The organism is Acrocarpospora corrugata (assembly GCF_009687845.1).
Taxonomy (GTDB): Bacteria; Actinomycetota; Actinomycetes; order Streptosporangiales; family Streptosporangiaceae; genus Acrocarpospora; species Acrocarpospora corrugata.
This window is the reverse complement of record NZ_BLAD01000088.1, coordinates 1-56,587: the sequence shown is the minus strand read 5'-3', so window position 1 is coordinate 56,587 and position 56,587 is coordinate 1. Positions and strand designations below refer to the sequence as shown.

Annotated in this window: 53 protein-coding genes (1 of these 53 cut by a window edge); 30 read left to right on the top strand and 23 right to left on the bottom strand. The window is 70.0% G+C overall.

Annotation, left to right across the window (positions count from 1 at the left end):
• Both Acor_RS34330 and Acor_RS34325 read left to right on the top strand, forming a co-directional pair.
• Window positions 1–723 carry the 3' portion of a GntR family transcriptional regulator gene (locus tag Acor_RS34330; RefSeq protein ID WP_170317220.1) on the top strand. The gene continues 57 nt to the left of window position 1, outside the view, so only the last 723 of its 780 coding nucleotides appear in the window; its start codon lies off the left edge, out of view; the stop codon is at window positions 721–723.
• 104 nt (window positions 724–827) lie between these two features.
• Window positions 828–1,214, top strand: a complete 387-nt coding sequence (locus Acor_RS34325; protein WP_246239508.1) for a DUF6292 family protein — start codon at window positions 828–830, stop codon at window positions 1,212–1,214.
• Here Acor_RS34325 and Acor_RS34320 read toward each other — a convergent pair.
• Both Acor_RS34320 and Acor_RS34315 read right to left on the bottom strand, forming a co-directional pair.
• Complete coding sequence (locus tag Acor_RS34320; protein ID WP_155340931.1) at window positions 1,180–3,129, bottom strand: vWA domain-containing protein; 1,950 nt, start codon at window positions 3,127–3,129, stop codon at window positions 1,180–1,182. The two genes, Acor_RS34325 and Acor_RS34320, sit on opposite strands and share 35 nt — an antisense overlap.
• A complete protein-coding gene (locus tag Acor_RS34315) occupies window positions 3,126–4,565 on the bottom strand; it encodes a sigma 54-interacting transcriptional regulator (RefSeq protein ID WP_155340930.1) in 1,440 nt (479 codons plus the stop codon). Before Acor_RS34315 ends, Acor_RS34320 begins: the two co-directional genes overlap by 4 nt.
• 149 nt (window positions 4,566–4,714) lie before the next feature.
• Between Acor_RS34315 and Acor_RS34310 the strand changes: the two genes are divergently transcribed.
• The 5 genes from Acor_RS34310 to Acor_RS34290 all read left to right on the top strand — a co-directional run bounded on the left by Acor_RS34310 (window position 4,715) and on the right by Acor_RS34290 (window position 9,891).
• Entirely contained in the window at window positions 4,715–5,890 is a 1,176-nt protein-coding gene (locus Acor_RS34310; RefSeq protein ID WP_155340929.1) for an FIST signal transduction protein, read from the top strand.
• A 26-nt stretch (window positions 5,891–5,916) separates the two neighbouring features.
• Complete coding sequence (locus Acor_RS34305; RefSeq protein WP_155340928.1) at window positions 5,917–6,879, top strand: ROK family protein; 963 nt, start codon at window positions 5,917–5,919, stop codon at window positions 6,877–6,879.
• Window positions 6,880–6,904: 25 nt separating this feature from the next.
• Window positions 6,905–8,119, top strand: a complete 1,215-nt coding sequence (gene ilvA / locus Acor_RS34300; protein ID WP_218034650.1) for a threonine ammonia-lyase — start codon at window positions 6,905–6,907, stop codon at window positions 8,117–8,119.
• Between the two features lie 64 nt (window positions 8,120–8,183).
• Window positions 8,184–9,131, top strand: coding sequence for an ATP-binding cassette domain-containing protein (locus tag Acor_RS34295; RefSeq protein WP_155340926.1), 948 nt, complete (start codon window positions 8,184–8,186; stop codon window positions 9,129–9,131).
• On the top strand, window positions 9,124–9,891 hold the full coding sequence (locus Acor_RS34290; RefSeq protein WP_155340925.1) for an ABC transporter permease: 768 nt from the start codon (window positions 9,124–9,126) through the stop codon (window positions 9,889–9,891). The genes Acor_RS34295 and Acor_RS34290 overlap by 8 nt, the downstream gene beginning before the upstream one ends.
• Here Acor_RS34290 and Acor_RS34285 read toward each other — a convergent pair.
• Window positions 9,880–11,340: a M1 family metallopeptidase gene (locus Acor_RS34285; protein ID WP_155340924.1), complete on the bottom strand. Its 1,461-nt coding sequence runs from the start codon at window positions 11,338–11,340 to the stop codon at window positions 9,880–9,882. The two genes, Acor_RS34290 and Acor_RS34285, sit on opposite strands and share 12 nt — an antisense overlap.
• 140 nt (window positions 11,341–11,480) lie before the next feature.
• Window positions 11,481–12,575 carry a 4-hydroxyphenylpyruvate dioxygenase gene (gene hppD, locus Acor_RS34280; protein ID WP_155340923.1) on the bottom strand — a complete coding sequence of 365 codons (1,095 nt, stop codon included), beginning with the start codon at window positions 12,573–12,575 and terminating at the stop codon, window positions 11,481–11,483.
• Between the two features lie 96 nt (window positions 12,576–12,671).
• Here hppD and Acor_RS34275 point away from each other — a divergent pair, with 96 nt between their 5' ends.
• A complete protein-coding gene (locus Acor_RS34275) occupies window positions 12,672–13,139 on the top strand; it encodes an Lrp/AsnC family transcriptional regulator (protein ID WP_246239504.1) in 468 nt (155 codons plus the stop codon).
• Between the two features lie 88 nt (window positions 13,140–13,227).
• Entirely contained in the window at window positions 13,228–15,396 is a 2,169-nt protein-coding gene (locus tag Acor_RS34270; protein ID WP_246239503.1) for a transglycosylase domain-containing protein, read from the top strand.
• On the opposite strand, the gene Acor_RS34265 is transcribed toward Acor_RS34270, so the two are convergent.
• Entirely contained in the window at window positions 15,393–17,357 is a 1,965-nt protein-coding gene (locus tag Acor_RS34265; protein WP_155340921.1) for a thioredoxin domain-containing protein, read from the bottom strand. The two genes, Acor_RS34270 and Acor_RS34265, sit on opposite strands and share 4 nt — an antisense overlap.
• A 143-nt stretch (window positions 17,358–17,500) precedes the next feature.
• On the opposite strand from Acor_RS34265, the gene Acor_RS34260 reads away from it, so the two are divergent.
• Window positions 17,501–18,649 carry a hypothetical protein gene (locus tag Acor_RS34260; RefSeq protein WP_155340920.1) on the top strand — a complete coding sequence of 383 codons (1,149 nt, stop codon included), beginning with the start codon at window positions 17,501–17,503 and terminating at the stop codon, window positions 18,647–18,649.
• Here the strand turns inward: Acor_RS34260 and Acor_RS34255 are convergent, their stop codons facing one another.
• The 3 genes from Acor_RS34255 to mca are packed head-to-tail and all read right to left on the bottom strand — an operon-like array spanning window position 18,650 to window position 19,977.
• Window positions 18,650–18,955, bottom strand: a complete 306-nt coding sequence (locus tag Acor_RS34255; protein ID WP_308805704.1) for a GNAT family N-acetyltransferase — start codon at window positions 18,953–18,955, stop codon at window positions 18,650–18,652.
• Window positions 18,952–19,107, bottom strand: coding sequence for a hypothetical protein (locus Acor_RS34250; protein WP_155340919.1), 156 nt, complete (start codon window positions 19,105–19,107; stop codon window positions 18,952–18,954). The genes Acor_RS34255 and Acor_RS34250 overlap by 4 nt, the downstream gene beginning before the upstream one ends.
• A gap of 9 nt (window positions 19,108–19,116) precedes the next feature.
• On the bottom strand, window positions 19,117–19,977 hold the full coding sequence (mca, locus tag Acor_RS34245; protein WP_155340940.1) for a mycothiol conjugate amidase Mca: 861 nt from the start codon (window positions 19,975–19,977) through the stop codon (window positions 19,117–19,119).
• A 164-nt stretch (window positions 19,978–20,141) separates the two neighbouring features.
• Between mca and Acor_RS34240 the strand changes: the two genes are divergently transcribed.
• The 3 genes from Acor_RS34240 (at window position 20,142) to Acor_RS34230 (ending at window position 22,463) form a co-directional block, all read left to right on the top strand.
• On the top strand, window positions 20,142–20,558 hold the full coding sequence (locus Acor_RS34240; protein ID WP_155340918.1) for a DUF4307 domain-containing protein: 417 nt from the start codon (window positions 20,142–20,144) through the stop codon (window positions 20,556–20,558).
• 38 nt (window positions 20,559–20,596) lie between these two features.
• On the top strand, window positions 20,597–21,136 hold the full coding sequence (gene greA / locus Acor_RS34235) for a transcription elongation factor GreA (RefSeq protein WP_422664852.1): 540 nt from the start codon (window positions 20,597–20,599) through the stop codon (window positions 21,134–21,136).
• A gap of 100 nt (window positions 21,137–21,236) precedes the next feature.
• Window positions 21,237–22,463, top strand: coding sequence for a C40 family peptidase (locus tag Acor_RS34230; RefSeq protein ID WP_155340916.1), 1,227 nt, complete (start codon window positions 21,237–21,239; stop codon window positions 22,461–22,463).
• Here the strand turns inward: Acor_RS34230 and Acor_RS34225 are convergent.
• Together Acor_RS34225 and Acor_RS34220 are read right to left on the bottom strand one after the other, a co-directional pair.
• Window positions 22,460–23,047, bottom strand: a complete 588-nt coding sequence (locus Acor_RS34225) for an acyl-CoA-like ligand-binding transcription factor (RefSeq protein WP_155340915.1) — start codon at window positions 23,045–23,047, stop codon at window positions 22,460–22,462. The two genes, Acor_RS34230 and Acor_RS34225, sit on opposite strands and share 4 nt — an antisense overlap.
• Window positions 23,025–24,500 carry a DHA2 family efflux MFS transporter permease subunit gene (locus Acor_RS34220; protein WP_155340914.1) on the bottom strand — a complete coding sequence of 492 codons (1,476 nt, stop codon included), beginning with the start codon at window positions 24,498–24,500 and terminating at the stop codon, window positions 23,025–23,027. The genes Acor_RS34225 and Acor_RS34220 overlap by 23 nt, the downstream gene beginning before the upstream one ends.
• A 76-nt stretch (window positions 24,501–24,576) precedes the next feature.
• Between Acor_RS34220 and Acor_RS34215 the strand changes: the two genes are divergently transcribed.
• The 8 genes from Acor_RS34215 to Acor_RS34185 all read left to right on the top strand — a co-directional run bounded on the left by Acor_RS34215 (window position 24,577) and on the right by Acor_RS34185 (window position 32,723).
• Window positions 24,577–25,095 carry a hypothetical protein gene (locus Acor_RS34215; protein WP_155340913.1) on the top strand — a complete coding sequence of 173 codons (519 nt, stop codon included), beginning with the start codon at window positions 24,577–24,579 and terminating at the stop codon, window positions 25,093–25,095.
• A 294-nt stretch (window positions 25,096–25,389) separates the two neighbouring features.
• Window positions 25,390–27,192, top strand: a complete 1,803-nt coding sequence (locus tag Acor_RS34210) for a phosphoenolpyruvate carboxykinase (GTP) (RefSeq protein ID WP_155340939.1) — start codon at window positions 25,390–25,392, stop codon at window positions 27,190–27,192.
• A 184-nt stretch (window positions 27,193–27,376) separates the two neighbouring features.
• The gene (locus tag Acor_RS34205) at window positions 27,377–28,417 is read left to right on the top strand and encodes a TIGR04222 domain-containing membrane protein (RefSeq protein WP_170317219.1); all 1,041 of its coding nucleotides are present in this window, start codon (window positions 27,377–27,379) and stop codon (window positions 28,415–28,417) included.
• Entirely contained in the window at window positions 28,404–29,300 is an 897-nt protein-coding gene (locus Acor_RS34200) for an MbnB/TglH/ChrH family RiPP precursor modification enzyme (protein WP_218034649.1), read from the top strand. The genes Acor_RS34205 and Acor_RS34200 overlap by 14 nt, the downstream gene beginning before the upstream one ends.
• Window positions 29,297–29,716, top strand: coding sequence for an SCO6045 C-terminal-like domain-containing protein (locus Acor_RS42485; RefSeq protein ID WP_170317218.1), 420 nt, complete (start codon window positions 29,297–29,299; stop codon window positions 29,714–29,716). The genes Acor_RS34200 and Acor_RS42485 overlap by 4 nt, the downstream gene beginning before the upstream one ends.
• A gap of 102 nt (window positions 29,717–29,818) precedes the next feature.
• Window positions 29,819–30,328, top strand: a complete 510-nt coding sequence (locus Acor_RS34195; RefSeq protein ID WP_246239502.1) for a hypothetical protein — start codon at window positions 29,819–29,821, stop codon at window positions 30,326–30,328.
• 59 nt (window positions 30,329–30,387) lie between these two features.
• Window positions 30,388–31,170 (top strand): isoprenyl transferase, encoded by a 783-nt coding sequence (locus Acor_RS34190; RefSeq protein ID WP_155340911.1) that lies wholly within the window; start codon window positions 30,388–30,390, stop codon window positions 31,168–31,170.
• A 278-nt stretch (window positions 31,171–31,448) separates the two neighbouring features.
• Entirely contained in the window at window positions 31,449–32,723 is a 1,275-nt protein-coding gene (locus Acor_RS34185) for an RNA 5'-3' helicase PhoH2 (RefSeq protein ID WP_218034651.1), read from the top strand.
• A gap of 3 nt (window positions 32,724–32,726) precedes the next feature.
• Here Acor_RS34185 and Acor_RS34180 read toward each other — a convergent pair whose 3' ends face one another.
• The 3 genes from Acor_RS34180 to Acor_RS34170 are packed head-to-tail and all read right to left on the bottom strand — an operon-like array spanning window position 32,727 to window position 35,340.
• Window positions 32,727–33,251 (bottom strand): hypothetical protein, encoded by a 525-nt coding sequence (locus Acor_RS34180; RefSeq protein WP_155340909.1) that lies wholly within the window; start codon window positions 33,249–33,251, stop codon window positions 32,727–32,729.
• Window positions 33,248–34,669, bottom strand: coding sequence for a sensor histidine kinase (locus Acor_RS34175; RefSeq protein ID WP_155340908.1), 1,422 nt, complete (start codon window positions 34,667–34,669; stop codon window positions 33,248–33,250). Before Acor_RS34175 ends, Acor_RS34180 begins: the two co-directional genes overlap by 4 nt.
• Window positions 34,666–35,340, bottom strand: a complete 675-nt coding sequence (locus Acor_RS34170) for a response regulator transcription factor (RefSeq protein WP_155340907.1) — start codon at window positions 35,338–35,340, stop codon at window positions 34,666–34,668. Before Acor_RS34170 ends, Acor_RS34175 begins: the two co-directional genes overlap by 4 nt.
• A 436-nt stretch (window positions 35,341–35,776) precedes the next feature.
• Between Acor_RS34170 and Acor_RS34165 the strand changes: the two genes are divergently transcribed.
• Window positions 35,777–36,370 (top strand): aggregation-promoting factor C-terminal-like domain-containing protein, encoded by a 594-nt coding sequence (locus tag Acor_RS34165; protein ID WP_246239500.1) that lies wholly within the window; start codon window positions 35,777–35,779, stop codon window positions 36,368–36,370.
• A 77-nt stretch (window positions 36,371–36,447) separates the two neighbouring features.
• Window positions 36,448–38,364: a glycosyltransferase family 2 protein gene (locus tag Acor_RS34160; RefSeq protein WP_155340906.1), complete on the top strand. Its 1,917-nt coding sequence runs from the start codon at window positions 36,448–36,450 to the stop codon at window positions 38,362–38,364.
• Between the two features lie 3 nt (window positions 38,365–38,367).
• Here the strand turns inward: Acor_RS34160 and Acor_RS34155 are convergent, their stop codons facing one another.
• The 6 genes from Acor_RS34155 to Acor_RS34130 form a co-directional block, all read right to left on the bottom strand.
• Complete coding sequence (locus Acor_RS34155; RefSeq protein ID WP_155340937.1) at window positions 38,368–39,192, bottom strand: SDR family oxidoreductase; 825 nt, start codon at window positions 39,190–39,192, stop codon at window positions 38,368–38,370.
• Window positions 39,193–39,495: 303 nt separating this feature from the next.
• Window positions 39,496–40,884, bottom strand: a complete 1,389-nt coding sequence (locus Acor_RS34150; protein ID WP_155340905.1) for a class II fumarate hydratase — start codon at window positions 40,882–40,884, stop codon at window positions 39,496–39,498.
• Between the two features lie 82 nt (window positions 40,885–40,966).
• Window positions 40,967–43,582, bottom strand: a complete 2,616-nt coding sequence (locus Acor_RS34145; protein WP_155340904.1) for a serine/threonine-protein kinase — start codon at window positions 43,580–43,582, stop codon at window positions 40,967–40,969.
• Between the two features lie 57 nt (window positions 43,583–43,639).
• Window positions 43,640–44,809 carry a serine/threonine-protein kinase gene (locus Acor_RS34140; protein ID WP_155340903.1) on the bottom strand — a complete coding sequence of 390 codons (1,170 nt, stop codon included), beginning with the start codon at window positions 44,807–44,809 and terminating at the stop codon, window positions 43,640–43,642.
• 93 nt (window positions 44,810–44,902) lie between these two features.
• Window positions 44,903–46,543, bottom strand: coding sequence for a fumarate hydratase (locus Acor_RS34135; RefSeq protein ID WP_155340902.1), 1,641 nt, complete (start codon window positions 46,541–46,543; stop codon window positions 44,903–44,905).
• Between the two features lie 26 nt (window positions 46,544–46,569).
• Window positions 46,570–47,511, bottom strand: a complete 942-nt coding sequence (locus Acor_RS34130) for a DMT family transporter (protein WP_155340901.1) — start codon at window positions 47,509–47,511, stop codon at window positions 46,570–46,572.
• A 68-nt stretch (window positions 47,512–47,579) separates the two neighbouring features.
• Between Acor_RS34130 and pdxR the strand changes: the two genes are divergently transcribed.
• The gene (gene pdxR / locus Acor_RS34125; RefSeq protein ID WP_155340900.1) at window positions 47,580–48,932 is read left to right on the top strand and encodes a MocR-like pyridoxine biosynthesis transcription factor PdxR; all 1,353 of its coding nucleotides are present in this window, start codon (window positions 47,580–47,582) and stop codon (window positions 48,930–48,932) included.
• Here pdxR and Acor_RS34120 read toward each other — a convergent pair.
• Window positions 48,895–50,058 (bottom strand): MFS transporter, encoded by a 1,164-nt coding sequence (locus Acor_RS34120; protein ID WP_155340899.1) that lies wholly within the window; start codon window positions 50,056–50,058, stop codon window positions 48,895–48,897. The genes pdxR and Acor_RS34120 overlap by 38 nt on opposite strands.
• A gap of 90 nt (window positions 50,059–50,148) precedes the next feature.
• Here Acor_RS34120 and Acor_RS34115 point away from each other — a divergent pair, with 90 nt between their 5' ends.
• A complete protein-coding gene (locus Acor_RS34115; protein WP_155340898.1) occupies window positions 50,149–50,772 on the top strand; it encodes a DUF1707 SHOCT-like domain-containing protein in 624 nt (207 codons plus the stop codon).
• Window positions 50,773–50,862: 90 nt separating this feature from the next.
• Here Acor_RS34115 and glpX read toward each other — a convergent pair whose 3' ends face one another.
• Window positions 50,863–51,897, bottom strand: a complete 1,035-nt coding sequence (gene glpX, locus Acor_RS34110; RefSeq protein ID WP_155340897.1) for a class II fructose-bisphosphatase — start codon at window positions 51,895–51,897, stop codon at window positions 50,863–50,865.
• A gap of 183 nt (window positions 51,898–52,080) precedes the next feature.
• Between glpX and Acor_RS34105 the strand changes: the two genes are divergently transcribed.
• The 4 genes from Acor_RS34105 (at window position 52,081) to Acor_RS34090 (ending at window position 53,835) form a co-directional block, all read left to right on the top strand.
• Entirely contained in the window at window positions 52,081–52,680 is a 600-nt protein-coding gene (locus Acor_RS34105) for a TetR/AcrR family transcriptional regulator (protein WP_155340896.1), read from the top strand.
• Window positions 52,681–52,704: 24 nt separating this feature from the next.
• Complete coding sequence (locus tag Acor_RS34100) at window positions 52,705–53,247, top strand: DUF4245 domain-containing protein (protein WP_155340895.1); 543 nt, start codon at window positions 52,705–52,707, stop codon at window positions 53,245–53,247.
• Window positions 53,248–53,343: 96 nt separating this feature from the next.
• Window positions 53,344–53,517, top strand: a complete 174-nt coding sequence (locus tag Acor_RS34095) for a hypothetical protein (protein ID WP_155340894.1) — start codon at window positions 53,344–53,346, stop codon at window positions 53,515–53,517.
• Between the two features lie 126 nt (window positions 53,518–53,643).
• On the top strand, window positions 53,644–53,835 hold the full coding sequence (locus Acor_RS34090; protein ID WP_155340893.1) for a hypothetical protein: 192 nt from the start codon (window positions 53,644–53,646) through the stop codon (window positions 53,833–53,835).
• A gap of 271 nt (window positions 53,836–54,106) precedes the next feature.
• Here the strand turns inward: Acor_RS34090 and Acor_RS34085 are convergent, their stop codons facing one another.
• Both Acor_RS34085 and xseA read right to left on the bottom strand, forming a co-directional pair.
• The gene (locus Acor_RS34085; protein ID WP_155340892.1) at window positions 54,107–54,346 is read right to left on the bottom strand and encodes an exodeoxyribonuclease VII small subunit; all 240 of its coding nucleotides are present in this window, start codon (window positions 54,344–54,346) and stop codon (window positions 54,107–54,109) included.
• 10 nt (window positions 54,347–54,356) lie between these two features.
• Window positions 54,357–55,568 (bottom strand): exodeoxyribonuclease VII large subunit, encoded by a 1,212-nt coding sequence (gene xseA / locus Acor_RS34080; RefSeq protein WP_155340891.1) that lies wholly within the window; start codon window positions 55,566–55,568, stop codon window positions 54,357–54,359.
• 505 nt (window positions 55,569–56,073) lie between these two features.
• Between xseA and Acor_RS34075 the strand changes: the two genes are divergently transcribed.
• The coding region (locus Acor_RS34075; protein ID WP_218034648.1) for a hypothetical protein at window positions 56,074–56,587 on the top strand (514 nt) is incomplete at its 3' end.

Sequence of the window (56,587 nt, the reverse complement as noted above, 5' to 3'; positions counted from 1 at the left end):
GGGGAGTGGTCGCCGGGCACCCAGTTACCGTCGGAGCCCGTGCTGGAGACGTTGTACGGGTACCTGGTGGGGAAGGGCGCGCGACTGTCGCGCAACACCGTCCGTCTGGCCATGGCCGTTCTGCAGAACGAGGGCCTGGTCGAGGCTCGCCAGGGCCGCGGCACGTTCGTCCGCGAGCGGGTGACCTTCACGGTTCTCGCCTCCAACGAGGAGGGGGCGTCGAGCGGCCGTACCGATCGGGACGCCTTCGTCGCCGCGGTCAGCGTTCAGGGCCGCCACCCGGAGCAACTCGAATTCCGGATGGAGATCAGGAAAGCCGCTCTTGAGGTGGCGGAACGGCTGCGCATCGACGAGGACGACCCCGTCGTGGTGCGGAGCATGCACCGGCTCATCGACGGGCGCCCCTGGTCCACGCAGGAATCGTTCTATCCGATGGACCTCGCCACCGGAACAATGCTCATGTCCCCCAGCGACATCGCGCACGGCACGGTTGAGGAGCTGCGACGGCACGGGCACGCCCAGATCGGCTACCGGGACGAGATCGTCTGCCGGATGCCGAGCCAGGGGGAGGCGGTGGTCCTCCGTCTGGGCGCGGGGGTGCCCGTTCTGGAGATGTTCCGGACGGCCTACTCGGTCGCTGGGCCCATTCGCCTGACAATCAACGTGTATGCGGGTGACAGTACGCGACTGGCTTATGACATCGGGTCGCAACCTGTGGAGTGACGTGGGCCGAGAATCAAGCGGCGGCCTTGGGGCTGCGCTACCTTCGTTTCCGGCAGGGTAGGCGCGCATTCCACTTAAGGGAGAATTCTGCCATGAATAGTTCGATGGAACCCTACAGTGACGCCTGGCTGGCGTTGGCCGTTCCTTATGTGGCCCGGGTCGCCGAGGCGTTGGACGCGCGGCGCTGGTGGGACGATCCGTTCGATCCCCGGGACGCGACGATTCTGCTGGCGGGCGGGCTCGCGCTCGTCTGGGACGAAGAGAGCGGATGGCGGCACGGGGTCTTCGTGTCGGGGCGCAAGGGCATGCGAACCGAACTGGCCGGGGTTCGGTACCTCGGTGGCGGGGTGCTGCCGGAGCCCGAGAGGGTGGCCGAGTTGATTCCGGGGAGTCGGGAAGAGCGGCCCGTTTACCGGTCGTACCGGGATTTCGGGGATGGGCTCGATCGGGAGTTGGTCAGGTACGTCGGCGGGCTCGTAGGAAGTCGTTGACGACGTATTCGCCGAGGCGGTCGGCGCTGGGGGCGAAGACGCGGCCGCCGTTGCGGCGGGCGACCTCGTCGACGAATTCGCGGAGGCGTTCGTCGGCGGCGAGCATGAAGACGTTCATGGTGGCGCGGCGGCGGGTCATCTTGTCGACTTCGGCGAGGGTGAGTTCGAGGGTTTCCCTGGAGGGGGGCCACTCGAAGCGGGGGACGCCGTTGCGCATCAGGTGGGCGGTGGGTTCGCCGTCGGTGACGACCAGGACGACGGGTTCGAAGTCGGGGTGGCGGTCCAGGTGGCGGCCGGCGATGAGCAGGGCGTGGTGCAGGTTGGTGCCCTGGACCATGTCCCATTCGAGGCCGGCCAGTTCGTCGGGGGCCAGCACCCGGGCGTAGTTGGAGAAGCCGACGATCTGGACGGAGTCCTGCGGGAACTTGGAGGCGACCAGGGCCTGCAGGGCGAGGGCGGTCTGCTTGGCGGCGGCCCAGGTGCCGCGCAGGGCCATCGAGTAGGACAGGTCGACGAGCAGGCAGACGGCTGCGGCGGAGCGGCGTTCGGTCTCGGAGACCTCGAAGTCGTCGACCGAGAGCTGGATGCGGCCGTCGGGGCTGCCGCGCCGTACCCCGTTGATGACGGTGCGGACCACGTCGATGGGCTGTTCGTCGCCGAAGCGCCAGGCGCGGGTGGAGCCGGTGAGCTCGCCGGCGGCGCCCGCGTCGCGCTGGTCGTGGTCGCCGCGGCGGCTGGAGTCCAGGGAGGCGAAGACGCGGCGGAGCGCGGTCTCGCCCAGGCGGCGGACGGCCTTCGGGGTGAGTTCGAGTTTGCCGCGGTGGCGGCGGAGGTAGCCCTGGTTCTCCAGTTCGCGTTCGATCCGGCGCAGGGCTTCCAGGTCGTCGACGCCGGAGCGGCCGAGGGCGCGGCGGACGGCGGCCTCGTCGATGTCGTCGAGGCGGGCGCCGGGGTAGTCCTGGCGTAGCGCGGCTTCGAGTTCGCTGAGGTCGGCGAGTTCCTGGAGGGCGCCGACGGCGTCGCCCATGCCCATCGGGTCGTCGCCGCTGACCCGCTCGGGGGAGCTCCAGGACAGGTCGGGGCGGCGGGCGTACAGGGAGTCGCCGAGGCGGCGCATCTGGTCGGCGAGGCCGGCCTGCTCCAGGGTCTGGGCCATCAGGCCGGCGAGTTCCTCGCGCTGCTGCGGGGTGAGCGAGGCCAGCAGCCGCTGGGCGGCGGCGGCGCGGCGGGCGAGCTGGTCGACGAGCTCCTCCAGGTTCCGCGGATTCTCCGGGAACATGTCGCCATATTTCTGCATGAAGGAGTCGAAATCGTCTTGGGTGTGCCGGCCCTGGGCGTCCTTGTCCAGCATGTCGTTCAGGTCGGACATCATCTGCCGGACCCGTTCCATCGCCGCCGGGTCGGGGTTGGCGAGGGCGTCCTTCATGCCGCGGAACTGGCTGTCCAGGATCTCCCGGCGGAGCAGGTCGCGCAGCTCCTGGAAGGTCTGCCGGGCCGCCGCCGACCGCCAGTCGTACTCGTCCAGTTCCTGGACGGCGCGGGCGGTGTCGGACGGGAGCGCGTCCAGGGCGGACTCGCGGAAACGCGCGTCGTCGGAGGGGTCGGGGAACAGTTCGGCGCGTTCCTGGCCGATCGCCTTGTCCAGCAGGGCGCGGGCGCGTTCGAGGGTGCCGTCCAGCCGGGTGTTCTCGCGGAGCTGGCGGCGGCGTTGCCGTACCTGGCGGAGGAGTTCTTCCAGGCCGCGCCGGTCGGGGGCGTCGGGGAGGCCGCGTTTGAGCAGATCGCGGAGGGCGTCCAGGGGGGTGGAGCCGGACAGGATGGCGTCGCCCATCTCGTCCAGCGCGGAGCGCACGTCGTAGGGCGGGGCGAGCGGGTCCGGCCCGTCCTGGTATTCGCCGTACCGGTAGGAGGTCATGTGCGGTAGACCGCGCCGCCCGCGATGTCGTCCTTGGAGAGGCGGCGCATCAGGTAGAGACCTTCGAGCGCGAACTCCAGGGCGGCGGCGGCGTGACCGGGGGATTCGTCCCCTTCCCCCATGCCGATCCGGGACATGATCTTGGCGAGGCCGTCGACCTGGCCGATCCGGCGGAGCAGTTCGGTGGCGGGCACCAGCTCGCCGGACTCGATCTGGGTGCCTTCGGCGAACTTGTCCAGCAGCGGGGTGAGCTCCAGCCCGCCGAGGGTGTTGCGGAAGGTCTCCGCGGTGGCCCGGCGGAGCAGGTGCGCGAGCACCTCGACCTCCCGGCCTTCCTCGCTGACCTCGAACTCCACCTTGCCGCGCAGCGTGTGCACGATGCCGGGCAGGTCGCAGACCCGGGTCACCGCGCGCTCCTCGCCGGTCAGCGCGGCCCGCCGGACCGCGGACGCGGCGGCCGTCTCGGTGGCCGCGATCGAGAACCGGGCCGACACGCCGGAGCGGGTGTCCACCGCGGTCGACTCCCGGACCAGCCGGGTGAACCTGGCGATGATCTCGACCAGGTGCTCGGGCACGTCCGCGCCGATGTCGGGGACGACCTCCTGGCGGATCAGGGTCAGCTCGTCCTCGATCGTCTTCGGATAGTGGGTACGGACCTCCGCGCCGAACCGGTCCTTCAGCGGCGTGATGATCCGGCCCCGGTTGGTGTAGTCCTCCGGGTTGGCGCTGGCGATCAGCAGCAGGTCCAGCGGGAGCCGCAGGTTGTAGCCGCGGACCTGGATGTCCCGCTCCTCCAGCACGTTCAGCAGCGAGACCTGGATGCGTTCGGCCAGGTCGGGCAGCTCGTTGACGGAGAAGACGCCCCGGTTGGTCCGGGGGACCAGGCCGTAGTGCACGGTCTCCGGGTCGCCCAGGGTGCGCCCTTCGGCGATCTTGATGGGGTCCACGTCGCCGATCAGGTCGCCCACCGAGGTGTCGGGGGTGGCCAGCTTCTCCCCGTACCGCTCGTCGCGGTGCTTCCAGGCGACCTGGATCTCGTCCTCGGTGAGCCGGCGGCAGCGGGCGCAGACCGGCGCGTACGGATGGTCGTTGATCTCGCAACCCGCCACCACCGGCGTCCACTCGTCGAGCAGCCCGATCACGGTACGGATCAGCCGGGTCTTGCCCTGGCCGCGCTCACCGAGCAGCACGAGGTCGTGACCCGCGATGAGGGCGCGTTCGAGATGGGGGAGCACGGTCTCGTCGAAGCCGACGATGCCGGGGAATCTGGGCTCACCCGCGCGCAGGCGAGCCAGTAGATTCTCCCGGATCTCGGCTTTCACCGACCGGTGGACGTGTCCACTCTCGCGCAGTTCACGCAGAGTACTCAGTGACGGAGCAAGTGCGGGCGATTTGTGCACGGGATTGAGCCTACGTCGCGGATGCAACACCCGCATCCGATTGTCTTGCGGATCTTGACCATTCAGTGACGAACCAGGTGAGTTCCGGAACCATGTTGTGGGGAGAATCGGGCATGAGGGCTATGAAGCAGATCGGTACGAGATTTACGAGATGACGGACTTGTCCTAGCGAGAGGGGGCGCGCGATGGCGGTATTGACGAGCCGGTTCGCTGACGGGCTAGCCGTCGGGCCCAACCTGGTGGAGAGCGCGGAGGGCGCGATCCGGCAGGCCCTCGCGGGACTCACCGGGCCGGCCGACCTGGTCTGCTTCTTCATCTGCGGCGACGACGCAGAGGACGTGGCGAAGGCCGGGCGGCGGGCGATGGAACTGGCCGGCGAGGCGGCGGTGATCGGCTGTAGCGCGACCGGCGTGATCGGCGACGCGCAGGGGGTGGAACTGACCCCGTCGGTGAGCGCCTGGGCGGCCTCGCTGGGAGATGCCCGGGTGAAGACGTTCGCCCTGGAATCGCTGCGGGCCGATGACCGTTTTGTAGTGATCGGCCTGCCGGAACGCGAGCTGGACGACCGGGTGGCGATCATGCTGGCGGATCCGTACACGTTCCCGACCGACGCGTTCGTGGAGCACTCCAGCGAGGTGCTCGGGAACCTGCCGATCATCGGCGGCCTGGCCAACGGCCTGCAGGGCCGCGGCTCGGTCCGGCTGTTCGCCGACGGCGAGGTCTACACCGAGGGCGCCATCGGCGTCATGCTGAGCGGCCCCGTGCAGGTCAGCACGGTGGTCAGCCAGGGCTGCCGCCCGATCGGCCCGACCATGGTGGTCACCCGCGCCGAGGAGAACGTGCTGCTGGAACTCGCCGGGCAGCCCGCGCTGGCCCGGCTGGAGGACATCGTCAGCGCCCTGGACGAGGAGGACCGCGAACTCGTCGCCTCCGGCCTCCAGATCGGCATCGCCATGAACGAGTACGCGGAACGCCACGAACGCGGCGACTTCCTGATCCGCGGCGTGCTCGGCATCGACCCCGAGCGGGAGGCGGTCGCGATCGGCGACGTGGTGCCGGTCGGCCGGACCGTACGCTTCCAGGTCAGAGACGCGGAAACCGCCGACGAGGACCTGTACGAACTGCTGGACGCGCACCTGGCCGAGGGCGGCCGGGTGGACGGCGCGCTGCTGTTCTCCTGCAACGGCCGGGGCTCGGCCATGTTCGGCACACCCGACCACGACGCGCTCGCGCTCCGCGATACCCTCGGCCCGATCGGCGTCGCCGGCTTCTTCGCGGCCGGCGAGGTCGGCCCGGTCGCCGGCCACAACCACGTGCACGGGTTCACGGCTTCCGTCCTGGTCTTCTCCACAGCATTCTGAGACAGCGTTCTGAGGGGGTCTCCATCATGGTCGTGCTCGCGGTCGACATCGGCGGCACCAAGTTCGCGGCCGGCCTGGTCGGCGCCGACGGCGAGATGCTGCTCTCCGATCGGGTCCCGACCCCGCCGGGCGGCGATGCCGACACCTTATGGAAGGCCCTGGCCGCACTGGTCGACGGCGTCGCGGCGCGCGCGAGCCAGCCCTTGATCGGCGTCGGCATCGGCTCCGGCGGCCCGATGACCTGGCCGGACGGCTTCGTGTCCCCGCTCAACATGCCGGGCTGGCGCGACTTCCCGCTGGTCGACCGCCTGGCCGAACGTTTCCCCGGCATCCCCGTAAGGATCCACAACGACGCCGTTGCCGTCGCCGTGGCCGAGCACTGGCGGGGCGCCGGCCACGGCACCGCCAACATGCTCGGCATGGTCGTCTCCACCGGCGTCGGCGGCGGCCTCATCCTGGGCGGCCACCTGATCGACGGCGGCACCGGCAACGCCGGCCACATCGGCCACATCATCGTCGAACCGGAAGGACCCGCGTGCGGCTGCGGCGGCCGTGGCTGCCTGGAGGCGGTGGCCCGCGGCCCCCGCCTGGCCCAGTGGGCGCTGGCCCAGGGCTGGCAGCCGGGCTCCTCCGAAGCCTCGAAACCGCTCTACGTGGAGGCCGCGACCGCGTCCGGCCGGCAGCTGGCCTTCGACGCCGCCGCCGGGGACGCGGTGGCGCTGGCCGCGATGCGCAGGGCCGGCCGGGCGATCGGGCTCGCGCTGGCCTCGGCCACCCACCTGTGCGACCTCGACCTGGTCACCATTGGCGGCGGCCTCTCCCAGGCCGGCCCGCTGATCTTCGACCCGCTGGAGGAGACCCTGCGCGCGCACGCCCGGATGGACTTCGCCCGCCGGGTCCGGGTGGTGCCCGCCGCCCTCGGCCAGGACGCCGGGCTGATCGGCGCGGCGGCCTTCATCCTGCAGGCCGACCGCTACTGGGCCGGCTGATCCACCGCCTGGGAGGATGTCAGTCATGGCCGATCCTCTGGTGACGTACGACGACGTCGTCGCCGCACGCAAGCTGCTGTCCGGCGTGGTCGTGCCCACGCCGGTGCAGTATTCCCGGGTGCTGTCCGAGTTCGTCGGCGGCCCGGTGTACCTCAAATGCGAGAACCTCCAGCGCGCGGGTTCGTTCAAGGTCCGCGGCGCGTACGTCAGGATCGCCCGCCTGAGCGCGGAGGAGCGCGCCCGGGGCGTGGTCGCGGCCAGCGCGGGCAACCACGCCCAGGGCGTCGCGCTGGCCTCCGGGCTGGTGGGCACGAAGGCCACGGTCTACATGCCGGAGGGCGCGCCGCTGCCCAAGGTCGAGGCCACCCGCGGCTACGGCGCCGAAGTGATCTTCGCGGGGCACACCGTCGACGTGGCCCTGCGGGCCGCCACGAAGCACGCCGCCGAGACCGGCGCGGTCTTCATCCACCCGTTCGACCACCCGGACGTGATCGCCGGTCAGGGCACGGTCGGCCTGGAGATCCTGGACCAGCTGCCGGAGACCGGCACGATCGTGCTGGCCATCGGCGGCGGCGGGCTGGCGGCCGGGGTCGCGCTCGCGGTCAAGCAGCTCAGGCCCGGCGTGCGGATCGTCGGCGTGCAGGCGGAACGCGCCGCCGCCTACCCCGAGTCGCTGGCGGCCGGGCACCCGGTCATGGTCGAACCGGCCACCACGATGGCGGACGGCATCGCGGTCGGCCTCCCCGGCGAGCTGCCGTTCGAGCTCATCCACTACCTGGTCGACCAGGTGGTCACGGTGTCGGAGGAGTCGCTGTCCCGGGCGCTGCTGCTCTGCCTGGAGCGGGCCAAGATGATGGTCGAACCGGCGGGGGTGGCCGGGGTGGCCGCGCTGCTGGAGCAGCCGCACGCGTTCGAGACGCCGGTGGTCGCGGTGCTGTCCGGCGGCAACATCGACCCGCTGCTGCTGGCCAAGCTGCTCCGGCACGGACTGGCGGCGACCGGGCGGTATCTGGCGTTCCGGATCCGGCTGCAGGACCGGCCGGGCGCGCTGGCGGCGCTGCTGGGGCGGCTGGCCGAACTGCGGGCGAACGTGCTGGAGATCGTGCACGAGCGGGTGGGCGCGCGGCTGCATCTGGACGAGGCGGAGGTGCTGCTGCAACTGGAGACCCGGGGGCCCGCGCACTGTGACGAGGTGCTGGGTTCGCTACGCCGGGACGGCTACAAGCTCATCTTCTCCTAAAGCTTCCGACGGCCCGACGAGCCAGGGGGAGAAAACGGGCATCAACCCCAACGTGGTTGAAACCATGATTAGGGCTGAAGGGCTCGCCAAGCACTATGGGCGGGTGAAAGCGCTCAATGGGGTGGACCTTGAGGTCCCCACCGGCAGCGTGCTGGCGGTGCTCGGCCCGAACGGGGCAGGCAAGACGACCACGGTGCGAATCCTGGCCACCCTGCTCCGCCCCGACGCCGGGAACGCCACCATCGCGGGCATCGACGTGCTGGCCCGGCCGGACGAGATCCGCAAGGTGATCGGCCTGACCGGCCAGTACGCGGCCGTGGACGAATACCTGACCGGCCGCGAGAACCTGGTCATGTTCGCCCGCCTCTACCACCTGGACCAGGCCACGGCCCGGACCAGAGCCGCCGAACTGCTCGACCGGTTCGCGCTCACCGACGCGGCCGACCGGCAGACCAGGACCTACTCCGGCGGCATGCGGCGGCGGCTGGACCTGGCCGCGTCGCTGGTGGCCAGACCCAAGGTCATCTTTCTGGACGAGCCGACCACCGGGCTCGATCCGCGCAGCCGCAACGGCATGTGGGACGTGATCAGGGAACTGGTCCGGGACGGCGCGACGCTCCTGCTGACCACGCAGTACCTGGAGGAGGCGGACGCGCTCGCCGACAACATCATGATCATCGATCATGGGCTGGTGATTGCGCAGGGCACCGCGGACCAGCTCAAGGGCCGCCTCGGCGGAGAACGCATCCAGATCGCGGTCAAGGACCTGGCCCACCTGCCGGAACTCGCGGAGATCGCGGCCAGCGTCGGCAGCGGCGTGCCGGAAGTGGACCAGGAGAGCCACAGCGTCACCGTCGAGGTGCGCGACGGCGCGGCGTCGCTGGTGGAGTTCGTCCGCGGCCTGGACGCCAAGGGCATCGAGCCGAGCGACGTCGAACTGCGCCGCCCGACCCTGGACGAGGTGTTCCTGGCGCTCACGGGACACCGGACCCAGAGCGTCCACGATGACTGACTGGACAGTCGCCGACAGTCTGGTGATCACCCGGCGGCACCTGACGCACATCCCGCGCATCCCGGAGCTGCTGTTCTTCACGATCGTTCAGCCGATCATCTTCATCCTGCTGTTCTCGATCGTGTTCGGCAACGCGATCAAGGTGCCGGGCGGGGACTACGTCAACTTCCTGCTGCCCGGCATCTTCGCCCAGACCATGGCGTTCGCCACCACCAGCACCTGCATCGGGCTGGCCGAGGACCTGCACAAGGGCCTGGTGGACCGGTTCAGGGCCCTGCCGATGGCCAGATCGGCCGTGCTGGTCGGGCGGCTGCTGTCGGACACGGTGAAGAACGCGCTGATCCTGGCCATCATGATCGTGGTCGGCTACATCGTCGGATTCCGGATCACCAACGGGTTCCTCCCGGCGGTGGCCGGGATCCTGCTGTTGCTGCTGTTCGCCTTCACCTTCGCCACCATCGGCGCCTGGATCGGGCTGTCGATGAAGTCGGTGGAGGCGGCCAACATGGCGGGAATGGTGTGGATCTTCCCGCTCACCTTCGTCAGCAGCGCGTTCGTGCCGGTCGAGTCGATGCCGTCGTGGATCCGGCCGTTCGCCCAGCACCAGCCGGTCAGCGTGACCGTGGACGCGCTGCGCGGGCTGTTCCACGGCGGCCCGATCCTGTCGCCGCTGATCCAGTCGCTGGTGTGGTGCGTGCTGCTGACGGCGATCTGCCTGACCGGGGCGATCGCCACCTACAAGAAGGTGTCAGCTCACTGAGGTCGGCTTGGCCGGCTTGCGCTGCTTGAACAGCCAGGCGTCGAACAGGTCGTCCAGCTGCTTGCCCGAGGTCTTCTCGGCCAGCTCGATGAACTGCTCGGTGGTGACGTTGCCGTAGCGGTGGTCGGCGGCCCACTTCTTGATCAGCGGGAAGAACTTGCCGTCGCCGATCTCCAGCCGGAGCGCGTGCAGCGCCATCCCGCCGCGGGTGTAGACCGAGGCGTTGAACAGGTCGTTCGGGCGGGTCTCGCCGGGCGGGTACTTCCAGATCGCGTCGGTGGCGCCCGCGTAGGCGTCGTTGAACTGCTGCTGGGCGGTGCCCTGGCCGCGGTGCTCGCTCCACAGCCACTCGGCGTAGGTGGCGAAGCCCTCGTTCAGCCAGAGGTCCTTCCAGCGGGTGATGCTCAGGCTGTTGCCGAACCACTGGTGGGCCAGCTCGTGCGCGATGATGCCCTCGTCCGGCTCGAAGCCGCCGTAGATCGGCTTGGTCTGGTTCTCCAGCGCGTATCCGGCCGCGAAGTCGTCCACCACGCCGCCGGTGGAGCCGAACGGGTAGGGCCCGAACACGGTCGCCCAGTAGTCGGTGATCTTGCCGGACTGGTCGTACAGACTGTTCAGCGAGGTCCGGAAGCGCGGGTCGGCGGCCGCGTAGACCGGGATGCCGCCCGGCGAGGTGCCGGTGCGGACCTGGAACTTGCCGGTGGTCATGGTGGCCAGGTAGGTCGTCATCGGGTGCTTCTCGCGCCAGATGAAGGTGGTCTTGCCGTTCGTGGTCTTCGGCTGGCCGGCCAGCTCGCCGTTGGCGATGGCGGTGACGCCCTCGGGCACGGTCAGGGTGAAGTCGAAGGTGGCCTTGTCGGCGGGGTGGTCGTTGCTGGGGAACCAGGTCTTCGCGCCGTTCGGCTCGCAGGTCACGAACGAGCCGTCCGGGGTCGGGATGAAGCCGTAGCTGCCCAGGTTGGAGGACTCGCGGACCGGCTGCGGCGTGCCCGCGTAGGCGACCTCGACCTTGAACGCGGCCTTGTCCTTCAGGTCGGTGCGGACGGTCAGTTCGCTGCCCTTGCGGCTGAACTCGGCGGGCGCGCCGTTCACGGTCACCGAGCGCACCGTGAAGCCGCTCAGGTCCAGGTTGAACTGCGACAGGTCCTGGGTGGCCTTCGCGTCGATGGTCGCGGTCCCGCCCAGCTGCCTGCTCTTCGGGTCGTAGGCCAGGGCCAGCCCGTAGTGGGTGGCGTCGTAGCCGCCGTTGCCGTCGCCGGGGAAGTAGGGATCCCCGATGCCGGTGCTCCCGGCGGTCGCGGCCGACACCGACCGGGCCGCGGCCGGGGCGCTGGCCGACAGCGGAGCCTCCTCGGCCGAGGCGCGTTCGCCGTCCGTGGCGCTGTTGGACGCCGAGCAGGCGGCCACCAGACCCGCCGCGAGCATGCTGACCACCTGACGTCCACGCATGTGTGACGTGTCCCCTTCGCTACCCGAACGACCAGATCCCTGCCGGCAACCCTACGCGAGCAGAACGACAGCTTCAGGCGACCTCGACGGAGGTTTGGGCGGGCCTGTCAGGCATTGCGGGGTTCGGGGAGCGAAAAGATTTACAGGTTCCCGCGCAGCTCCTGCTCCCGCTCGATCGCCTCGAACAGGGCCTTGAAGTTGCCTTTACCGAAACCCAGCGAGCCGTGCCGCTCGATGAACTCGAAGAAGACGGTCGGGCGGTCCTGCACCGGCTTGGTGAAGATCTGCAGCAGGTAGCCGTCCTCGTCCCGGTCCACCAGGATGCGGCGCTGCTTGAGCTCGGCGACGGGTACCCGGACCTGGCCGATCCTGGCCCGCAGTTCCGGGTCGTCATAGTAGGAGTCGGGCGTTTCCAGGAATTCCACGCCGGCCGCGCGCATCCGGTCGACCGTGCCGAGAATGTCGTTGGTGGCCAGCGCGATGTGCTGCACGCCCGGTCCGCCGTAGAACTCCAGGTATTCGTCGATCTGCGACTTGCGCTTGCCGGCGGCGGGCTCGTTGAGCGGGAACTTCACCTTCCTGGTGCCGTTCGCGACGACCTTGGACATCAGCGCCGAGTACTCGGTCGCGATGTCGTCGCCGATGAACTCGGCCATCCGGGTGAAACCCATCACCCGCTCGTAGAACTCCACCCAATCGTCCATCCGCTCGACATTGCCGACGCAGTGGTCGATGGCCTGGAACATCCGCTTCCCCGGCGCCACGATCGGTTCCGCGGCCAGGTAACCGGGCAGATAGGGCCCGTTGTAGTTGGACCGGTCGACCAGGGTGTGCCGGGTCTCCCCGTAGGTGGCGATCGCGGCCAGCACGACCTTCCCGTGCTCGTCCTCCGCCACGTACGGCTCCGCGAGCCCACGCGCGCCCTGGGCCAGCGCGTGCCGGTAGGCGCCCTCCACGTCGGGTACGTCCAGGGCCAGGTCGATGACGCCGTCGCCGTGCTCGGTGACGTGCCTGGCCAGGTCGGAGCCGGGCCGGACCGCGCCGCGCAGCTCGAACCTGGCGCCGCCGGAGGCGAGCACGTAGGCGACCTCGTCGCGGCTGCCGGTCTCCGGACCCCGGTACGCGATCAGCCGCATCCCGAAGGCGGTGGAGTAGTAATGGGCGGCCTGCTTGGCGTTGCCGACGGCGAACACGACCGCGTCCATCCCGTGGACCGGAAACACGTCATCACTCATGGCGATACTCTCGGACGGGATGGCCAACCTGCGCAACAGTCACCCAAAATAGTGGACAATATGCCCAGAGAATGTGGCGATCATCGGAGCATTATTGTGACCGTTGACCAGTTGGATGTCCGGCTTGTCGCGTTACTGGAGGAAGAGCCGCGGATCGGGGTGCTGGAGTGCTCACGGCGGCTGAACGTGGCCCGCGGCACCGTGCAGGCCCGCCTCGACCGCCTCGCCGCCCGCGGCGTGATCACCGGGTACGGCCCGCAGATCGACCCGGCCGCCCTCGGGTTCGACGTGACCGCGTTCGTGACGTTGCAGATCCGCCAGGTCAGCGGTCACGATCCGGTGGCCGACCGGCTCGCCCTGATCCCCGAAGTGCTTGAGGTGCACACGATCACCGGCGGGCATGACATGCTCTGCCGGGTCGTCGCGCGCAGCAACGCCGATCTGCAGCGGGTGATCGACCAGATTGTGGACGTGCACGGGGTGGTCAGGACCGAATCGGTGATCGCGCTGGATACCCCGGTGCCGTATCGGACCCTGCCGTTGGTCAAGGCCGCGCAACGGTAGTGGACGATAGCCGCAAGGTACCTGCAATGACCCAAGCATCGTTATCTATCGTCTACCGTGAACGCCTGCGAGAGGTCTGGGGGATCGCGTGCGAAGCGGTGAGGAAGATGGGGCGCCCGCTCAGGAGGAGCCCGACGGCCCGGCGGAGAAACCGCGCCGGCGGCTGCTCCGGCGGGTTCTGGTCGTCAGCGGTGCGGGGGTCGTGGGGCTGATCGGCATGTTCGGGGTCGTCTGGGCGATGACCCCGATTCCGGATACCACCCAGGCCCTGGCCACCGCGCAGGGCTCGATGATCTACTACCGGGACGGCAAGACGGTCCTGGCGACCCAGGGTGTGAACCGCAAGAACGTGCCGCTCGGCAAGGTCCCGGCCGCCGTCAGGGACGCCGTGATCGCCGCCGAGAACCGGACGTTCTACCAGGACACCGGCGTCTCGCTCTCGGGTACGGCTCGCGCCATGTGGTCCACCGTCACCGGCCAGCAACTCCAGGGCGGATCGACCATCACCCAGCAGATGGTGCGCAACTACTACAGCGGCCTGAGCCAGGAACGCACGGTGGTCCGCAAACTCAAGGAGATAATGATCTCCCTGAAAGTGGATCGCTCCAAGTCCAAGGACTGGGTGCTGGAGCAGTACCTCAACACCATCTACTTCGGCCGCGGCGCGTACGGCGTGCAGGCGGCCTCGCTCGCGTACTTCAACAAGGACGTGAGCAAACTGACCGCCGCCGAGGGCGCCTACCTGGCCGCGGTGATCCAGCAGCCGACCCGGTTCGCCGACCCGAAGGGCGCGGACCTGGAGGCGGTCAAGACCCGCTGGCAGGGTGTGGTCGCCGGGATGACCACCACCAGGGCGCTCACCTCGGCGCAGGCCGCCGCGCTCCAGTTCCCGACCCTGGTCAAGCAGAAGTCACCGCTGTCGCTGAGCGGCCAGAAGGGCTACATGCTGGCCCAGGTCCGGGCCGAGCTGAACCGGCTCGGCTACAGCGACGAGGACATCAACCAGGGCGGCTTGAAGATCACCACGACCTTCGACAGGAAGCTGATGGGCCTGGCCGAAGAAGCCGTCAAGTCGGTCCTGCCGGACAACACTCCCAAGAAGGTGCGCACCGGGCTGGCGGCCGTCGATCCGGCCACCGGTGAGGTCGTCGCGTTCTACGGTGGGCGCGACTACAACGCGACCGAGTGGAACAACGCCTTCGACGCCAAGGTGCAGGCCGGGTCGACGTTCAAGGCGTACACGCTGGCGGCGGCGCTGGAGAACGGGTACGACCTGTGGACCCGGGTGGACGGGAACTCGCCGATGCGGATCGCGTCCGCGACCATCCCGAACTCGGGGGGCGCCTCGTACGGTTCTGTCGACCTGGTCCAGGCCACCCGCAGTTCGGTCAACACCGCCTTCGTGGACCTCGGGCAGAAGGTCGGCCTGGCCAAGGTCGCGCGGGCGGCCGAAGCGGCCGGCATCCCGGCCGTCCAGCTGACCCAGCACCAGGCCGCGCCCACCTTCCCGCTCGGCGTCGCCTCGATGAGCGCCGTCCAGCAGGCCTCCGCGTACGGCACGTTCGCGGCCGGCGGCACGCACCACGACGCGCACGTGATCCGCTCGGTCACCGACGCCCGCGGCCAGACCCGCAGGATCGACGCCGTCGGCAAGCGCGCCTTCAGCGAGGAGACCGCCGCCGACACCACGTACGCGCTGGAGCAGGTCGTCCAGGGCGGCACCGGCACGGCGGCCCGCCTGTACGGCCGCCCGGCCGCCGGCAAGACCGGCACCACCGACGAGTCGGCCGCCGTCTGGTTCAACGGCTACGTCCCGCAGCTGTCGGTGTCGGTGAACATGTTCCGCGACGACAACAAGGCGGTCACCGTCCCCGGATATGGCCCTCTGTACGGCGGCACGCTGCCCGCGCAGATCTGGAAGTACTTCGTGGAGGCGTCAATGGAGGGCGAGCCGGTCGAGGAGTTCCCGCCGCCGACCGACTACGAGACCATGTGGGGCGAACAGCCGTACCGCGGCGACGAGCAGGACCAGAACAGCCAGGACTGGAACAACGGCGACGAGTCCCCGACCCCCGACCCGAGCGTCACCGGCTCGCCCGACCAGCCCGAGTCGCCGCCGCCGACCGAGGGCGGGGACCAGGGCGGCGGGGACAACCCGGGCGACGGCGGCGGCACCGGCGATCCGCAGCCGTCGGATCCGGGCCAGTCCGACACGCCGTCCGATCCGACGATCGAGCCGACCGCCGTCGACTTCTAGCCCATCCGGCCGAGTTCCTGGTTGAGCTCGGCCGGGGTGGTGACGGGGAGCCGGCAGGCGAACCGGCGGCACACGTAGGCGGCCGGTTCGCCGTCCACCGTCCCGCGCCCGTCCAGGAGCGGGACGGTGCCGGCTCCGTCGCCCAGGGCGATGACCAGGCCCGGCGCGGTGGACATCAGCGCGGTGCGGTGCAGGAGCCTGGTCCGGGGGTCGTCGGCGGGCCCGACCACGGCCACCTCGACCGGCCCGTCCAGGGCGGCCTGCGCGACCGCCAGCCCCCAGCCGGCGAAGCGGGCGTACTTGTCGGCGAGGACGGAGACCGCGCCGAGGGCCGCTTCGGCGGCTTCCCTGTGGGCACTCGATCCGGTCAGCGCGGCGTATGACAGCAGGGCTCCCGCCGCCGCGAACTGGCCGGACGGAGTGGCGTTGTCGGTGGGGTCCCTGGGGCGCTGGAACAGCCGCTCGCCGTCGTCCGCCGTGTCGTAGAAGCCGCCCTCGCCGTCGCCGAACCGGGCCAGCACGGTCGCCAGCAGGCCCCGCGCCCCGGTGAACCAGCGGGTGTCGCCGGTGACCCCGTACAGGGCGATGAGTCCTTCGGCGAGGTCCGCGTAGTCCTCCAGGACTCCGGCGTTGTGGCCCGCCTGACCGGCCCGTGAGGCCCGCAGCAGCCGGTCGTCCGCGATGTGCAGGTCCAGCAGCAGCGCGGCGGCCGTGCCCGCCGCGTCGATCAGGTCGTCCCGGTCGAAGAGCGCGCCGGCCTCGGCCAGGGCCGCGATCGCCAGGCCGTTCCAGCCGGTCACGACCTTGTCGTCGCGGCCGGGACGGACCCGCTCCTCGCGGGCGGCCAGCAGGGCGCGCCGCACCCGCTCGAAACGGTCCCGGTCGTCGGGGTCGGTCAGCAGCTGGAGGACCGAGGAGCCGTGCTCGAAGGTGCCGGTGACCTCGAACACCGCCGTCGCCCACGCGCCGTCCTCGTCGCCGAGCACCTCGCGGAGCTGCTCAGGGGTCCAGACGTAGAAGCGCCCTTCCTCGCCCTCGCTGTCGGCGTCCAGCGCGGACGCGAAGCCGCCCTCGGGGGTGCGCATCTCGCGGAGCAGCCAGTCGGCGGTCTCCAGGGCGATCCGCCGGCCGAGCGTGGAACCGGTGGCCCGCCACCAGTGCGTGTAGACGCGCAGCAGCAGGGCGTTGTCGTAGAGCATCTTCTCGAAGTGCGGGACGATCCACTCCGCGTCCACGCTGTAGCGGGCGAAACCGCCGCCGAGCTGGTCGTAGAGGCCGCCCCTGGCCATGGCGTCCAGGGTCTTCTCGGCCATCGCCATGGCGTCCGCCGTACCGGCGCGGAGCAGGAACTCCAGCACCATCGACGGCGGGAACTTGGGGGCGGCGCCGAAGCCGCCGCGGGCCGCGTCGAAGGCGTCCGCCAGGTTGCGGACGGCGCCGGCCAGGGTGTCCCGCGACGGCAGCGGGCCCGCGGGCAGTCCGGCCCGCTCGTTGAGCGCCTGGACGACGTTCGTGCCCTGGTCCAGCACGGTCTGCCGGTCGGTCGCCCACGCCTGCGCGATGCCGTGCAGCAGCCGCCGGAACTGCGGGCGCGGGAAGTACGTCCCGGCGTAGAACGGGCGGCCGTCCGGGGTCGCGAACACGGTCATCGGCCAGCCGCCCTGGCCGGTCATCGCCTGGGTGGCGCCCATGTAGACGGCGTCCACATCAGGGCGTTCCTCGCGATCCACCTTCACGTTCACGAACCGCTCGTTCATCATCGCGGCCGTGGCCTCGTCCTCGAACGACTCGTGCGCCATCACGTGACACCAGTGACAGGCCGAATAGCCGACCGAGATCAGCAACGGCACGTCGCGGTCGCGGGCCGCCGCGAACGCCGGCTCCCCCCACTCCCACCAATCCACCGGATTCCCGGCATGCTGCAACAGATAGGGACTCGTCGCATCCACAAGGCGGTTCACCCTCCCATCTTCCCCCGGCGGCAGACCGGGAATGGGGTCTGGGGATGTAATCAGGTGGCGTCGGGCGTAGGCTCACGGGACGTGAGCGAGGGAGCCGTCAGGTATCGCGGTAGGGCAGGAACGTGGCCGACGGAGGAGGCTGCGTGAGTGTGGATTTGGAGTTTGCGGTCCGGCATTCCGGGCGGGCGGGGAAGGACCTCACCCGGCGGGATGTGGCGCGGGTGCTGCTCGCGGTGCCGACCGGGCAGGCGCTGGTGTCGATGCCCGACCTGAAACGGGAGCTGCTGGCCGTCGGGAACCCGCTGTCGGCGGCGTTCTGGGAGTCGGCCAAGAGCACGCTGACCCGGATCGAGTCCGGGGTCGCCACCGTGGGTGACGTGCAGCGGTGGCTGGAGTCGACCGGGACCGAGCCGATCCTGCTGACCCGCAGCTACTTCGTCTGGCCGGACGAGGGCGAGCGCGGGCCGGTGGCCACCGAGATGTACGCGCGCCTCGTCGACCACCTGGAGAGCCTGCTGGCGCTCGGCGTGATCGACCCCGACGCGCTGGCGGCCGGTGACACCGCGGCCAGGGAGGCGTACGAGGAGCTGCAGGAGCAGTGGCTGGCCGGCCCGCTGCCCGACGGGCGGGTGCCCAGCGCGGTGGTCGGCGACGAGCAGGACGAGGAGCTCTTCGCGGCCTGGGACGAGGAGGAGGCCTTCGCCCTTGGCGAGCTGCGGCGCAGCATGGCCGACCTGCCCGCGCCGCCCTGCCCGATGGACGACCTGTCGGCCGCCGCCGGGCGGCTGCGGCGCACCCTCGTGCAGCCCGGGTTCCCTGGGAACGTGCTGCGGGCCTGCGCGGGCCTGGACGACGGCGTCCTGCCGGCCGCGGACGAGGATCTGTGGCTCGCGGTCGCGGCCGGGATCACCGCGCCCATCTCCGACCTGCCCGACGAGGAGGACGCGGGCCGCTTCTTCGAGATCGACGGCGAGCTGAGCCACGAGGACTCGGTGCTGGCCTCGCTCTGCGCGATCAACCACGCCGACTGGCTGGCCGCCGTCACGGCACTGGCCCGGTACGGCCCCGGCGTGCTCGCCTCCCCGGAGCGGATCGCCCGGTTCATCGCCGACTCGGAGGAGAACGACGGCGAGTCCGACGCACTGGAGGACCTGGAGGCGTCCGAGATGCTGTTCACCGCGGTCACCCCGCTGTGGGCGCACCTGGGCATCGTGGACAAGGCCGAGGTGCTGACGCCGCTCGGCTGGTGGGGGCTGCCGAAGGCGCTGGAACGCGCCTGGTCGCCGGAGTAGCTACCCGATCTCGTCCTGGTAGTTCGCCGGCACCAGATCCGCATACTCCGGGTGGCGCTTGATGTAGGCCGCGACGAACGGGCAGAGCGGCGCCACCGCCAGGCCGCGCTCGCGGGCGCTGTCGAGGGCCGCGCCGGCCAGTTTGCCGCCCAGGCCCTGGCCCTCGAACTCCGGCATGATCTCGGTGTGGGTGAAGATGATCTTGCCGGGGCGGATCCGGTACTGACTGAACCCGGCCACGCCGCCGTCGATCAGGATCTCGAACCGGTGGGACTCCGGATTATCGACGACGGTGGCCAGGGTCACTTCTTGTCCTTTTCCCGGGGAACCTCGATCTTCGAGATCTGTTTGTTCATGGACTTCACGAGGAAGAACAGCGCGACGCCCAGGCCGAAGACGATGAGGAAGCCGAGCAGCCCAGGGCCATACTCCGGAGCGGCGGCGGCGATGACGTTCATCTTCTGAGTCTACGAGCAGGCGGTGGGGGCCTCCGCGTGGACTCCCGCGAACAGGTCGTCCTCCGGCACGGTGGTGTCCACCAGCGAGCGGGCCAGGTGGAAGTCCTCGGTCGGCCAGACCTCCATCTGGATCTCCCGGGGGCAGACGAACCAGAAGCCGTCGGGGTCCACCTGGGTGGCGTGCGCGAGCAGCGCCCGGTCCCTGGTCTCGAAGAAGTCGGCGCACGGCACCCGGGTGGTGACGTCCCACTTCTCCGGGCGGTCCTCCCAGCGGGCGATCCAGTCCCCATACGGCGAGCCCATCTCGCGCGCGGTCATCGCCTCGTGCAGCGCCTCGAACCGCTCCTTGGAGAAGCTCATGTGGTAGTAGAGCTTCAACGGCGTCCACGGCTCGCCGGCGTCGGGGTAACGGTCGGGGTCGCCCGCCGCCTCGAACGCCTCCACCGACACCCGGTTCGTCATGATGTGGTCGGGATGCGGGTAGCCGCCGTTGTCGTCGTAGGTCAAGATCACATGCGGCCGGAACTCGCGCACGGCCGCGACCAGCGGCGCCGAGGCGTCCGGCAGCGACTGCACCGCGAAACAGCCCTCCGGCAGCGCCTCGTTCTCGTCCTCGGGCAGCCCCGAGTCGACGAAACCGAGGAAACGCTGGCGCACGCCGAGGATCTCGCGGGCCCGATCCATCTCCAGGCGCCGCACCTCGCCCATGTTCTCCAGGATGTCCGGCCTGTCCATCTTCGGGTTCAGAATGGATCCGCGCTCGCCACCGGTACAGGTGACCACCAGCACGTCCACCCCTTCGGAGGCGTAGCGGGCCATGGTCGCCGCGCCCTTGCTCGACTCGTCGTCGGGGTGCGCGTGGACGGCCATCAGCCTCAACGGCGCGATCTCGGCAGCACTCACGGGTCTCCTTGGATGTCCTGGGCAACTGTTCAGAGAGGTTAGCTTCAGGGTGCGACAGTTTTCTTTCCACCCCGGCCGGCTCCGCACAATTGTCTCGGACAACGCCGGCCGACCGCAGGGAGATTCCGCGCATGTCCCCAGAGCCTGTCACCCGGCCGGTGCTCGGCACCCCGGCGGACTTCCCCGAGCGTCCCCCCGCAGGCCGGAGCAGGTTCGTGGCCTACACGGTGATCGGGCTCATCGTCGCGGTGCTGGCCGGCGGCTGGGGCTATGTGATCGTCAGCGCCCGCGGAAACCCCGAGGTCCGCGCCGATGTGGTCTCCTTCGACGCCTCCGCGCCCGACTCCGCGGCGATAACCTTTCTGGTGCACAAGCCCGCCGACCGCGAGGCCCGGTGCCTGGTGCGCGCCCTGGACACCCACCACGTCGAGGTGGGCACCCGGGAGGTCACGATCCCCAGGGGGGAAAGTGACGTCTCCTTGGCCGAGCGCGTGAAGACCAGTGGGCAGGCGACAGCCGTGCACGTCCAGTATTGCAATCTCGTATAGTGGAATCTTTGGGGAAGCGTTCGAAGGCGTTAACTTGTATGCCTTTCGACTCACCTAGGGAAGCAAGGAGAACCCGCGTGGCCGTCTCCCAGAACGATTCCGTCACCTGGCTGACGCAGGAGGCGTACGACCGCCTCAAGGAGGAGTACGACCGCCTTTCCGGCCCGGGTCGGATCGAGATCGCCAAGAAGATCGAGGCCGCCCGCGAGGAAGGCGACCTGAAGGAGAACGGCGGCTACCACGCCGCCAAGGACGAGCAGGGCAAGATGGAGGCCCGCATCTTCCACCTCCGTCAGATCCTCGACAGCGCGAAGGTGGGTGAAGCCCCCCGCACCGAGGGTGTGGTCGGTCCGGGCATGACGGTGACGATCCGCTTCGTCGGTGACGAGGATGAGGTCACCTTCCTGCTGGCCTCCCGCGAGGAGAGCGGCGCCCCGATCGACGTGTACTCGCCCAAGTCCCCGCTCGGGGCCGCCATCAACGGCAAGAAGATCGGCGACAAGGCGACGTACTCGATGCCGAACGGCCGGTCGATCACCGTCGAGGTGCTTGAGGCCGTGCCGTACATCGGCAACTGACGATTGTTTGAAATTCCGCCGGAGAGATGCGCTCCGGCGGATTTCGGCGTTTTGGATCCGATAGTGTCGTGGGCCGGGCCGGGGCGAGAGGGGTGAACGCGTGATCCGCAGGGCGCTCGCGGAAGCCCGCCAGGATCTCGCTTTCCGTCCCCGGCTGCCGCGCCGCCGTCCGCTGCGGCTGCCGTGGCTGTGGCGGCGGCTGATCCCCTTCATCGTGGTGCTGCTGGTCTCGGTGCTCTCCGCCGACCTGCTGATCCTGGCCGAGCTGTCCGGTCAGGACGACCGCGTGGTGGCCACCAGGGAGAAGAAGGCCCGCGGCGACTTCGTGGCGTCCGCCGTGGACGCGCCCGCGCCCACCGTGGCGCCGCTCGACAAGCTGCGCCGCCCGCACCTGTTCGTGGTGAGCGACCAGCCGCTGGCGCCCGGCCTGGTGGCCAGGATCCGGGCCACGGCGGGCGTCGCCGCGGTCGAGGTCACCGACGCGGCCGAGGTGACCATGGACGGGCGGCGGGTGCCCACCATGGGCGTCGAGCCGTCCACCTTCCGGGCCTTCACCCCGGCGCCGACCGCCGGGTCCGACGTGCTCTGGGCCAACCTCGCGCGGGGCGAGGTGGCCGTCTCGTTCGAGCTCGGCAACGACGGCGGCCTGCCGCTCGGGTCCGAGGTGACCAGCGGCGGGCGCAAGCTCAGGATCGGCGCGTACGCCACGGTCGGCATGGGCCGGATCGCGGCAGTGGTGTCCCGGCCGACCGCCAGGGAGCTCGGGCTGCCCGAGGGCAACGCGCTGGTGGTGAGCGCGCCCAAGGTCGACTCCTCGAAGCTGCGCCGGGCGCTGCTGCGGGTGCTGCCGAAGGGCAGCCAGGTGGCCACCATCAATCCGGTGCTGGCCACGCCGAAACGGCAGACCGAGTGGCCGGCCTCGGCGTTCATGTCGGCGCAGCAGACCGAGGCGATGCTGCGGGCGGCGCTGGGCAAACTGGGGCAGCCGTACGAGTGGGGGGCCGAGGGGCCGAACACCTTCGACTGCTCCGGCCTGGTGCAGTGGGCCTTCCGGCAGGCCGGGGTGACGATGCCGAGGGTGGCCTCCCAGCAGTGGGCGAGCGGCCCGCAGATCTCGCTGGAGCAGGCCCAGCCGGGCGATCTGCTGTTCTGGCGGAACGACCCCACCAACCCCGGATACATCTCCCATGTGGCGATCTACTGGGGCGAGGACAAGATGCTGCACGCGCCCAGGACCGGCGACGTGGTCAAGATCGTCAAGATCCACACCAGGAACTTCGCGGGCGCGGTCCGGGTCAGTCCGGGCGTGGCGGCCCGGGTCCGCTAGATCGGCAGGCCCTCCTCCAGCAGCGCGAGCGCCTCGTCCACCAGTTCCGACAGCGGGCGCGCGCCGTCTTCGGCCACCCAGCGCTGCAGGGTCGGGATGAGCGCGCCCATGACCGCGCCGGTGAGCGTCAGCACCGCGATGTCGTGCGGGTCGCGGCCCTCCCGCCGGGCGATCGCCTCGGAGAGCACGTCGAGGGTGTCCAGCATGTTCTGCATCACCCGGGAGCGGATCGCCGGGATGGTCAGCTGGAGCCGGGCCCGGGCCAGTATCTCCTGCTGTTCGGTGGCGGGGATGAGCGCCATCGTCTCCCGGAAGGTGTCCCGTATCGCCCGCAGCGGCGGCTTGCCTGCGGGTTGTCCGGCCAGCGTGGTGACCAGCATGGGGTCATAGTCGTCCTGGACGACGATGTCCTCTTTGGTCGGGAAATATCGGAAGATCGTGCTGGGGGAGATCTCCGCGGCCTCCGCGATCTGCTCGATCGTGGTCGCGTCGTAGCCCTGCTCGGCGAACAATCGCAGGGCCTGTTCCTGGATCGTCCGCCGAGTCCTGGCCTTCTTCCGTTCACGCAGTCCCGGCGAGTTCATGGGCCGATTCTCCCGCCTCCTCCGGGCTGGCGCCACGCATGAACACCGCCACCAGCACCGCGCTCAGCAGCATCGCGGCGGCGCAGCTCCACAGCACCGCGTCCATCGCCGCCGCGAAGGCGTCCCGGCCCGCGCCGGCGAATCCGGGCACCCGTACGGCCGCCGCCACCGACTCGCGGACCGGTTCTGGGGCGGAGCCGGGCAGGTTGGCGACGTACACGGCGGAGAGCAGGCTGCCGAGCCCGGCCACCCCGAAGGCTCCGCCGGTCTGGCGCAGCGTCTGGAGCACTCCGGTGCCCATTCCGGTCCGGTCGGCGGGCAACGTGGCGAGCACCCCGTCCATGGCGGGCACCATGGTCAGGCCGACGCCGGCTCCGGCGACCACCAGCCAGGTGGCCGTGTACGCGTACTCGCCCGGCAGCACCGCCCCTAGCGCGAGCCCGGCGGTGAGCAGCAGCAGGCCGCCCGTCATGACCGGCCGCAGGGCGGCCACCTTGAGCAGGCGCTCGCCCGCGAAGCCGCCGACCATCAGGCCGAGGATCATCGGCGTGATCCGCAGCCCGGTGCCCATCGCGTCGAAGCCCTGCACGGCCTGGAGCGAGAGCGGCACCACGAACAGCACGCCCATCATGCCGAGCGAGACCAGTGACGCCCCGATCGATCCCCACAGGAAGACCCGGTCCCGGAACAGGCTGAGGTCCATCATCGGCGCGCTGGCGCGCATCTCAATCCGGACGAACGCGGCCAACAGCACCAGGCCGACCGTCAGCGGGGTGAGCACGCCGACCGAGCCCCAGCCGTCGATCGGGGCCTGGATCACGCCGTACACCAGTGCTGCCAGCCCAGTCACTGACAGCAGCGTGCCCGGCAGGTCCAGCCGGGGAGAGGCGGGGTCACGCGACTCCGGCACGAGCAGCACCACCGCGACCAGCGCGATGGCCACCGCAGGCAGGTTGATCAGGAAGATCGATCCCCACCAGAAATGGTCCAGCAGGTAGCCGCCGACGATCGGGCCGAGCGGCAGTCCGAGGGCCATGCCCGCCGTCCAGATCGCGATCGCCTTGGCCCGCTCGCCGGCCGGGAAGATGCTCGGCAGGATCGAAGTGGACAGCGGCATGATCAACGCTGCGCCCACGCCCATCAGGGCCCGCGCCGCGATCAGCCAGCCGGTCGAGTCGGCCAGCATCGCCACCGCCGACGCCACCCCGAACGCGGCCAGACCGACCACCAGCAGGCGCTTTCGCCCGAGCCGGTCGCCGAACACGCCCGCGGGCAGCAGCAGCGCCGCGAAGGTCACCAAATACGCGTCGACGATCCACTGCAGTTCGCCGGTGGAGGCGCCCAGGTCCACGGCGAGCGTGGGGAGCGCCACGTTGAGCACGGTCGCGTCCAGTCCGATGACCAGAACGCTGAGCACAAGGGCTGACAGAGCCCACCATCTGGAAGTAGCCATGAATTGATAGTAACTCTCAAAAACTAGTCACTGTCAATCCATTGCGTTCGGATGCGAGCGATGTAATGTTGATTACATGGATGCAGAAGAACAGCTGAAAGGCTGGTTCACCGGGCGACTGCCCGAAGGCTGGTTCGCCGGACGGCCCGAGATCGTGCTGGACCGCGAAGAGATCACCGTGCTCGGCACGCTCCCGCCGCTGACCGTCGCCGACGACCTGCCCGACGTGGAGAAGGCCGCCGCGCTGGATGGATACATCGAGCGGTTCCGCGCGGAGACCAGGGAACGCCGGATCGACATCGCCCGCGAAGCCGAGCACCGGTTCCGCCGGAAGGTCTCCTGGGGCGTCGTCGCGGGCGAGGAGACAGTGATGTTCACCACTCTCTCGGTTCCCGTGATGACCCGGCTCCGGCAGCCGGAACGGCAGGTGCTGGACACCCTCGTCGCCGCCGGGGTCGCGCGCAGCCGTTCCGACGCACTCGCCTGGTGCGTACGGCTGGTCGGCAAGCACACCGACACCTGGCTCGCTGACCTGCGCGATGCCCTCCAGCACGTTGATCGAGTTCGCGCCGCCGGGCCCGACGTAGTGGACTAAACCAATTAAGGAAAAGGTCTGGACCACTGCGATTGGCCTATACCAATGTGTAGGCCGGAAAATCTCGGTAAGGGGTGCACGCGTTTTCTTTGAACCGGGCCTGTGTGGGTAGGCTCCCACAAAGCATCATGGCCGCCACCTGCGCATAGGTGGCCGGGATATCGCTTGATTAACGGCGTGGAAACACAATGGTCTACGCCAATTGGATTAGGCGTGTATTCATCGTCAATGATGATTTGGCCCCGCTAGACAAAGGAGCCGTCCCCGATGTCCGTCATCGTTACCCGCAATCTCATGCCGACCTCTGAGATCGCCGATCAACTCACTCACCCGACCACTCACCACGAGCTGGCCGCCTGGGTCGGCCAGATCGCCGAACTCACCGAGCCGGACCGGATCGTGTGGTGTGACGGCTCGGAAGCCGAATGGACCCGGCTGACCAACCTGCTGGTCGACCAGGGCACCTTCACCCGGCTGGTGCAGCGGCCGAACAGCTTCCACGCGGCCTCCGACCCGAGCGACGTGGCCCGGGTCGAGGACCGGACCTTCATCTGCTCCGAGCGCGAGGCGGACGCGGGCCCGACCAACAACTGGATCGCGCCCGCCGAGATGCGCGCCACCTTCGGCGAACTGTTCCGGGGCAGCATGCGCGGGCGCACCATGTATGTGGTGCCGTTCTGCATGGGCCCGCTCGGCGGCGCCATCTCCCAGCTCGGGGTGGAGATCACCGACTCGCCGTATGTGGTGGTGTCGATGCGGGTGATGACCCGGATGGGCGAGGACGCGCTCCGCCTCATCGAGGAGCGCGGCGACTTCGTCAGGGCCGTGCACTCGGTCGGCGCGCCGCTGGCGCCGGGGCAGCGGGACGTGCCCTGGCCGTGCAGCCAGACCAAGTACATCAGCCACTTCCCGGAGACCAGGGAGATCTGGTCGTACGGCTCCGGCTACGGCGGCAACGCCCTGCTCGGCAAGAAGTGCTACGCGCTCAGGATCGCCAGCACGATGGCCCGCGACGAGGGCTGGCTGGCCGAGCACATGCTGATCCTCAAGCTCACCCCGCCGGACGGCGAGGTCCGCTACGTGGCGGCGGCCTTCCCGTCCGCCTGCGGCAAGACCAACCTGGCCATGCTCCAGCCGACCATCCCCGGCTGGAAGGTCGAGACGATCGGCGACGACATCGCCTGGATGCGCTTCGGCCCGGACGGCCGGCTGCACGCGATCAACCCCGAGGCCGGGTTCTTCGGCGTCGCGCCCGGCACCGGCGAGATCACCAACGCCAACGCGGTCAGGACGCTCTGGGGCAACAGCATCTTCACCAACGTCGCGCTCACCGCCGACGGCGACGTCTGGTGGGAGGGCCTGACCGAGCGGCCTCCGGCCGGCCTGACCGACTGGAAGGGCCGGCCCTGGACGCCGGACTCGCCGGAACCGGCCGCCCACCCGAACGCCCGCTTCACCACGCCCGCCGAGCAGTGCCCGACGATCGCCAAGGAGTGGCAGGACCCCGACGGCGTCCCGATCTCCGCGATCCTGTTCGGCGGACGCCGCGCCACCGCCGTGCCGCTGGTCACTGAGTCGCTCAGCTGGGACCAGGGCGTGTTCCTGGGCGCCAACGTCGCCTCCGAGAAGACGGCCGCCGCCGAGGGCAAGGTCGGCGAGCTGCGCCGGGACCCGTTCGCGATGCTGCCGTTCTGCGGCTACAACATGGGCGACTACTTCGCCCACTGGATCGCGATGGGCCGGACCCGGGGCGCGGAGCTGCCCAAGATCTACTACGTCAACTGGTTCCGCAAGGACGAAGGGGGCCGCTTCGTCTGGCCGGGCTTCGGCGAGAACAGCCGGGTGCTCAAGTGGATCGTCGACCGCCTCAACGGCCGGGCCGACGCGGTCGAGACGCCCATCGGGCGCCTCCCGGTCGAGCTCGACACCGAGGGCCTGGACATCGCGGCGGACGACCTCGCCCTCCTCCTCACGGTGGATAGGGAAGTATGGCGGGAAGAGGCCGCGCTGGTCCCCGGGCACTTCGAGACCTTCGGCGACCACCTGCCGAAGGAACTCTGGGATGAGTACCACGCCCTGGTCGCACGCCTGAGCTGAGTTCCCAAGAGCAGGAATGCCCGCCAGCGTCGCCGGGCGTTCCGAAACGCCGGACAGCCCGCGCTTCGGCGCGGGCTGTCCGTTCTTTGTGGGGATGCGAAACTATCGCGGGCATGCGATCGTCTATCCGAATAGACGGGGTGAATGTGGGACAGCGGGCCCCTCGTCCCCCCGGGGAGGCGACATGGAACTGGTGCTTCTGGTCCCCGCGTTTGTGATCGCGGTGCTCATTGTCTCGATCTCGTCCTCGATCAAACGCGAGCATCGCCGGGTGCGTTCTGTGCACCCGCTCGGCGGTCCCCCGCTTGAGGTGTACGAGCTCGCGTACCTGGCCGGGGGGCCGAGGCGGACCGTGAACACGGCCATCGCGCTGCTCAGCGCGCAGGGCCGGCTGCGGGTGTCCCGGGGCGGGCGACTGGCCGCCGTGTCCGGGTCCGGTGGGTCGCGCGAGGCGGTCGAGCAGGAGGTCCTGAACCTGGCGAGCGTGCCTGGCGGCCAGACGGCGGGCGCGGTGCGCCGGGCGATGGCCGAAGGACCCGCGCTGATCGGGATCATGCACCGGCTGACCGGCCGCGGCTACATGGTCCCCGAGACCGCGCTCGCGCAGGGCCGCTCCTACAACCGCATCCTCGGCTGGTTCGCCGCGCTGTCCGGGATCAACTGGGTGCTCTCGGTGGTCCTGATCGCGACCCAGGCGGTGCCGGTCGGCGTCGGGAACATCCTGGCCGTGATCTCCGGCGCTTTCTTCAGCCTGTACGCGCTGATCAGGCACCAGGCCAACCAGCGCACCCTCCGCAGTCTCCTGACGAGAGCCGGCTACGACTCCTTGAGCGCGGCCCGGGTCACTTTCCGGCGGGGCTCAGGGCACATGCCCATCATCCACTCGCCCGTCCACGGCGCTTACGGCGTCAACGACAACACCTTCGCCTACGCGGCGGTCGGCGGCGCGGTGGCCCTGTACGGCCTCGGCGAGTTCAACTCGCCCGACGCGGACGAGATCGCCCGCGAGGATCACATGCAGGGCTCTTCCGGCGGGGGCTGCGCGGCGGGCGCCTGCGGAGGTGGCGGTGGGTCCAGCGACTTCGGCGGTTCGTGGGGCTCGGACCCGGGTGGGTTCGGGGGCGGCGACTTCAGCAGCGGCGGTTCCAGCGACTCCGGTGGCGGTTCCAGCTGTGGGGGCGGCGGTTCCAGCTGCGGTGGTGGTGGGTGCGGTGGCGGCAGCTGATCGCGACCGGGCCGAACTCGGGGTGGTGACGGCTGATCCCGGCGGGGTCGTCGCGGCTGATCGCGGCCGGGTCGAGCTCGGGGTGGGGATCGGCTGGCGGGCCGAGATCGATCTGACCGTGGAGCGGCTGCCCGGGGTCGAGTTCGTCGAGGTCATCGCGGAGGGTCTGCGGCCGGGCAATCTGCCCGAGTCGCTGCGGGTGCTGCGGGAGCGCGGGGTGCCCGTGATCCCGCACGGGGTGGCCCTCGGCATCGGCGGAGCCGACAAGCCCGAAATTTCGCGACTTCGGCATCTGGCGGCCTGCGCGGAGGCGCTGGCCGCGCCGCTGGTCAGCGAACATCTGGCGTTCGTCAGGGGCGACGGACTGGAGGCGGGCCACCTGCTTCCGGTGCCGCGGACCCGGGACGCGCTGGCGGTGGTGGTGGCCAACATCAAGATCGCGCAGGCCGAGCTGCCGGTGCCGTTCGCACTGGAGAACGTGGCCGCCCTGTTCGGCTGGCCGGACGACGAGCTCACCGAGGCCGAGTTCCTCGGCGAACTCGTCGAGCGCACTGGCGTGAAGCTGCTGATCGACGTGGCCAACCTCTACACCAATGAGGTCAACCTGGGCGCCGACGCCCGGGAGGCGCTCGACCGGCTGCCGCTCACCGAACTGGCCTACGTGCACGTCGCCGGAGGGCACTCGCACGACGGCGTCTGGCACGACACCCACACCGCGTCCGTGCCGGAGTCCATCCTGGACGTGCTCACCGAACTCTGCGCCCGGGTGGATCCGCCGGGCGTGCTGCTCGAATGGGACGACGACTACCCCAGCGACCAGGCGCTGTCCGAAGAACTCGGCCGGATCAGGGCCGCGATGAGCCGGGCCGCCACCCGCTCATGATCGAGGAATCCGTCGGCACGGCCGAGGTCGATGCCACCCGAGAGCGGATTGAGGACTCGGTCGACGCCGCCCGGGAGCGGCTGGCGCGGGAGGAAGCCCGGTTGCTGGCGGCGCTGGTCGCCGGTGCGCCGCAGCCGCCCGGGTTCGATCCGGCCAGGCTGCGGATCCAGGCGCACAGCCTGATCGCCAAGCGCCGGGGGCTGGTGGCGGTGGCGCTGCCCGGACTGGTTTCGGCGCTCGGCGCGGAGTTCGCCCGGGAGTTCTTCGCCTACGCCGACGGCCGCCCCAAACCGCCCGGTGGGTCGCGGGCCGACGCCCATGCTTTCGTCGAATGGCTGCGCGCCGAGGGCCGGCTGCCCGCCGCGCCCGAACAGCGAAGAACGTCCCGTTGGCGGGGATGGCTGCGAAAGAGCTGAGATCTTCCGCTCGGGAAGGGTTTGGGCGGAAGTGCGGTGGATACCCTCTGGGACGTGGGGGGACTACGTTGTGTTGACGGTTCGTATCTGAGCGTTCATCCGATGCTCTCTCGGGACAGCGTGGGGATGCCGTACGAGATCACCCTGGCGCTGCGCCGGAACGGCGCGCCCTATGGCGTCGTCGGGGAGCGGTGCGGGTGGTTCCTGGCGCGGCTCGCGCGTGGGGTTGCTGCGGCGCGCGGGGAAGCAGGGGATTGGCGGGATCCGGATGACCGATTTCCGGGGCCGGGGGAAGAGCTGTTCACGTTCAGATACCGGGCGCGTACCGACATCGTGGGCAGCGGGGAGTTGCGCTGCCAGGTCCGGACGATTCCGTCGTGGCAGCCCGGCGCCGGGCGGGAACCGGGGAAGTGGCGGCTGACCAGGCGGGCTTTCGTGGAGGCGTGGGGGAGCTCGGGGGTCGGGCTGCGGGCGGTGCTCACCTCCGGCCAGCTGGCGGCATTCCTCAACGGACTGGTCGCCGAGGCAGAAGACCGACTTGGCACCTGTTTTGGGATGGAACGCAACAGCAACCTCATAAAGGGAGCGGGCACTGTCGCACGCCCCCGATAATTACTTGATTCAGCTGCCTCGGAGTCGGCCTGAGGCGGTGGGACCAACCTGGGGGCGCCATGGGCGTGCGCGATCTCGTGTACCGCAATCTCATGTACAAGGTGTACGAGCGCAGGCTTGAGCAGAAGATCGCCAAGGCGGCCGGGCCGGCCCCCCGGCACGTCGGCGTGATAGTGGACGGGAACCGGCGCTGGGCCAGGATGATGGGCCTGGAAGACGTCAACCGCGGCCACCAGAAGGGCGCGGACAAGATCTCCGAGCTGCTGGTGTGGTGCCGCGAGGCCGGAGTCGAGTACGTCACCCTCTGGCTGCTCTCCACCGACAACCTCTCCAGGGACAAGGCGGAGCTGGAGCCGTTGCTGCAGGTCATCGAGGGTCTGGTGGGCAATCTGGTGGACCAGGGGTGGCACATCACCCCGATGGGATCTCTCGATCTGCTGCCCGATCACACGGCCCGTGTCCTAAAAAATGCCAAAGAAGTCACATCACACCGTCCCGGGCTGATTGTGAACGTTGCGGTTGGGTATGGAGGAAGACGTGAGATCGCTGATGCGGTGCGCTCTCTTCTCCAGGAGCACGCCAGCAAGGGCGCGAGTATCGAGGACCTTGTCGAGGTCCTCGATGTCGAGCACATCGCGGAGCATCTCTACACGCGTGGCCTGCCCGACCCGGATCTGGTCATCCGGACGTCGGGAGAGCAGCGACTCTCCGGATTCCTGCTCTGGCAGAGTGCCCACTCGGAATTCTATTTCTGCGAGGCCTACTGGCCGGATTTTCGCAAGGTGGATTTCCTCCGGGCACTGCGGTCCTATGGCGCGCGTCACCGTAGGTACGGATCCTGAAACGGCACGTGAACAGCCCCTTTCGGACAGGATTGAAGCGTTGGCGGGCGGGGATTCAGGTCGTACCGTAAGAAGTAAGCAGCAGTGCTTACCTCGGGAGAGGGCCCATCCTTGCGTCTCAAAGACCTTGCGAGGAGGGCCGGTCCACGGTTCCGCCTCGGCGGGGTCCGGGCCCGGTCCGTTCACCACCAGTCAAGGCAGGGCGCCGACCTTTGGCGCCCGGGGGAGAACGCGTGGCATTGTCCTCAGGCAACCCGTCCAAGTCCCGTCGCACGTACATCCTCGACACATCGGTCCTGCTCGCTGATCCAGCGGCGATAAGCCGCTTCGACGAGCACGAGGTTGTACTCCCGATCGTCGTTATCACCGAGCTGGAGGCCAAGCGGCATCATCCCGAATTGGGGTACTTCGCCAGGCAGGCGCTGCGCTCACTCGATGACCTCCGGGTAAAGCACGGACGACTCGACGAGCCAATGCCCATTGGCGAGGGCACGATACGGGTGGAGCTCAACCACAGCGACCCGTCGGGGTTGCCGGCCGGGTTCCGGCTGGGCGACAACGACACCCGGATCCTGACCGTCGCGCAGAACCTCGCGAGCGAGGGATTCGACGTCGTGCTGGTCTCCAAGGACCTGCCGATGCGGGTGAAGGCCGCCTCCATCGGCCTGGCCGCGGAGGAGTACCGGGCCGAGCTGGTGTCCACCACCGACGCCGGCTGGACCGGAATGTCGGAACTCCAGGTGACCACGGAAGACGTCGAGGTCCTCTTCGAGAACGGCACCGCCGATCTGGAGGACGCCCGCGAGCTGCCCACCCACACCGGGCTGCGGCTGCTGTCCAGCAAGGGCTCGGCACTCGGCCGGGTGCTGCCGGACAAGTCGGTCCGGCTGGTCCGCGGCGACCGCGAGGTCTTCGGCCTGCACGGCCGCTCCGCCGAACAGCGGATCGCGCTGGACCTGCTGATGGACCCCGAGGTCGGCATCGTCTCGCTCGGCGGACGGGCCGGCACCGGCAAGTCCGCGCTGGCGCTGTGCGCCGGTCTGGAGGCCGTGCTGGAACGCCGTCAGCACCGCAAGGTGATCGTCTTCCGCCCGCTGTACGCGGTGGGCGGCCAGGACCTGGGCTACCTGCCCGGCACCGAGAACGAGAAGATGGGCCCCTGGGCGCAGGCGGTCTACGACACCCTCGGCGCGGTCACCACGCCCGAGGTGATCGAGGAGGTGCTGGACCGCGGCATGCTGGAGGTGCTGCCGCTCACCCACATCCGCGGCCGTTCGCTGCACGACGCGTTCGTGATCGTGGACGAGGCCCAGTCGCTGGAGCGCGGTGTGCTGCTCACCGTGCTCTCCAGGATCGGGGCCAACTCCCGGGTGGTGCTCACCCATGACATCGCCCAGCGGGACAACCTGCGGGTCGGGCGGCATGACGGCGTGGTCGCGGTGGTCGAGAAGCTCAAGGGCCACCCGCTGTTCGCGCACGTGACGCTGACCCGCTCGGAGCGCTCGCCGATCGCCGCCCTGGTCACCGAGATGCTGGAGGATGTGACGCTCTAACCGCTAGCGGGGGAGTTGCCGGCCTTCTGCCGCGAGGTCCCAGAACTCGCGGCAGGTGTGCTCGCCGAGCGAGACCGGCCCCCCGTGCGCGGTACGGGTGATCTTCACGGCCCAGATGTCCTGCCGCTGCCGCATGGCGGTGCAGGTCATCTGGGCCAGTGCCGTTCTGGTGACCCGCGCGCCGCCGCTGATGAACAGCGCCAGCCGGAACCCGTCCGCGTTCTCCGGGTCGTTGCGTACCACGCCGAACCGGGTCAGCTGGCTGGACTGCCACTGGAGCCCGGCCAGCGCGGTGCTCAGGCCCTCGGTCCTGGAGCCGGCCTCGAACAGGGCCGCCATGACGTGGTCCATGGAGTGCGAGGCCGCCGCGACCCTGAGCGGTTCGAGGCGGTCCTCGCGGAGCAGGTAGACGGTGGCGAAGGTGGTCTTCGGGCTGATCACCGGCGCGGCCCCGCCGTCCAGCACCTCGGTCGGCCGCACGCCGCAGCCGGCCACCAGGACCAGGACGAGCAGCCAGGTTCTGTTCATGGGCGCGGCACCCACAGGGTGAACTGCGTGCCGGGGTCGCAGAGTTTCACGGTGATCGTGCCCCGGTGCAGTTCGGCGTTGGCCTTGGCGATCGACAGCCCGAGGCCACTGCCCTCGCTCCGCGTCCTGGTCACCCCGGCCTTGAAGAACCGGTCGAACACGTGCGGCAGCGCCTGCCGGGGGATGCCCTCGCCGTGGTCGCGGACCATCACCTCCAGGCCGCTGGGCAGCACCCGGGCGCTCACCAGCACCGGCGGCGCGCCGTGGCTGAGCGCGTTGCCGGCCAGATTGGCCATGATCACGTCGAACCTGCGCGGGTCCAGCGAGTAGATCAGCCCCGGCGGCACGGTCAGCTTGACCTGGTCGCTCCAGCCGCGCACCTCCAGGCAGTCGGCCAGCGCGTCGCCGACGTCCACGCTCTCCCGGTTCAGTACGGCCGCGCCCGAGTCGAACCGGCTCACCTCGATCAGATGCTCGACCAGCACCCGAAGCCGGACGATCTCCTTCACCACCAGGTGCACGGCCTGCCCGGCGTCGTCGGGCAGCTTCTCGGCCTCCTCGCTGAGCATGTCGGTGACCGCGATCATGGTGGTCAGCGGGGTGCGCAGCTCGTGCGACACGTCGGCCACGAACCGGCGCGACATCGCCTCCAGGCCGCGCAGCTCGGAGACGGTCTGCTCCAGCGCGGCGGCGGTCTCGTTGAAGGTGGCGGTCAGTTCGGCCAGCTCGTCCCGGCCGTGCACCGGCAGCCGGGTGTCCAGCTCGCCCGCGCCGAGCGCCCGCGCGGCCGCGCCCAGCCGGCGGACCGGCAGCAGCACCTGGCGGGCCGAGAGCAGGGCCAGGGTGAGGGCGATGACCAGGGTGAGCAGGCCGGCCTGGAGCAGGGCGTACCGGAGGTTGGCGAGGACGCGTTCCTCGTTGCGCATCGACACGAAGACGTACACGGACATGCCGGTGGAGCGGGTGGCGCCGGTGCCGGTGAGGCGTTCGACGTCGGTGCCGACCAGCAGGGTGGGCTCGCCGTCGAGCACCAGGGTCTGGTAGGAGAGGCGGTGCCTGGCGTCGGCGCGGAGCTGGTCGGGGATGTCGCCGGGGCCGAGGGTGGCGTTGTTGCTGGTGCGCGCGGGCTCCTGGCCGTACTCCAGGACGACCTGGCGGTCCGGGCCGCTCAGTGATTCGACCAGGCCGGCCAGGTCGTCGTCGGTGACCGAGGCGTCGTTGGGCCAGAGCAGGTCGCTGGTGCCGATCGGCAGGGTCATCCGGTCGAGCACGTCCCTGACGTCCTCGATCGCGCTGCTCTCGGCCCGGTGCAGCAGCTCACCGCGGACCAGCTGGTAGCCGATGCCCGCGACCATGGCCGAGGCGGTCACCGCGACGATCGTGAACGTGACGACGAGCCGCTTGCGCAGGCTTCTCATGGAGGACTGAATCGATATCCGAACCCGCGTACGGTGTGGATGAAGATCGGCTCGGCCGGGACCGGTTCGATCTTGGCGCGGATGCGCTGCACGCCCGCGTCCACCAGGCGGGAGTCGGCCACGTGGGTGTGGTCCCAGACCGCGCGCAGCAGGTAGCGGCGGTTCAGCACCTGGCCCGGGTGGCGGACCAGCTCCAGCAGCAGCCGCAGCTCGGTCGGGGTGAGGTGGATCTCGCGGCCGTTGAGGGTGACCTTCAGCGCGCCCCGGTCGATGACCAGCTCGCCGAAGGTGATCCGGTCGGTGGAGGCCGATTCGAGGCGGCGCAGCACCGCGCGGATCCGGGCGTCCAGCACCCGGGGCTCGACCGGTTTCACCACGTAGTCGTCGGCGCCGGCCTCCAGGCCGACCACCACGTCCAGGTCGTCGCCGCGCGCGGTGAGCAGGATGATCGGCAGCGAGTCCAGTTTCCTGATCCGGCGGCACACCTCGACGCCGTCGATGCCGGGCAGCATCACGTCCAGGATCACGATCTCCGGCCGCCTGGCCCTGATGTGATCCAGTGCTTCTTCGCCCGTCGCGTACCCGGTGACGGAATGCCCCTGCCGGGTCAGCGCGAGCTCAAGCCCGGTACGGACCGAGGGGTCGTCTTCGACCAGGAGGATGCCTGCCACTGGGTCATTATGGGGCTTTGTATGTACCGAAACCGTGACACGGGGTGCACAGGATCCAAACGATCCAGCGGGAAGCTGGCCCCAGGGGCCCTCCTTCGGTACGGGGGTCCGAGGGGCGGCCCCTGTAACCACACCCGCCACAGAGGTGCTGTGACCAAAATCACATTGGTCAAGAAACCCCATGTAACCGGCGCATAGGTCAAAGGAATACCAACTGACTTTCACGTTTGGGTTGCGGACCACCCCCCGTCCCAGGGCAAGCTCATAGGTCGTGAGTCCAGGTCAGCAGTTGTCGGATCCTTCGTCGCCCCCGCGCGCCCGATCCAGACGTGCCAAGCGTCCGGAACGTCCCGAGCGCCAAAGTCGCCAGGATCGCCCGGACCTGCCGCCGCGGAGCGCGCGGCAGCCCATCCTGACCCCCAAGCGCATCCTCATCATGGCCGTCACCGTGGCCGTGATCGCCGGGGGCGCCACCTACCTGGTCAAGACCTCCATCTACAACGCCAGCCTGCCGCCGCAGATCATCGATCCGGCCGTGCTGGCCGGCGACTTCGGCACCAGCGCCAAGATCGACGCGCTGAAGGCGCACGCCGCCGCCGCGCTCCAGAAAGAGAAGATCGAAGCCGAACGGGAGGGCCGCCCGGCCCTGGACCCGGCCAAGAAGCCCGAGCAGGCCCCCGGCGGCAGCGGCTTCCCGCCGATCGACTTCCCGTCCGGCTCCAACCCCGACCCCGGCAGCAACAAGGCGCTCGGCAAGCAGATGACCGAGGCCATGGGCTGGTCCGCCGAGTGGGGCTGCCTGGAGAAACTCTGGGACAAGGAAAGCCACTGGAACGAGCGGGCGATGAACCGCTACAGCGGCGCGTACGGCATCCCGCAGTCGCTCCCCGGCAGCAAGATGGCCAGCGCGGGCAGCGACTGGCAGACCAACCCCGCCACCCAGATCAAGTGGGGCCTCGGTTACATCAAGAACCGGTACGGCTCGCCCTGCGGCGCGTGGGGACACTCCCAGCGGGTGGGCTGGTACTAGCGAAATCCAGGTCAGCCTTTCCCGATCCTTCGGCAAGGCGGCGCCGCCCCCGGCGGTGAGCGCCGCACGCTTGCCGTATGGGTGTGAAGGTCAGTGTGGTGGTCTCGGTGTACAACCCGGGGCCCTCGGACGACTCCTTCGACGCGTGCGTACGCTCGCTGCTGGAGTTGCCGCCGGACGAGTATGAAGTGATCTTCGCGGACGACCTGTCCACGGATGGCACGAAGGAGCGCCTGGACGCGGTCGCCGGCGTCCGCCCCAACGTGCGGGTGCTGCATCTGGAGCGCACCGGGTCGCCGTTCAAGGGCCGCAACTCGGGGCTCGCCGCGGCGCGCGGCGACTACGTGTTCTTCATGCACGCCCACGATCGGCTCGAACCCGGCTCGATGTCGCGGATGCACGCGAAGGCCGTGGAGACCGACGCGGACGTGCTGGTCGGGCGGCTGGCCATGGACGGGCCGCCGCTGTCGGTGTTCAGCCGCAGCCGGGACCGGGCGGACCTGCTCAGGGACCGGCTGCTGACCGTGCCGACCGCGCACAAGCTGTTCCTGCGCGAGTTCCTGGAGAACCACCAGCTGTGGTTCGGCGAACGGCCGCTGGCCGAGTACGCGTTCGTGCTGCACGCCTACCTGGCGGCGAAGGTGGTCGCGATCCTGGCCGAGCCGGTGTGCTGCCACGTCGCGCCGGCGGGGTCGCCGGAGCCGCAGGATCCGCGTGAGCTGGCCGCCGGGGTGCGGACGCTGATGGACATCGTGGACGCGCAGACCCAGCCGGGGGCGCAGCGGGACCGGGTCAACGCGTACCTGTTCCGGGTGCTGGCGCTGCGGCGGCTGGGCGGCTCGCGGTACGCCGGGACGTCGGCGGACCGCCGGGGCCGCACCTTCGCGGCGCTGCGCGAGCTGGCCGCCGAGCGGTTCCCCGAGCGGCTGGACGGGTATCTGCCGGTGCACCAGCGGGCCCGGGTGGCGCTGCTGCGGGCCGGGCGGCAGTCCGAGCTGACCGATCTGGCCTGGGAGTCGCGGGGGACCCGGCTGGAGGCGCGGCTGTCGGACGTGCGCTGGGACTCCAGCGTGCTCACGCTGTCGCTGACGGTCGAGATCGTCCGGGCGGACGGTACGCCGCTGTGGTTCCGGGAGCGGGACGGGCGGCTGCTGTGGCAGCCGCCGGTGCCCATCGAGGGGCTGCTCGATCCGGCGCTGGCCGACGTGACGGAGGCGGCGGCGAACGTGCGGATGGAGGTGTTCATCCGCAATCCGGACACGGGGGTCAGCTACTTCCTGCCGGTGACCAGCGAGGTCGACCAGAAGGCGGTCGGCGAGCGGGTCCGGGTGCAGGCGGTCGGCTCGGCCCGGCTGGATGTGGGCACGGCCGCGCTCGGTTATCCGGTCGATCCGGGGGTGTGGGAGGTGCACGTCCGGATGCGCGGGGCGCAGCCGGCCAGGGCCAGGGTCGGGAAGCCCGAGTCCGGGGTCAACGTGGCCGGGGTGCTGACGGACTATCCGCGGCGGCTGGTGGTGCCGTGCTGGTCGGAGCTGGGTGAGCTGAGCGTGTGCGTGGAGCCGCGGTCGTTCCCCGAGTCGATCGCGCTGGTGTCGCCGGGGGCGTCGGCGGTGCGGCGGGACCGGTACGCGTATGTGGCGATGCCGGTGCCGTACGTGCCGCCGAGCGGGGGGCCGACGGCGGAGCTGGTGCTGCGGCAGAAGGGCGGGCGGGGGCGGACGGTCACGGTGCCCGCGCTGGTGGAGCCGGGGGTGCCCGGTCGGCTGGCCGGGCAACTGGTCGCCAAGGTGCCCGTCCGGCGGTTCGGCGGCACCGGGGTGCTCGGGCCGGGGACCTGGCGGCCTCGGCTGCGGATGGAGGAGAAGGTGGTGGATCTGCGGTTCGGGCTGGACGTCAGCCGGGGCGGGCAGGTCCGGGTGCTGCCGGTGCAGCCGGTCAAGCCCAGGAAGCCGTCGCTGTTCAGGCGGCTGTTCCGGCGGTTGCGGCGGCGGTGATCTTCAGCGGGCGGTCCAGCCGCCGTCGAGGGGGATGGAGATCCCGGTGATGAACGAGCCCTGGGGGGAGCAGAGGTAGGCCACCATCTCGGCCACCTCCTCGGGCTCGATCAGACGCTTGATCGCGGCGGGCTGGAGCATGATCCGCTCGACGACCTCGGCCGGGTCGATCCCGTGGGACTCGGCCTGGTCGGCGATCTGCGCCTCCACCAGCGGGGTCCGCACATAGGCCGGGCTGACACAGGTCGAAGTCACCCCGAACGGCGCACCCTCCAGCGCGATCACTTTCGACAGCCCTTCGAGCGCATGCTTGGCCGTCACATAGGCGGATTTGTACGGCGAAGCCCGCAGCCCGTGCACGGACGAGATGTTCACCACCCGCCCCCAGCCCTGCGCCTTCATGCCCGGCAGCGCACCCTTCACCAGCTGGAACGGCGCCTCCACCATGACCTTCAGAATCCGCGCGAACACCTCAAGCGGAAACTCCTCGATCGGCGCGACATGCTGGAACCCCGCGTTGTTCACAATGATGTCCGGAAAAATCCGGATCTCATCCGGGGGCGACGGCGCCGACCAGTCCGCCAGCTCCTGCGCGTACGGGCTGCGCGCCACCTGATCCCGGATCGCCCGCATGAACCCCGGATCCGACAGATCCACCGTCACCGGCGTCCCGCCCAACTCCGCCGCCACCTTCTCGGCCGCCTCCGCATGCAGATCCACGACCACGACATGCGCCCCCGCCGCCGCCAGCCGCCGCGCACACGCCCGCCCGATCCCACTCCCCGCACCGGTGACCAGCGCGGTCCGCCCCGCCAGATCCCCATCCATACCCGTCATGCTCGCCGAATGTAGGCGTCACTTCCAGGACCGCCCATGGGGCAAGCCGACATAGTCCCGTAGCTGTTTATATGGCCGCGCCTCTGGCGCGGCGGGCTTGGCCGCGACATATGACTAGGGAGAGAGCTGATGAACATCGCCGCCAGCGTCACGGCTGGCAGGGAGATATGGCTGAGAGGCACGAACAGATTGGGTCGTGCCTCTCAGGCGCCGGTGCGGTGAGGACCGTCACCTGCGTGAACGGCGCCGGATATCGGCGATCAGCCTGGCGGCTCGCTCGTTCCGTCGGGAGTCCTAGATGGGTGGGCGGGTCATCGACAGGACGTCGAGGACTTGGTCGAGTTGGGTTTCGGTGAGGGTGCCGTTGGAGATGTGGCCGCGTTCGATGACGACCTGGCGGATGGTTTTGCGGTCGGTTAGGGCTTGTTTGGCGATTTTGGCGGCCTCTTCGTAGCCGAGGTAGCGGTTCAGGGGGGTGACGATTGAGGGGGAGGATTCGGCGTACTCGCGGAGGCGGTCGGGGTTGGCGGTGAGGCCGTCGATGCAGCGGTCGGCGAGGAGGCGGGAGGCGGAGGTGAGCAGGCGGATCGATTCCAGGATGTTTCTGGCGATCACCGGGAGCATCACGTTGAGTTCGAAGGAGCCGGATGCGCCGGCGAAGGTGATGGTGGCGTCGTTGCCGATGACCTGGGCGGCGACCATGGCGACTGCTTCTGGGATGACCGGGTTGACCTTGCCGGGCATGATCGATGAGCCGGGTTGCAGGTCGGGGAGGTTGAGTTCGCCCAGTCCTGCGCGGGGGCCCGAGCCCATCCAGCGGAGGTCGTTGGCGATCTTGGTGAGGGAGACCGCGATGACCTTGAGTGCGCCGGAGAGTTCTACCAGGCCGTCTCGGGCGCTCTGGGCCTCGAAGTGGTTTCCGGCCTCGGTGAAGGGCACGCCGGTGGTTCTGGATAGTTCGGCGATGACTTTTCCGGCCCAGGCGTGGTCGGGGGTGTTGATGCCGGTTCCGACCGCGGTGCCGCCGAGGGGGAGTTGGGCGACGCGGGGGAGGGTGCCCAGGACTCGGTCGATGCCGTACTCGATCTGGGTGGCGTAGCCGCCGAATTCCTGGCCGAGCGTGACCGGGGTCGCGTCCATCAGGTGGGTACGGCCGGACTTGACGACTTCCGCGAATTCTGTGGACTTTGTTACCAGGGCGGTTGCCAGGTGCTCCAGGGCGGGCGTGAGGGCCTCTGTGACGGCTTGAGTGGCGGCGATGTGGATTGAGGACGGGAACACGTCATTCGAGGACTGTGCGGCGTTTACGTGGTCGTTGGGGTGGACTGGGCGGCCCAGCTTCTCCTCGGCCAGGGTCGCGATCACCTCATTGGCATTCATGTTGGACGAGGTCCCCGAGCCCGTCTGGAACACATCGATGGGAAACTGCTCATCCCACTTCCCATCGGCCACCTCATTGGCCGCGTCCCTGATCGCCTCCGCCATGTCATGCTCGATCAGCTCATAAGCCGCGTTCACCGTGGCACAAGCCGCCTTGATCCGCGCGAGAGCCGCGATATGCGCAGACTCCAGCCCACGGCCGGAGATCGGGAAGTTGTCCACCGCACGCTGCGTCTGCGCCCGCCACTTGGCTTCGGACGGCACCTGGACCTCGCCCATGGAGTCATGTTCGATCCGCGTCATGACTCCAGTCTCCACCCCGAAGTGGATCAAGAACCTCCGGATGGGCGTTCCTCGCCGAACTCGGCGATTGCGCCCATTCCGATCAAGAACCGGACGAGGTGTCCCGAGTCGGGACGAACGACTTGAACACCGCGTCACGTTCCGGCTGGACCTTCTGCCAGGTGGATTCGGGCGCCTGCCAGGAGATCGCATACGTGGCTTTGCCCGGGATCGACACCCACCGGCACAGCACCCGCACGGGCGTGCCGGTGTCCAGGTAGGTGAACTCCCAGTCCACGCTGCTCGTGCCGGGGTACGGGCTGGGTGTCAACGGGGCGATTCTGGCCAGCTTGTACCCGGGATACTCCCCATCGGCTTCGCCCGCCGCCGCGACCTTCTTGATCGCCTCCACCAGATTGGCCGGATGCTCGGGGACGATCTCGACCCGCATCCGGTTCAGTTCCTCGCCGAAGGTGACGCCGTCGTCGTTCCCCACCGGGTCGCTGAACCGGCTCGGGTAGTCGATGGTGAAACCGTTGGGGTCGTCGTGGCGCATCATCGCCGGGCCGGACGAGGGTGCCGGCGTGCTGGTCGACAGCGCCGTGCGCTTCACCTGGGTCGCGTCCTCGGCGGTCGCGCCGAGCGCCGAGAACGCGAAAACCGCGAGCGCGGCCAGCACGACCACGGCCACCGCGACCACGATGATCACCGCCGCCTTGCGGCCGTTCCGGTCCTTCCGCACCGGAGGCCGCCCCTGCTGCGCCTGCATCGCGAACAGATCGGTCCCCAGCCCCGCTGTCATCCCCGGCCCACCCGGCCCACCCGGCCCACCCGGCCCACCCGGAATCCGCACGGCCTGCGTCGCCGAGTCAGGACCGATACCCAGCGGAGCCACCATCGGCGGCACCTGCGGAACCTCGCCGGGCGCATAACCGGACGGATAACCGGGCTGCCAACCACGCGGATCGTGCTGCGGAACCTCACCGGGGGGATAGCCGGGCTGCCATCCACGCGGGTCCTGCTGCGGCATCGGCTGCTGGCCATACCCGTCCTGCTGGCCATAACCAGGCTGCCGATCGTAACCAGGCTGGTCGTAACCGGGCTGCTGACCGTAACCAGGCTGGGGATACCCAGGCTGGCCATGTCCCGGCTGGCCGTGACCGGGCTGGTCATAGCCAGGCTGCTGGCCATACCCGTGCTGCTGGTCGTATCCGGGCGGACCCTGCTGCGGGGGCGGACCGTAGCCCGGCTGGGCCGGAGGCGACGGGTGGGCGTAAGGCGGTGGCGCGGGCTGGTTCCGCAGCGGGTCGGCGCCCTGCGGCGGCGGAGGCGGCTGCTGGCGCTGCGGGGCGTTCGGCAGCGGCAGCGGGCTCGGGGTGGCGTCGTTGTCAGGCGGGAAGACCCGCTTGCCGGGCAGCCGCCCGCCCACGGTCGTGTCGTCGGAGGCCGGCTTCCGCACGATCGTCGGGGTGTCGGCGGGGGGAAGCTCGGCCGCTGACGGAATGAGAGCACCCCCAGCCGACCGGGCGATCACGACCGTCCGCTCGGATTCGTCCGGCCCCGAACCCGGAACGGGCGCGGTCGGCGGCGAGGCCGCAGGTCTGCCAGGCACGGGCTGAGACGGCGGGCTCCCGGGCCGGGGAGCAGCCGGTGGCGCGGGCGGCTGCGGACTCGCGGGCCGGGGACCGGGTGGCTGCGCACTCGCGGGCCGGGGAGCGGCCGAAGGAGCGAGGGGACTTCCGGGCCGGGGAGCAGCCGGAGGAGCGGGTGGTTGCGGGCTCCCGGGCCGGGAAGCGGGCGGAGGAGCCAGCGGCGCGCTCGCCGGTCGCGGCGCGGCCCGAGGGGCCGGGGGAGCCGGGGGCCGGTTTGGTTGTGGTTGGGGTTCGCCTGGGAGGCGGACCGAGGTGGGGGTGTCGGCGATGGTGCGGAGCATCACGGCCGCGCGGTCCGGACCGAGGCGGAGGGTGTAGTCCTTCTCCAGCAGGCCCTCCAGCACCGGCCGGAGCGGCCCGGCGTGCACGGGCGGGTCGCAGCTCTCGGTCATCAGCGCGGTGAGCGTCTCGGCCACGGAACGCCGCTCGTACGCGGGCCGCCCCTCCACCGCGAAGTACAACGTCGCACCCAGCGCCCACAGGTCGGACTCCGGCCCGGTGTGATCCCCACGGGCGCGCTCAGGCGCGGTGTAACCAGGAGACCCGATCACCATGCCGGTCTGGGTGAGCGCGCTGTCCCCGATCGACTTGGCGATGCCGAAGTCGGTCAGCACCACCCGCCCGTTCTCGGTGAGGATCACGTTGCTGGGTTTGACGTCCCGGTGCAGGATGCCCTGCCCGTGCGCGGCCCGGAGCGCGCCGAGCAGGTCGTGGCCGATCTCGGCCACCAGCCGCAACGGCAGCGGCCCCTCCTGCTCGATCACCTGCTCCAGCGAGCGGCCCTCCACCAGCTCCATGATGATCCACGGCACGCCCTCGAACTCGATCGCGTCGTAGATCGTGGCCACCGACGGATGACGCACCCGGGCCGCAGTACGGCCCTCGCGGATCATGCGTTCGCGTAGTTCGAGGCGTTGCTCGGCGGTCAGCCCGGAATCCTGCCTGATCTCTTTGACCGCGACGTCGCGCCCGAGCGAGCGATCGACGGCACGCCAGACGGTGCCCATGGTGCCGCGACCAAGGGGAGTGATCAACTCGTAGCGCTCAGCGAGCAGCCTGCTCTGCATGAGTAGAAAGATACCGATGCTTCCTTGAGTATCGCTTTCTGATCACTTGCGAATTTTCTAGCGACGAAACCGACGTGGCCAGAAACGCCGGGGAAGAACCATTTTGAGGAAGTTCGTCAGAGCCCGCGAGAAAGGGCCCGGAACCACCTCGTACTCCATCGGCTTGCGGTGCACGCCCTCCGACGGGCGGCGGCGCTGGGCCGGCACGGCGGCCATCTCGCCGGCGCCGGCGTGCGCATCGCGCGGGTAGACCGGCAGCGGCGGCGCCGGGCGCGGGGCCGGCCGGGGCTGCGGACGCGCCTCGGCCCGGTGCTGCCCGCGATGCGGCGGCTTGCGGATCGCCGCGGGGAACATCGGCGGCGTGGAAGGACGGTGCGGCCGGTGCGGGGCGACCGGCTCCTCGGCGGAGCCGCCCGCGGCCACCCGGGCCAGCATCAGGGCGGCCCGGACCGCGTCCAGCCGGGCCTCGGGGTCGATCTGGAGCAGGCCGCGCAGCACGGGGGCCAGCGGTCCGGCCCGCTCCATCGGGATGGGGGCGCCGCTGGTGAGGGCGGCCAGCGCGGCGGCAGCCGTACGGCGGCCGTGCAGGCCCCGGCCCTCGACGGCGGTGTACAGGGTCGCGCCGAGCGACCACAGGTCGGCGGCGGGGCTGGCCTTGTCGCCCAGCACCCGTTCGGGCGCGATGTAGCCGGCCGAGCCGAGCACGATCCCGGCCTGGGTGATCGAGACGTCGCCCTCCAGCGCGGCCAGTCCGAAGTCGGTCAGCACCGTCCGGTCCTCGGTGACCAGCACGTTGCTGGGCTTGACGTCGCGGTGCAGGATGCCCTTGGCGTGCACGGCGCGGAGCGCGCCCAGCACCTGGCGGCCGATCTCGGCCACCCGCTGCGGGTCCTGCGGGCCGCCGTTCTTGACCAGCTCCTCCAGCGATTCGGCCTTGAGCAGCTCCATCACGATCCAGGGCCGGTCGTCCTCGGTGATGACGTCGAAGACGGTGATGACGGACGGGTGCGCCACCATGGCGGTCGCGCGGCCCTCCCGCTCGGTCCTGGCGCACAGTTCGGCGCGCAGTTCCTCGTCCAGGACCAGCGGCAGCCGCACTTCCTTGACCGCGACATCTCGGTCAAGGAGCTCATCGCGGGCACGCCAGACGGTCCCCATGCCGCCGCGTCCCACCGGCTGGACAAGCCGGTAACGCGCGGCTAACTGGTATCCGGACGGCGCGCGCATGGGTGGCAGCTTACCCATTTCGGTACAGGTGCCTGTAGACACCTGGCCGAATAGTTGTCGAGATCTTCTGTCAAATCCGGTCAGGACCCTCGTTCAACGCCGGCCGATGGTGAGCACGGGGCCCGTGGTGTCCTGGAAGAAGTCCTCGCCCTTGTCGTCCACGACGATGAAGGCGGGGAAGTCGACGACCTCGATCCGCCAGACCGCCTCCATCCCAAGCTCCGGATATTCCAGGACTTCCACCTTCTTGATGCAGTCCTGCGCGAGGCGGGCGGCGGGGCCGCCGATCGACCCCAGGTAGAACCCGCCGAACTCCTGACAGGCCTCGGTGACCTGCTTGGATCGGTTGCCCTTGGCCAGCATGACCATCGATCCGCCGGACGCCTGGAAGCGCGCCACGTAGGAGTCCATCCGGCCTGCGGTGGTGGGGCCGAAGGAGCCGGAGGCGTACCCTTCCGGGGTTTTGGCGGGGCCGGCGTAGTAGACGGCGTGGTCCTTCAGGTACTGCGGCATCTCGCCGCCGGCGTCCAGGAGTTCGGCGATCTTGGCGTGCGCGATGTCGCGCGCGACGACGAGCGGGCCGGTCAAACTGAGGCGGGTCTTGACTGGATATTTGCTGAGCTCGGCTCGTATTTCGGACATGGGGCGGCTGAGATTGATGCTGACCACGTCGTCGGAGAGATGCTCGTCGGTGGTCTCGGGCAGGAAACGCGCCGGATCGGTCTCCAGTTGCTCCAGGAACACGCCCTCGGGGGTGATCTTGGCGAGGGCCTGGCGGTCGGCGGAGCAGGAGACCGCGATCGCCACCGGGCAGGACGCGCCGTGCCGGGGCAGCCGGATCACCCGGACGTCGTGGCAGAAGTACTTGCCGCCGAACTGGGCGCCGATGCCGAGCTTCTGGGTCAGCTCGAAGACCTTCTTCTCCATCTCCAGGTCGCGGAAGCCGTGCCCGGCCGGCGAGCCCTCGGTGGGGATGGAGTCCAGGTAGCGGGCGCTGGCGTACTTGGCGGTCTTCAGCGCGTGCTCGGCGCTGGTGCCGCCGACCACCACCGCCAGATGGTACGGCGGGCAGGCGGCCGTGCCGAGCGAGCGGATCTTCTCCTCCAGGAACTGGAGCATGCGCTTCTCGTTGAGTACGGCCTTGGTCTCCTGGTAGAGGAAGGACTTGTTGGCCGAGCCGCCGCCCTTGGCCATGAACAGGAGTTTGTAGGTGTCCTCGCCCTCGGCGTACAGCTCGATCTGGGCGGGCAGGTTGCTGCCGGTGTTCTTCTCCTCCCACATGGTCAGCGGAGCCATCTGGGAGTAGCGCAGGTTGAGCTTGGTGTAGGCGTCGTAGACGCCGCGGGAGATGTGCTCGGCGTCGCGGCCGTCGGTGAGTACGTGCCGGCCGCGCTTGCCCATCACGATCGCGGTGCCGGTGTCCTGGCACATCGGCAGCACGCCGCCGGCCGAGATTGAGGCGTTCTTGAGCAGGTCGAGCGCGACGAAACGGTCGTTGCCGCTGGACTCGGGGTCATCGATGATCTTGCGGAGCTGGGCCAGGTGGGACGCCCGCAGGTAATGGGAAATATCGTGAATCGCGGTTTCGGTGAGCAGCCGGAGCGCCTCCGGGTCGACTTCCAGGAACCGGCGCCCGGCCCCTTCGACGACCCGCACTCCCTCCGCGGTGATCAGACGGTAGTCCGTCTCGTCGGGGCCCAGCGGCAGCAGGTCGGTGTAGTCGAACTCGGGCATCGTCTTTGATCCTCCGTGCGGGGTGGTCACTCGCCCCAAACTGTACGACGCCGCCGCCGTACCGACTCGGGCCGCAGCCCGATCAGGATGCCGACGATCACCAGGCCCGCCCCCAGCAGGTCGGCGGCGGAGGGCAGCCCGAGGCCGAGCACGGCGCCGGTGCCGATCGCGCCGACCGGGATCATCCCGGCGAACAGCCCGGCCTTGCCGGGACCGAGCCGGGGCAGCGCGCTGTACCAGAGGAAGAAGGCGACCGTGGTCACCACCAGCGCCAGATAGCCCAGCCCGAGCGCCTCCCCGAGCGTGGGGACCCGCAGCATGGCCGTGCCGTCGAAGACCAGGCCGAGCGCCAGCAGCACCGGCACCGCCAGCGCGGCCGAGTACGCGGAGACCCGGATCGCCCCCAGCTTCGGCAGCAGCGGCAGCGCCAGCAGCGAGAAGCACACCTCGCAGGCCAGCGCGCCGAGCGCCCACAGCAGCCCGGCCAGGTTGCCCGAGCCCAGGCCGGTCGCCAGCGTGGCCCCGGCCACCACGACGGCGGCGGCGACCAGGATGCGCGCGGGCGGCGCGCTCGGGGTGGTACGGCTGAGCAGGGCGGGGATCGGCGCGCACAGGGCCAGCGCCAGCGGGACGGTGCCGAGCACGGTGCCGACCAGCGTCGGGCCGGCGTGCCGGGCGGACTCGATCACGCAGATGTTGAACAGGACCAGGCCGGTGAGCGAGAGCAGCACGAGCAGGACCCGTTCTCGTGGCGTCAGCCGTACCGATGGCAGGCGCGAGAAGCGGGGGGCGGCGGCGAAAAGGACGGCGGCGGCGAGCGCGTAGCGGACGGCCTGGCCGCCGTAGAGCGGGTAGTCCTGGATCACGTCGGAGACCGCCGCGAGGGTGCCCACCAGGAACATCGCACCGGCCGCCATCCCGACGGCCTGGAGATCCTGCGGACGGCTGGTCTCGATATATGTGGTCATGTCGGATGATGCTAGGGACACAATGGTTCTCGTAATGAGTCCAATCACCCGCTGGAATCGAGGACCAATTGGCTGATCTCCATGTCGTGATCGATCGGGGCGCAGGCGGGATCGCCGGGCAGATCGCGCGGGAGTTGCGGGAGTCGGTGCGCGGCGGGCGGCTCGCCCCCGGGGCCCGGCTGCCCGCGAGCCGGGATCTGGCCAGGGATCTCGGGGTTTCGCGTGGTGTGGTGGTCGAGGCGTACGAGCAGCTGGTCGCCGAAGGGTTCCTGGAGTCCAGGATCGGCGCGGGCACCCGGGTGGCGCCCATGGCGGGGCGTCCGCAGGGGGAGGTGGTTTCGCCGTCGCCCGAGGCGGCTCTCGGGCCCCGGCCGACCTCGCCGGATCTGGGGGCCTTTCCGCGGCGGGCCTGGTCGGCGGCGTTGCGGCAGGTGCTGCTGACGCTGCCGAACGAGGGCCTGGACTACGGGGATCCCGGCGGCGTGCCGGAACTGCGGGCCGAACTGGCCGCCTACCTCCGGCGGGTACGCGCCGCCGACGTCACGCCGGACGACATCGTGATCGTCACCGGGGTCGCGCAGGGCCTCAGCCTGTTCGTGCACGTGCTGGCGCACGCGAAGGGCCGCCCGATCACGCTGGCCACCGAGTCGCCCTGCGCCACCCGCCAGGTGCCCCTGCTCCGGCGGGCCGGCGCCGAACTCGTCGGGGTGCCCGTCGACGACGAGGGCGTGGACGTCGACGCGCTCGCCCGTACGGGGGCTGACGCCGTGCTGGTCACTCCGGCGCACCACTACCCGACGGGCGTGCTGCTCTCCCCGCGCCGCCGGGCCGAACTGGTCGCCTGGGCCGCCGCCACCGGCGCGACCATCATGGAAGACGACTATGACGCCGAATTCCGCTTCGACCGCGACCCCGTCGGCTGCCTCCAGGGCCTGGCCCCCGGCCACGTCGTGTTCGCGGGCAGCGTCAGCAAGGCGCTCGCCCCCGGCCTGCGGCTCGGCTGGATCGCCGCCCCACCCGCCCTCGCCGGCGCGGTACGGCTCGCCCGCGCCGAATTCGACCTGGGCTCCCCGGTGATCGACCAGTACGCCCTGGCCCGCTTCATCGGCTCCGGCGGCTACGACCGGCACCTGCGCCGGATGCGCCGCGAATACCGCGCCCGCCGGGACGCCCTCGTCCAGGCCCTCGCCGAGCACTTCCCCGAACTCCGGGTCCGCGGCATCTCGGCCGGCCTGCACCTGTACGCCGAACTCGACGACCCCGCCGCGTTCGCCCGCGCCGCCCGAGCCCAGGGCCTCGCGGCGGAAACCGCGGGCGACGGACTGTCCATCGGCTTCGCCCGGCTGCCGGAGTCCCGCCTCACGGCAGCCGTCCGGGCCATGGCTACCGCGTACGGGCGAACCCCCGGGCCAGCACGATGATGGCGGCGGCCAGCACCAGCGGCGCGACGAAGGCGATCCGCAGGTCGGCCGCGTCGGCCACGCCGCCGACCAGGGCCGCGCCGACGATGAAGCCGACGTAGTTGAACATGTTGACCCGGGCGATCGCGACGCCGGTGCCCGCCGGGTCCAGCCGGCCCGCCGCCGAGAACGACTGCGGGGCGATCACCGAGAGGCCGACGCCGGTCAGCGCGAAACCGGCGATCGCCACGACCTCGTTCGGGGCGGCCACGATGGCCAGGAAGCCCAGCGTGGCCACCGCGCCGCCGGTGCGGACGATCGCGGCCGGCCCGAACCGGCGCACCGCGCGGTCGCCGAACACCCGGACCAGGAACGTCGTCGCCTGGTACGCGCCGAGCGCCCACGGCGCCAGCCACGCCTCCGACAGCATGATCTTCTCGAAGTAGACCGAGCCGAAGTTGGAGATCGAGGAGTCGCCGACGTACAGGAAGGCCATGGCCAGGCAGAGCGGCAGGATGGGGCCCCACGGGAAGCGGCCGGGGGTTTCCGTGACGGTTTCGACGTGTTCCTCGGCCGGAGAGCAGAGCCAGCGGGACGCGATCAGGGAGATCACGAGGGCGGGGACCATCGCGATCGTGAAGGTCACGCCGAGGGACAGGCCGTCGGCGGCCAGCGAGGCCCAGCCGGCGCCGATGACGGCGGCGGCGCTCCAGAGGGCGTGGAAGCTGGTCATCACCGGGCGGGCGTACCGGCGTTCGACGGCCGTGCCCTGCATGTTCATGCCGGCGTCGACGCCGCCGAGGCCGATGCCGAACAGGACCAGGGCGCCGACCAGCAGGGGGACGTTGGGGGCGAAACCGCACAGGGCGACGGCGACGCAGGCCAGTGGCTGGATCGCGCGGAGCATCTGGCGGCTGCCGTACCGGGCGGCGAGGGTGCCCGCCAGGACGCTGCCCGCGCCCGCGATGACCGGGACGACCAGCAGCAGGAGGGTCAGTTCGCCCTCGCTCAGCTGGTGTTTTCGCTGGAGTGCGGCGACCTGGGTGAGGAGCGTGGCGAAGGTGAGACCTTGGACGAAGAAGACGGCGAAGGTGGCGAGCCGCGCCTGCCGGTCTCGTGGGGTGGGGGCCACGATGCCTCCGTACATTCAGAACATGAGGGGCATTCAGGATCCCGTCAGGCTAGGGGTGGCGGACGCGACGGTCAACGGGGCTTCCTGAGCGTTTAGAGTCAGGGCGTGAGCAGTGATTTCCGTGACTGGATCGCCGCCTGGCTGGCTCCCCGCGATACCAGCGGCCCCCGGCCAGAAGATCTGCGCGCTTCCACCGCCGATCGGGAGCGGGTGTTCACCGCCCTCACCGACGCGGTCGCCGACGGCAGGCTCACCCCCGCCGAGCACGAGGAGCGGGTCGAGGCCGCCTACCGGGCCCAGACACTCGGCCAGTTGGCCCAGCTCACCGTCGACCTGCTGCCCCCCGAGAACCAGCCCATCGTCATGCACGAACGCCCGGTCATGGCACTGTTCCGCACCGAGAACCGCGGCGGGCGCTGGGTGGTCCCGGCCAAGATTCCGGTCACCTCCTTCGGCGGCAAGGTCAACATCGACCTCCGCGACGCGCTCCTGCAGACCCACCGCGTGGTCGTTCAGCTCGCCGTCATGGCCGGCACGGTCACCCTGCTCGTCCCCGACGGCGTGCTGGTCACCGTCGCGCCGCAGGCCCGGGTGAGAACGTTCAAGAACCAGACCCGCCCGCCGGAGTCCGCCTCCCCGCCGATCATCGAACTCGCCGGATTCGCGTACGGCGGGAAGGTGATCGCCCGCTGCCCCAACCCACCCAAACGGGGACTGTTCCGCCGGTGAGCAGAGGGCGGTGTCTCCGAGGGAGGCGTTTCAGCGAGCGGCGTTTCAGCGAGCGGCGTCTCAGAGGGCGGCGTCTCAGAGGGCGGCGTCTCAGAGGGCGGTGTCGAAGTTGATGGCGCTGTAGGCGCCGAGCTTCCAGAGCTGGTGCTCGCTCTCGATCTTGCGGATCGTGCCGGAGCGCCCGCGCATGACCAGGGAGTGGGTGACGGCCGCGCCGCCCCGGTAGCGGACGCCGCGCATGAGCTCGCCGTCGGTGACGCCGGTGGCGGCGAAGAAGACGTCGTCCGAGCGGACCAGGTCGTCGGTGAGCAGCACCTGGTCCAGGTCGAGCCCGGCGTCCAGGGCGCGGCGGCGCTCGGCGTCGTCCTGCGGCCAGAGCCGGCCCTGAATGACCCCGCCCAGGCACTTCATCGCGCAGGCGGCGACCGTACCCTCCGGAGTGCCGCCCACCCCGAGCATCAGATCGACACCGGTCCCGGCCCGGGCCGCCATGATCGCGCCGGCCACGTCGCCGTCGGTGATGAACTTGATCCGCGCGCCCGTCTCCCGGATCTCCTTCACGATCTGGTCGTGCCGGGGACGATCCAGGATGACCACCGTCACGTCGGACGGCTTGCCGCCCTTCGCCCGGGCCACCACGCCGATGTTGTGCGCGACCGGCGCGTTGATGTCCACGGCGCCGGCCGCCTCCGGTCCGGTGACCAGCTTCTCCATGTAGAAGACGGCCGAGGAGTCGTACATCGAGCCGCGCGGGCTGACCGCGATCACCGAGATGGCGTTGTTCATGCCCAGCGCGCACAGCCGGGTGCCGTCGATCGGGTCCACCGCCACGTCGCACTCCGGCCCGGAGCCGACGCCGACTTCCTCCCCGTTGAAGAGCATGGGCGCGTTGTCCTTCTCGCCCTCGCCGATCACCACGACCCCGCGCATCGACACGGTGTTGATCAGCTGGCGCATGCTGTTGACGGCCGCGCCGTCCGCGCCGTTCTTGTCGCCCCGGCCCACCCAGCGCGCGCTGGCCATCGCCGCCGCCTCGGTGACGCGGACGAGCTCCAACGCCAGGTTCCGGTCCGGAACGTGCTCCCCCGTCGCCAGCGCGGCGGGGACAGCGGTCTGATCAGCCATGATCGAACTCCTTAAGGTGGTGCTTCCCTACCCAGCAGCGACCCCTTCGATCGTAGTTGCCCCCTCCCAGCCGCCCTCGACGGGCTTGCCGGAGCGATAGTTGCCCCTTCCCTCAGGCCGGTACGGCCGTCCAGACCGGTCGTTGGGTCTCACAAAGTGACGGTGGAGGATAATCTCGCCACCATGAGCGACACGAGAGCCACCGAACGACCGGCCACCGCGCGCACGTCCGAGCGCGGCGCAGCCACCCGTGGCGCGCTCCTCGACGCCGCCAGGGAGATCTTCATCACCAGCGGCTTCGCGGAGGCCGGGGTCACCGACGTGGTGCAGCGGGCCGGGGCCAGTGTCGGCAGTCTCTACCACCACTTCTCCGGCAAAGCTGACCTCTACCTGGCGCTGTTCGAGGACTTCCAGACCCGGCAGACCCACCGCACCAAACAGGCCGTCCAGCAGGCCCGCCTGTCCGGGGAACCCGACCCGATGCCGCTGTTCCTCGCCGGGGCGCGCGCCTACCTCGACGGCTGCCTGGCCGAACGCGACCTGGCCGCCCTGTTCCTGCGCGGCGACGGCCCGCCCGGCTTCGAAGTCATCATGCGCGACCGCCTCCGCCAGTGGGCCCGCCGCAACGCCACCCTCTTCGAGAACGAGGACGCCCTCGTCGTCGTCATCACCGGCGCCCTCGCCGCCGTCGTCCAGGAACTCACCCTCTCCGACGACCTCGAAGCCGCCAGCCGGATGGCCGAAGAGGCCCTGCTCATCATCAGCCGAATCCGCCCCCACTGACCCGGCCCGGTATTCTCCATTGACGTGCGCCAATTCACCCAGGGTTTCTACGGGTACGCCGTCGCGTTGTTCGTCTGCCTTCTCGCGGTGGGTTTGTTCCTTCTGATCACCCCGCAGAGCCGGACCGAACACATCCCCCGGGTGGATTTCACCATCGACACCGCCAACGCGGCCCGCCTCGCCCCCTACGAGGTCGAGGTGCCCAGCCAGGTCCCCACCGGCTGGACGTCCACCAGTTCCCGCGTCACCCAGGACAAAAGCATCCTCACCTGGCGCCTCGGCTTCGCCACCGGCCAGAAAATGCACGCCATGCTCGCCCAGAGCAACGAAGCCCCCACCGCTGGCTTCGCCAGCCGCCTGGCCAACACGGCCACGGTCACCGGAACTCAGCAAATAGCCGGAAACACCTGGGAACAACGCTTCCGCGAAGACAAGAACCAACGCTCCCTGGTCCGCATCCTCCCCGACCACACCATCATCATCACCGGCTCCGCCGACTGGCCCGAACTAACCACCCTGGCCACCACCCTCACCCCCGCCCCCAAACCCTCAACCCCCTCCTCCTGATCCTGCCCCGCTCGTTCCGTCGGCCACGCCATGATCGTTGACGGCGACACTCGCCCAGGCCCTCCGAACAGACGTCCACCCTGTCTGCCACCCGGCGTGAACGCCCCTGGAGGTGGCCAGCACGCCAGGGTCCGTAAACGTGGCGCCGACCAGCACGCCAGGGTCCGTGAACGTGGCGCCGACCAGCACGCCAAGGTCCATGAACGTGGCGCCGACCAGCTGGTGCGCGAGGTGACGACCACCCCACAATGGGTGGACATGGGCTCATAGAAGGGCGCGAGGCTGAAGCCCCTTCGTTGTCCGGTCGCGGCAGGCGGCCAGCAAGCCCGGTGCAAGCGGCGGTGCCTACAAATAGCTCATGGAGAGCATTTCTCCGGCACCTACGGAGGAAGTGAAATGAGCACCCCCGTCCGATACATTCTCGCTGGCTTCATCCTCGCGCTCATCATCGGCCTAGCGATCGCCGGCTTCCACGGCCTGTGGAACCCTGCGGGAATATTCCTCCTGATCGGCGCCGGCATCTACGGAATCGTCAAACTCCTCGACCCCGGCTCCCCACCCGACAAGAAGTCCGCCCCCGGCACGTAGCCCGTTCAGTAGGGCGCGGGTGCGGTTGGAAGTGCGTAGCCCGATCAGTAGGGCGCGGTGCGTTCGAGAACGGTGTAGCCCGGCCGGAGGGGCGCAGCGCGTTCGAGAAGGGCGTAGCCCGCTCCCGGATCGGCTGGTTCGTCATCGACATCAACACCGCGCCGCACCCGATCCCGGTGCCGATGACCAGCGTTCCTGGGGCCGGCAGAATGCTGGCCTGTTGGCCACCGGGGCCAGGCCATCCGAGGAGCGCTGGGAAGGGCCTAACCCGTCAGAAGGGGGCTTCGTCTGAGGTGTTGGGGTGGGGGGTTTCGCGTTGGGCCATGGCGGCGGCGAGTTTGACGCGGGCGCCCTGGAGCCATTCTTCGCAGACGGCGGCCAGGTTCTCGCCGCGCTCCCAGAGGTCGATGGACTGCTCCAGCGTGAGGCCGCCGGTCTCCAGGCGGCGGACCACCTCGGTGAGTTCCTCACGCGCCTGCTCGTACGACGGAGTCTGCTTGTCCTGGGCCACGGAAACCACCCTAGGGGGAGGTCTCGGTGACGGTCACCGAGACGCGGTCGTCGGGAAGGCGGAGGGTGAGAGCGTCGCCGGGGGAGAGGTCGGCGGCCCGCCGGACGACCTCTCCGGACGGACGTTGCACGATCGAGTAGCCGCGTTCGAGCGTGGCCGCGGGAGACAGCGCGATCAGCCGGGCCCTGAGATGCTCCAGCCCGTCGGCCGACCGATCCAGCGAACCGGTGAGGCAACGCCGCGAGCGGTCACGGAGCGCGTCGACCTGCTCGGCACGACGATCGAGCTCCCGCACCGGATCCGACAACGACGGCCGCGACCGCACCGACTGCAGCCAGTGCTGCTCCCGATCCAGCCAGCCCCCCACGACCCGGCGCCCCCGATCCCTGAGCTGCCGGACCAGCGTCAACTGCTCACCCACATCCGGCACGACCTTCTTCGCCGCATCCGTGGGCGTGGACGCGCGCAGATCGGCCACCAGATCCAGCAACGGACTGTCCTGCTCATGCCCGATCGCGCTCACCACCGGCGTACGGCACGCCGCCACCGCCCGCACCAGCGACTCATCCGAGAACGGCAGCAGATCCTCCAACGACCCACCACCCCGGGTCACGATGATGACGTCGACCTCCCGATCCCCATCCAGCTTCCGCAACGCCTCAGTCACCTCAGCGACCGCATAGGACCCCTGAACGGCCACCGCCTCCACCTTGAACCGCACCGCGGGCCACCGCCGGCGCGCGTTCTCCAGCACGTCCCGCTCCGCCGCAGAATCCCGCCCGCAGATCAACCCCACCGTGCCCGGCAGAAACGGCAACCGCCGCTTCCGATCGTTGTTGAACAGCCCCTCGGCGGCCAGCACCTGCCGCAACCGCTCCAACCGAGCCAGCAGCTCACCGACCCCCACCGGCCGGATCTCTATCGCCGTGAACGCGAACGACCCCCGATTGACCCAGAAGTCGGCCTTGACGTGCACGACCACCCGGGCACCATCCACCGGCCTCGGCACACTCGCCTCATACACAGTCCGCGCACACGTCACCCGCGCCGACATGTTCGCCACCGGATCCCGCAAGGTCATGAACACGGTCCCACCCCGCGCCGTCAACTCGGTGATCTGCCCCTCCACCCAGATCGTCCCGAGCCGCCCGATCCACTGCGCCACCATCTGCAACACGGACCGAACCGGCAACGGCTCCTCCGGAGACGTCTTAGCCCCCACTCACCCTCCCCAACGCCCGGTCACGCCCCGCATCCCACTACGCCCCGCACCTTCTACGCCCGGCAGCGTAGCCGCCCCCACCGACAGAACACCCTCTCAGGAACCAGCTTCCAGCTTGGCCAGCCGGTTGCGATACATCGTGACAACCTCCACCCGCCCGGCAGTGGCCTCCTCGTAAGCGATCAACTCCTGAATCTCGACAGCCGACTTCCCACGCATACGAGCACGAAGCGACGCAACAGTCAGCCCCGCATACCCCGCAATGGGCTCGACGAGACCGCCCCGAGCACCAACGGCCCCACCACTGACGCCCTCAACGCCGACCGCTTCTGCGCTGGTGGCTTCTGCGCTGGCGGCTTCTGCGCCGACCGCTTCTGCGCCGACCGCTCCTGCTCTGGTGGCTTCTGCGCTAGCGTCCGCCGCACTGGCGGGTGCTGCGCCGGTGGTTGCTCCACTGGCGGGTGTTACGCCGGGCTTGGACGGGCCCTTTTTGACGGGGGCGGGCTTGGCGGCGGACTCCACGCTGGTGGGCCCTACGACGGCTGGCTTCGTGCTGGCTGGCTTCGTGCCAGCGGCCTTCGTCTCGCCCGTCTTCGTCTTCCCCGCCTTCGTGCCGGCCACGTTCGTGCTGGGGAGCTCAGCGTTCGGAGGCTCGGTGCTTGCGGACTGGGATGCGGCCGGGCTGGGCTTGGATGCTGCCGTTTTGGCGGAGGCGGGCTTGGCGACGGACTCCTCGCTGGCGGGCTCAACGGTGGCAGGCTTCGTGCCCGCCTTCGTGCTCGCAGCCTTCGTCTCGCCCGCCTTCGCGCTGGCAGGCTTCGTGTCGGCGGGCTCAGCGCTCGTGGGTTCGGTGCTTGTGGGCTGCGATGCGGCTGGTTTGGTGGGGCTGGGCTTGGGAGCGGCCGGTTTGGCCGGGGTGGGCTTGGTGGGGGTTGGGTCGGTTGTCTTCTTGGTGGGGGTGAAGATGACCGGGTCTGGCTTGGGGTCGGTGGTTGGTTTGGGGGTGGTGTCTAGGGCGG

Coding starts and splice junctions, on each gene's coding strand:
- Acor_RS34325 (WP_246239508.1), top strand. CDS start 828: ATGGAACCCTACAGTGACGCCTGGCTGGCGTTGGCCGTTCCTTATGTG.
- Acor_RS34320 (WP_155340931.1), bottom strand. CDS start 3,129: ATGACCTCCTACCGGTACGGCGAATACCAGGACGGGCCGGACCCGCTC.
- Acor_RS34315 (WP_155340930.1), bottom strand. CDS start 4,565: ATGCGGGTGTTGCATCCGCGACGTAGGCTCAATCCCGTGCACAAATCG.
- Acor_RS34310 (WP_155340929.1), top strand. CDS start 4,715: ATGGCGGTATTGACGAGCCGGTTCGCTGACGGGCTAGCCGTCGGGCCC.
- Acor_RS34305 (WP_155340928.1), top strand. CDS start 5,917: ATGGTCGTGCTCGCGGTCGACATCGGCGGCACCAAGTTCGCGGCCGGC.
- ilvA (WP_218034650.1), top strand. CDS start 6,905: ATGGCCGATCCTCTGGTGACGTACGACGACGTCGTCGCCGCACGCAAG.
- Acor_RS34295 (WP_155340926.1), top strand. CDS start 8,184: ATGATTAGGGCTGAAGGGCTCGCCAAGCACTATGGGCGGGTGAAAGCG.
- Acor_RS34290 (WP_155340925.1), top strand. CDS start 9,124: ATGACTGACTGGACAGTCGCCGACAGTCTGGTGATCACCCGGCGGCAC.
- Acor_RS34285 (WP_155340924.1), bottom strand. CDS start 11,340: ATGCGTGGACGTCAGGTGGTCAGCATGCTCGCGGCGGGTCTGGTGGCC.
- hppD (WP_155340923.1), bottom strand. CDS start 12,575: ATGAGTGATGACGTGTTTCCGGTCCACGGGATGGACGCGGTCGTGTTC.
- Acor_RS34250 (WP_155340919.1), bottom strand. CDS start 19,107: ATGAACGTCATCGCCGCCGCCGCTCCGGAGTATGGCCCTGGGCTGCTC.
- mca (WP_155340940.1), bottom strand. CDS start 19,977: ATGGCCGTCCACGCGCACCCCGACGACGAGTCGAGCAAGGGCGCGGCG.
- Acor_RS34240 (WP_155340918.1), top strand. CDS start 20,142: ATGTCCCCAGAGCCTGTCACCCGGCCGGTGCTCGGCACCCCGGCGGAC.
- greA (WP_422664852.1), top strand. CDS start 20,597: ATGCCTTTCGACTCACCTAGGGAAGCAAGGAGAACCCGCGTGGCCGTC.
- Acor_RS34225 (WP_155340915.1), bottom strand. CDS start 23,047: ATGAACTCGCCGGGACTGCGTGAACGGAAGAAGGCCAGGACTCGGCGG.
- Acor_RS34220 (WP_155340914.1), bottom strand. CDS start 24,500: ATGGCTACTTCCAGATGGTGGGCTCTGTCAGCCCTTGTGCTCAGCGTT.
- Acor_RS34215 (WP_155340913.1), top strand. CDS start 24,577: ATGGATGCAGAAGAACAGCTGAAAGGCTGGTTCACCGGGCGACTGCCC.
- Acor_RS34210 (WP_155340939.1), top strand. CDS start 25,390: ATGCCGACCTCTGAGATCGCCGATCAACTCACTCACCCGACCACTCAC.
- Acor_RS34205 (WP_170317219.1), top strand. CDS start 27,377: ATGGAACTGGTGCTTCTGGTCCCCGCGTTTGTGATCGCGGTGCTCATT.
- Acor_RS42485 (WP_170317218.1), top strand. CDS start 29,297: ATGATCGAGGAATCCGTCGGCACGGCCGAGGTCGATGCCACCCGAGAG.
- Acor_RS34195 (WP_246239502.1), top strand. CDS start 29,819: ATGCTCTCTCGGGACAGCGTGGGGATGCCGTACGAGATCACCCTGGCG.
- Acor_RS34190 (WP_155340911.1), top strand. CDS start 30,388: ATGGGCGTGCGCGATCTCGTGTACCGCAATCTCATGTACAAGGTGTAC.
- Acor_RS34180 (WP_155340909.1), bottom strand. CDS start 33,251: ATGAACAGAACCTGGCTGCTCGTCCTGGTCCTGGTGGCCGGCTGCGGC.
- Acor_RS34175 (WP_155340908.1), bottom strand. CDS start 34,669: ATGAGAAGCCTGCGCAAGCGGCTCGTCGTCACGTTCACGATCGTCGCG.
- Acor_RS34165 (WP_246239500.1), top strand. CDS start 35,777: ATGGCCGTCACCGTGGCCGTGATCGCCGGGGGCGCCACCTACCTGGTC.
- Acor_RS34160 (WP_155340906.1), top strand. CDS start 36,448: ATGGGTGTGAAGGTCAGTGTGGTGGTCTCGGTGTACAACCCGGGGCCC.
- Acor_RS34155 (WP_155340937.1), bottom strand. CDS start 39,192: ATGGATGGGGATCTGGCGGGGCGGACCGCGCTGGTCACCGGTGCGGGG.
- Acor_RS34150 (WP_155340905.1), bottom strand. CDS start 40,884: ATGACGCGGATCGAACATGACTCCATGGGCGAGGTCCAGGTGCCGTCC.
- Acor_RS34145 (WP_155340904.1), bottom strand. CDS start 43,582: ATGCAGAGCAGGCTGCTCGCTGAGCGCTACGAGTTGATCACTCCCCTT.
- Acor_RS34140 (WP_155340903.1), bottom strand. CDS start 44,809: ATGCGCGCGCCGTCCGGATACCAGTTAGCCGCGCGTTACCGGCTTGTC.
- Acor_RS34135 (WP_155340902.1), bottom strand. CDS start 46,543: ATGCCCGAGTTCGACTACACCGACCTGCTGCCGCTGGGCCCCGACGAG.
- Acor_RS34130 (WP_155340901.1), bottom strand. CDS start 47,511: ATGACCACATATATCGAGACCAGCCGTCCGCAGGATCTCCAGGCCGTC.
- Acor_RS34120 (WP_155340899.1), bottom strand. CDS start 50,058: ATGTACGGAGGCATCGTGGCCCCCACCCCACGAGACCGGCAGGCGCGG.
- glpX (WP_155340897.1), bottom strand. CDS start 51,897: ATGGCTGATCAGACCGCTGTCCCCGCCGCGCTGGCGACGGGGGAGCAC.
- Acor_RS34105 (WP_155340896.1), top strand. CDS start 52,081: ATGAGCGACACGAGAGCCACCGAACGACCGGCCACCGCGCGCACGTCC.
- Acor_RS34090 (WP_155340893.1), top strand. CDS start 53,644: ATGAGCACCCCCGTCCGATACATTCTCGCTGGCTTCATCCTCGCGCTC.